This window comes from Acinetobacter sp. AOR18_HL, assembly GCF_027855145.1.
Lineage (GTDB): Bacteria > Pseudomonadota > Gammaproteobacteria > Pseudomonadales > Moraxellaceae > Acinetobacter > Acinetobacter pittii.
Genome location: NZ_JAKTIG010000065.1, coordinates 57,672 through 115,342 on the forward strand (window position 1 = coordinate 57,672; position 57,671 = coordinate 115,342).

53 protein-coding genes (2 of these 53 cut by a window edge) are annotated in these 57,671 nt (G+C 39.1%); 29 read left to right on the forward strand and 24 right to left on the reverse strand.

The genetic code is table 11. From position 1 onward, the window contains the following. From MKL51_RS16830 to MKL51_RS16870, 9 genes are all read right to left on the reverse strand, one after another. Positions 1 to 106 carry the 5' portion of a response regulator gene (locus MKL51_RS16830; RefSeq protein ID WP_017480855.1) on the reverse strand. The gene continues 611 nt to the left of window position 1, outside the view, so only the first 106 of its 717 coding nucleotides appear in the window; the start codon lies at positions 104 to 106; its stop codon lies beyond the left edge, outside the window. Positions 107 to 117: 11 nt separating this feature from the next. Next, on the reverse strand, positions 118 to 2,772 hold the full coding sequence (locus MKL51_RS16835; protein WP_032005435.1) for a sensor histidine kinase: 2,655 nt from the start codon (positions 2,770 to 2,772) through the stop codon (positions 118 to 120). 38 nt (positions 2,773 to 2,810) lie between these two features. Continuing rightward, positions 2,811 to 3,416 (reverse strand): potassium-transporting ATPase subunit KdpC, encoded by a 606-nt coding sequence (gene kdpC, locus MKL51_RS16840; protein WP_032005433.1) that lies wholly within the window; start codon positions 3,414 to 3,416, stop codon positions 2,811 to 2,813. Positions 3,417 to 3,429: 13 nt separating this feature from the next. Then, positions 3,430 to 5,469, reverse strand: a complete 2,040-nt coding sequence (gene kdpB / locus MKL51_RS16845; RefSeq protein ID WP_080973588.1) for a potassium-transporting ATPase subunit KdpB — start codon at positions 5,467 to 5,469, stop codon at positions 3,430 to 3,432. 8 nt (positions 5,470 to 5,477) lie between these two features. After that, on the reverse strand, positions 5,478 to 7,187 hold the full coding sequence (kdpA, locus tag MKL51_RS16850) for a potassium-transporting ATPase subunit KdpA (protein ID WP_032005429.1): 1,710 nt from the start codon (positions 7,185 to 7,187) through the stop codon (positions 5,478 to 5,480). Positions 7,188 to 7,445: 258 nt separating this feature from the next. Continuing rightward, complete coding sequence (locus MKL51_RS16855) at positions 7,446 to 7,883, reverse strand: 2-amino-4-hydroxy-6-hydroxymethyldihydropteridine diphosphokinase (protein WP_032005427.1); 438 nt, start codon at positions 7,881 to 7,883, stop codon at positions 7,446 to 7,448. Further along, entirely contained in the window at positions 7,840 to 8,220 is a 381-nt protein-coding gene (folB, locus tag MKL51_RS16860) for a dihydroneopterin aldolase (protein WP_000338783.1), read from the reverse strand. Before folB ends, MKL51_RS16855 begins: the two co-directional genes overlap by 44 nt. Before the next feature lie 15 nt (positions 8,221 to 8,235). After that, on the reverse strand, positions 8,236 to 9,534 hold the full coding sequence (locus MKL51_RS16865) for an ABC1 kinase family protein (protein ID WP_002119658.1): 1,299 nt from the start codon (positions 9,532 to 9,534) through the stop codon (positions 8,236 to 8,238). 58 nt (positions 9,535 to 9,592) lie between these two features. Next, positions 9,593 to 10,369: a HesA/MoeB/ThiF family protein gene (locus tag MKL51_RS16870; RefSeq protein WP_004791496.1), complete on the reverse strand. Its 777-nt coding sequence runs from the start codon at positions 10,367 to 10,369 to the stop codon at positions 9,593 to 9,595. A gap of 173 nt (positions 10,370 to 10,542) precedes the next feature. On the opposite strand from MKL51_RS16870, the gene MKL51_RS16875 reads away from it, so the two are divergent. Further along, positions 10,543 to 11,121 carry a flavin reductase family protein gene (locus MKL51_RS16875; RefSeq protein ID WP_017385442.1) on the forward strand — a complete coding sequence of 193 codons (579 nt, stop codon included), beginning with the start codon at positions 10,543 to 10,545 and terminating at the stop codon, positions 11,119 to 11,121. Positions 11,122 to 11,211: 90 nt separating this feature from the next. On the opposite strand, the gene MKL51_RS16880 is transcribed toward MKL51_RS16875, so the two are convergent. Both MKL51_RS16880 and MKL51_RS16885 read right to left on the reverse strand, forming a co-directional pair. Next, positions 11,212 to 12,348: an acyl-CoA dehydrogenase family protein gene (locus tag MKL51_RS16880; RefSeq protein ID WP_025466499.1), complete on the reverse strand. Its 1,137-nt coding sequence runs from the start codon at positions 12,346 to 12,348 to the stop codon at positions 11,212 to 11,214. Positions 12,349 to 12,367: 19 nt separating this feature from the next. Continuing rightward, complete coding sequence (locus MKL51_RS16885) at positions 12,368 to 13,138, reverse strand: 3-hydroxyacyl-CoA dehydrogenase (RefSeq protein WP_017385444.1); 771 nt, start codon at positions 13,136 to 13,138, stop codon at positions 12,368 to 12,370. 169 nt (positions 13,139 to 13,307) lie between these two features. Between MKL51_RS16885 and MKL51_RS16890 the strand changes: the two genes are divergently transcribed. The 3 genes from MKL51_RS16890 (at position 13,308) to MKL51_RS16900 (ending at position 16,396) form a co-directional block, all read left to right on the forward strand. After that, positions 13,308 to 14,336, forward strand: coding sequence for an AraC family transcriptional regulator (locus MKL51_RS16890; protein WP_017385445.1), 1,029 nt, complete (start codon positions 13,308 to 13,310; stop codon positions 14,334 to 14,336). Between the two features lie 242 nt (positions 14,337 to 14,578). Continuing rightward, positions 14,579 to 15,553 carry an aliphatic sulfonate ABC transporter substrate-binding protein gene (locus tag MKL51_RS16895; protein ID WP_017480846.1) on the forward strand — a complete coding sequence of 325 codons (975 nt, stop codon included), beginning with the start codon at positions 14,579 to 14,581 and terminating at the stop codon, positions 15,551 to 15,553. Positions 15,554 to 15,556: 3 nt separating this feature from the next. After that, entirely contained in the window at positions 15,557 to 16,396 is an 840-nt protein-coding gene (locus MKL51_RS16900; RefSeq protein ID WP_017480845.1) for an ABC transporter permease, read from the forward strand. A gap of 2 nt (positions 16,397 to 16,398) precedes the next feature. Here MKL51_RS16900 and prmC read toward each other — a convergent pair whose 3' ends face one another. The 3 genes from prmC to MKL51_RS16915 all read right to left on the reverse strand — a co-directional run bounded on the left by prmC (position 16,399) and on the right by MKL51_RS16915 (position 19,432). Then, on the reverse strand, positions 16,399 to 17,214 hold the full coding sequence (prmC, locus tag MKL51_RS16905; RefSeq protein WP_032005424.1) for a peptide chain release factor N(5)-glutamine methyltransferase: 816 nt from the start codon (positions 17,212 to 17,214) through the stop codon (positions 16,399 to 16,401). Beyond that, positions 17,214 to 18,302 carry a peptide chain release factor 1 gene (prfA, locus tag MKL51_RS16910; RefSeq protein ID WP_002119588.1) on the reverse strand — a complete coding sequence of 363 codons (1,089 nt, stop codon included), beginning with the start codon at positions 18,300 to 18,302 and terminating at the stop codon, positions 17,214 to 17,216. The genes prmC and prfA overlap by 1 nt, the downstream gene beginning before the upstream one ends. A 290-nt stretch (positions 18,303 to 18,592) precedes the next feature. Then, on the reverse strand, positions 18,593 to 19,432 hold the full coding sequence (locus MKL51_RS16915) for a type 1 glutamine amidotransferase domain-containing protein (protein ID WP_032005422.1): 840 nt from the start codon (positions 19,430 to 19,432) through the stop codon (positions 18,593 to 18,595). Positions 19,433 to 19,551: 119 nt separating this feature from the next. Here MKL51_RS16915 and MKL51_RS16920 point away from each other — a divergent pair, with 119 nt between their 5' ends. From MKL51_RS16920 to MKL51_RS16940, 5 genes are all read left to right on the forward strand, one after another. Next, positions 19,552 to 20,454, forward strand: coding sequence for a LysR family transcriptional regulator (locus MKL51_RS16920; protein ID WP_025468371.1), 903 nt, complete (start codon positions 19,552 to 19,554; stop codon positions 20,452 to 20,454). 192 nt (positions 20,455 to 20,646) lie between these two features. Beyond that, positions 20,647 to 21,066, forward strand: a complete 420-nt coding sequence (locus tag MKL51_RS16925) for a glycine zipper domain-containing protein (RefSeq protein ID WP_017398518.1) — start codon at positions 20,647 to 20,649, stop codon at positions 21,064 to 21,066. Between the two features lie 238 nt (positions 21,067 to 21,304). Further along, positions 21,305 to 21,811: a hypothetical protein gene (locus MKL51_RS16930; protein WP_017480838.1), complete on the forward strand. Its 507-nt coding sequence runs from the start codon at positions 21,305 to 21,307 to the stop codon at positions 21,809 to 21,811. 133 nt (positions 21,812 to 21,944) lie between these two features. Then, the gene (locus MKL51_RS16935) at positions 21,945 to 22,949 is read left to right on the forward strand and encodes an LLM class flavin-dependent oxidoreductase (RefSeq protein WP_017480837.1); all 1,005 of its coding nucleotides are present in this window, start codon (positions 21,945 to 21,947) and stop codon (positions 22,947 to 22,949) included. A gap of 148 nt (positions 22,950 to 23,097) precedes the next feature. Beyond that, positions 23,098 to 23,661, forward strand: coding sequence for a hypothetical protein (locus tag MKL51_RS16940; protein WP_032004706.1), 564 nt, complete (start codon positions 23,098 to 23,100; stop codon positions 23,659 to 23,661). A 39-nt stretch (positions 23,662 to 23,700) separates the two neighbouring features. Here the strand turns inward: MKL51_RS16940 and pgaD are convergent, their stop codons facing one another. The 5 genes from pgaD to ppsR form a co-directional block, all read right to left on the reverse strand. After that, the gene (gene pgaD, locus MKL51_RS16945; RefSeq protein ID WP_017480835.1) at positions 23,701 to 24,159 is read right to left on the reverse strand and encodes a poly-beta-1,6-N-acetyl-D-glucosamine biosynthesis protein PgaD; all 459 of its coding nucleotides are present in this window, start codon (positions 24,157 to 24,159) and stop codon (positions 23,701 to 23,703) included. Next, the gene (pgaC, locus tag MKL51_RS16950) at positions 24,156 to 25,403 is read right to left on the reverse strand and encodes a poly-beta-1,6-N-acetyl-D-glucosamine synthase (RefSeq protein WP_032005419.1); all 1,248 of its coding nucleotides are present in this window, start codon (positions 25,401 to 25,403) and stop codon (positions 24,156 to 24,158) included. Before pgaC ends, pgaD begins: the two co-directional genes overlap by 4 nt. Then, positions 25,403 to 27,229 (reverse strand): poly-beta-1,6-N-acetyl-D-glucosamine N-deacetylase PgaB, encoded by a 1,827-nt coding sequence (gene pgaB, locus MKL51_RS16955; RefSeq protein ID WP_270904365.1) that lies wholly within the window; start codon positions 27,227 to 27,229, stop codon positions 25,403 to 25,405. The genes pgaC and pgaB overlap by 1 nt, the downstream gene beginning before the upstream one ends. Then, positions 27,229 to 29,667 carry a poly-beta-1,6 N-acetyl-D-glucosamine export porin PgaA gene (gene pgaA / locus MKL51_RS16960; protein WP_032005413.1) on the reverse strand — a complete coding sequence of 813 codons (2,439 nt, stop codon included), beginning with the start codon at positions 29,665 to 29,667 and terminating at the stop codon, positions 27,229 to 27,231. The genes pgaB and pgaA overlap by 1 nt, the downstream gene beginning before the upstream one ends. Positions 29,668 to 30,054: 387 nt before the next feature. Continuing rightward, on the reverse strand, positions 30,055 to 30,891 hold the full coding sequence (gene ppsR / locus MKL51_RS16965; protein WP_002119749.1) for a posphoenolpyruvate synthetase regulatory kinase/phosphorylase PpsR: 837 nt from the start codon (positions 30,889 to 30,891) through the stop codon (positions 30,055 to 30,057). Positions 30,892 to 31,038: 147 nt separating this feature from the next. Between ppsR and ppsA the strand changes: the two genes are divergently transcribed. From ppsA to alr, 12 genes are all read left to right on the forward strand, one after another. After that, a complete protein-coding gene (ppsA, locus tag MKL51_RS16970) occupies positions 31,039 to 33,426 on the forward strand; it encodes a phosphoenolpyruvate synthase (protein ID WP_005803576.1) in 2,388 nt (795 codons plus the stop codon). Between the two features lie 64 nt (positions 33,427 to 33,490). Further along, a complete protein-coding gene (locus tag MKL51_RS16975) occupies positions 33,491 to 34,246 on the forward strand; it encodes an RDD family protein (protein WP_002119677.1) in 756 nt (251 codons plus the stop codon). Positions 34,247 to 34,562: 316 nt separating this feature from the next. After that, on the forward strand, positions 34,563 to 35,615 hold the full coding sequence (gene cyoA, locus MKL51_RS16980) for a ubiquinol oxidase subunit II (RefSeq protein ID WP_270904366.1): 1,053 nt from the start codon (positions 34,563 to 34,565) through the stop codon (positions 35,613 to 35,615). Between the two features lie 3 nt (positions 35,616 to 35,618). Next, positions 35,619 to 37,610 (forward strand): cytochrome o ubiquinol oxidase subunit I, encoded by a 1,992-nt coding sequence (gene cyoB / locus MKL51_RS16985; protein ID WP_005068497.1) that lies wholly within the window; start codon positions 35,619 to 35,621, stop codon positions 37,608 to 37,610. Positions 37,611 to 37,614: 4 nt separating this feature from the next. Continuing rightward, on the forward strand, positions 37,615 to 38,235 hold the full coding sequence (gene cyoC, locus MKL51_RS16990; protein ID WP_002119759.1) for a cytochrome o ubiquinol oxidase subunit III: 621 nt from the start codon (positions 37,615 to 37,617) through the stop codon (positions 38,233 to 38,235). After that, the gene (locus MKL51_RS16995) at positions 38,235 to 38,564 is read left to right on the forward strand and encodes a cytochrome o ubiquinol oxidase subunit IV (protein WP_000094534.1); all 330 of its coding nucleotides are present in this window, start codon (positions 38,235 to 38,237) and stop codon (positions 38,562 to 38,564) included. The genes cyoC and MKL51_RS16995 overlap by 1 nt, the downstream gene beginning before the upstream one ends. A gap of 10 nt (positions 38,565 to 38,574) precedes the next feature. Beyond that, a complete protein-coding gene (gene cyoE / locus MKL51_RS17000) occupies positions 38,575 to 39,453 on the forward strand; it encodes a heme o synthase (protein WP_005073589.1) in 879 nt (292 codons plus the stop codon). 182 nt (positions 39,454 to 39,635) lie between these two features. Further along, on the forward strand, positions 39,636 to 40,019 hold the full coding sequence (rpsF, locus tag MKL51_RS17005; protein WP_002119610.1) for a 30S ribosomal protein S6: 384 nt from the start codon (positions 39,636 to 39,638) through the stop codon (positions 40,017 to 40,019). Positions 40,020 to 40,030: 11 nt separating this feature from the next. Beyond that, on the forward strand, positions 40,031 to 40,258 hold the full coding sequence (gene rpsR, locus MKL51_RS17010; protein ID WP_000090661.1) for a 30S ribosomal protein S18: 228 nt from the start codon (positions 40,031 to 40,033) through the stop codon (positions 40,256 to 40,258). An 8-nt stretch (positions 40,259 to 40,266) separates the two neighbouring features. Continuing rightward, complete coding sequence (gene rplI / locus MKL51_RS17015) at positions 40,267 to 40,713, forward strand: 50S ribosomal protein L9 (RefSeq protein ID WP_000382591.1); 447 nt, start codon at positions 40,267 to 40,269, stop codon at positions 40,711 to 40,713. Positions 40,714 to 40,910: 197 nt separating this feature from the next. Beyond that, positions 40,911 to 42,356 carry a replicative DNA helicase gene (gene dnaB, locus MKL51_RS17020; protein WP_002119718.1) on the forward strand — a complete coding sequence of 482 codons (1,446 nt, stop codon included), beginning with the start codon at positions 40,911 to 40,913 and terminating at the stop codon, positions 42,354 to 42,356. A 32-nt stretch (positions 42,357 to 42,388) separates the two neighbouring features. Beyond that, positions 42,389 to 43,459 carry an alanine racemase gene (gene alr / locus MKL51_RS17025; RefSeq protein ID WP_080973586.1) on the forward strand — a complete coding sequence of 357 codons (1,071 nt, stop codon included), beginning with the start codon at positions 42,389 to 42,391 and terminating at the stop codon, positions 43,457 to 43,459. A gap of 59 nt (positions 43,460 to 43,518) precedes the next feature. Here alr and MKL51_RS17030 read toward each other — a convergent pair whose 3' ends face one another. From MKL51_RS17030 to MKL51_RS17045, 4 genes are read right to left on the reverse strand one after another with little or no spacing between them, the layout of a single operon-like run. Next, positions 43,519 to 44,253, reverse strand: a complete 735-nt coding sequence (locus MKL51_RS17030) for a proteasome-type protease (protein WP_002119721.1) — start codon at positions 44,251 to 44,253, stop codon at positions 43,519 to 43,521. Between the two features lie 16 nt (positions 44,254 to 44,269). Next, positions 44,270 to 45,049, reverse strand: coding sequence for a transglutaminase family protein (locus MKL51_RS17035; RefSeq protein WP_017480828.1), 780 nt, complete (start codon positions 45,047 to 45,049; stop codon positions 44,270 to 44,272). A gap of 2 nt (positions 45,050 to 45,051) precedes the next feature. After that, positions 45,052 to 45,648, reverse strand: coding sequence for an alpha-E domain-containing protein (locus tag MKL51_RS17040; protein WP_017480827.1), 597 nt, complete (start codon positions 45,646 to 45,648; stop codon positions 45,052 to 45,054). Positions 45,649 to 45,670: 22 nt separating this feature from the next. Then, positions 45,671 to 47,221: a circularly permuted type 2 ATP-grasp protein gene (locus MKL51_RS17045; RefSeq protein ID WP_270904367.1), complete on the reverse strand. Its 1,551-nt coding sequence runs from the start codon at positions 47,219 to 47,221 to the stop codon at positions 45,671 to 45,673. A gap of 225 nt (positions 47,222 to 47,446) precedes the next feature. Between MKL51_RS17045 and MKL51_RS17050 the strand changes: the two genes are divergently transcribed. Then, a complete protein-coding gene (locus MKL51_RS17050; RefSeq protein WP_017480825.1) occupies positions 47,447 to 48,454 on the forward strand; it encodes a helix-turn-helix transcriptional regulator in 1,008 nt (335 codons plus the stop codon). Positions 48,455 to 48,831: 377 nt separating this feature from the next. Here MKL51_RS17050 and mnmG read toward each other — a convergent pair whose 3' ends face one another. Continuing rightward, positions 48,832 to 50,712 carry a tRNA uridine-5-carboxymethylaminomethyl(34) synthesis enzyme MnmG gene (mnmG, locus tag MKL51_RS17055; protein WP_017385460.1) on the reverse strand — a complete coding sequence of 627 codons (1,881 nt, stop codon included), beginning with the start codon at positions 50,710 to 50,712 and terminating at the stop codon, positions 48,832 to 48,834. A gap of 231 nt (positions 50,713 to 50,943) precedes the next feature. On the opposite strand from mnmG, the gene MKL51_RS17060 reads away from it, so the two are divergent. The 7 genes from MKL51_RS17060 to MKL51_RS17090 all read left to right on the forward strand — a co-directional run. After that, entirely contained in the window at positions 50,944 to 51,174 is a 231-nt protein-coding gene (locus tag MKL51_RS17060; protein ID WP_002119672.1) for a hypothetical protein, read from the forward strand. A gap of 154 nt (positions 51,175 to 51,328) precedes the next feature. After that, positions 51,329 to 52,234: a 50S ribosomal protein L11 methyltransferase gene (gene prmA / locus MKL51_RS17065; RefSeq protein WP_017480823.1), complete on the forward strand. Its 906-nt coding sequence runs from the start codon at positions 51,329 to 51,331 to the stop codon at positions 52,232 to 52,234. 12 nt (positions 52,235 to 52,246) lie between these two features. Then, entirely contained in the window at positions 52,247 to 53,092 is an 846-nt protein-coding gene (locus MKL51_RS17070; RefSeq protein ID WP_005073576.1) for a zinc-ribbon and DUF3426 domain-containing protein, read from the forward strand. Positions 53,093 to 53,468: 376 nt separating this feature from the next. Further along, the gene (fis, locus tag MKL51_RS17075; protein ID WP_001086304.1) at positions 53,469 to 53,738 is read left to right on the forward strand and encodes a DNA-binding transcriptional regulator Fis; all 270 of its coding nucleotides are present in this window, start codon (positions 53,469 to 53,471) and stop codon (positions 53,736 to 53,738) included. An 85-nt stretch (positions 53,739 to 53,823) separates the two neighbouring features. Beyond that, complete coding sequence (purH, locus tag MKL51_RS17080; protein ID WP_025465553.1) at positions 53,824 to 55,398, forward strand: bifunctional phosphoribosylaminoimidazolecarboxamide formyltransferase/IMP cyclohydrolase; 1,575 nt, start codon at positions 53,824 to 53,826, stop codon at positions 55,396 to 55,398. A gap of 123 nt (positions 55,399 to 55,521) precedes the next feature. Then, positions 55,522 to 56,808, forward strand: coding sequence for a phosphoribosylamine--glycine ligase (gene purD, locus MKL51_RS17085; protein WP_002119643.1), 1,287 nt, complete (start codon positions 55,522 to 55,524; stop codon positions 56,806 to 56,808). A gap of 487 nt (positions 56,809 to 57,295) precedes the next feature. After that, positions 57,296 to 57,671: the beginning of a MetQ/NlpA family ABC transporter substrate-binding protein gene (locus MKL51_RS17090; RefSeq protein WP_017480821.1), read on the forward strand. The gene runs 497 nt beyond the window's last position; 376 of the gene's 873 nt are visible here — the first part of the coding sequence; its start codon is at positions 57,296 to 57,298; the stop codon falls past the right edge of the window.

Here is a 57,671-nt window from a genome sequence, read left to right on the forward strand (position 1 = left end):
TGTATTTTTGGGTTCTTAAAGCAATGTCTAAAAATTTACGGATTTGAGGTTCATCATCAATAATCACAATACGTGTTTCTACAGGTGATGTTTCTGAACTTATCATGAATTTACAACTTATTCTTTTACTGGATGAATGGGTAATTTGATTTGAATTAAAGTACCTTTATTTTGGCGCCCTGAAAATGCTTCTATTGTACCCATATGAGCACCAATAATCGCTTTTACAATTGTTAGCCCTAAACCTGTACCGAATTTTCCACGGTCTCCACGCTCCATAGTATAAAACATATCGAAAATGCGGTGTCTTTCGTCTTCAGGGATTCCTGCACCTTTATCTTCAATTTCTATTTTTACTTCATCTTCTGACAAAAGATGAGTACGAATCATGACTGGTTCATCTGGAGGTGAAAAGTTTGCAGCATTTTCTAAAACATTAAAAATAGCTTGTTCTACCAATGCTGGGTGAACATACAAACTAATCGGTTGCTCAGGTAACTGAACGACCACTTGTGTATCTGGTTTATAACGCTTTAAACGGCGAGTTGCCGAACCAATTAATTCATCTACCCCAATCCAATCTCTTTTTAAAGTTAGACCTTCGTGGCCCAAACGGGTCATATCAAGCAAGTTTTGAATATAACGGTCTAAACGCTCACCTTCTAAATGAATTGTTTCAAGCAGATCTTGTTGGTCTTGTTCTGACATATCAGCTTTAAAATTAGCAAGCGTGTCTGCTGCGCCAATGATAGAAGCAAGTGGCGAACGTAAATCATGCGATACCGAAGATAATAAAGCAGAACGTAAGCGCTCTGTTTCACTGGTGACTTTTGCTTGTTCAAGCTCATTCACCAATTGGGTTCGAAGTACTGCCTGTGCAATGTACTCAATTACACTTTCAGTCAATTTTTTTTGCTCAAAATTTAAGGAAACCACTTCATCCTTAAAGTAAATTCCCACAACACCTAGGCTATTTTTTTGTTCTAAAAGAGGTAAAAACCACCAGTTTGACTGACTCAGAGTATCGGTAAAACGCCCACATGGCTGCTTGTGTTTCAAACACCATTCTGCGGCTACTTTTTCTTTATCATTTAGCTCAATATCAGATGAAATTACCTTATCTCGAATAGAAATCCACACTTTAGTTTGAAGTTGTGTTTCTAAAGTCATACGTCCTGTTTGCATGACTTCTTCAAGGTTGACAGCACTAGAAAGCTTACGTGCCAAGTCTTGCATTACCGTAGTGTAGGCATTGGCAGCTTTTAAAGATAAAACTTGCTGGCGTAATTGAGAGGCCAAACGCCCGGCAATTAAAGCTGCTGCAAAAAAAGCCACAACGGTGACTACCCCTTGGTGTGCTGAAATCTGAAAGGTATAACGCGGGGCAATAAAGAAAAAATTATAGGCTAAGAAACATATTAAGGCTGCCACTACGGCAGCTAACATTCGGGTCTTAGTTGCAACAATTAAAACAGAAATAATAAAAATGACAGAGAAGTCTTCAATACCAAATAGAACTTCGGCGAAGTGAGCTAGAAAAATGCTACCGCACGTCACAGCTAAAACAAAAACACTTTCTTTTAATGATAAAAATGAAGGCTTTTTGAGCTGATTAATCTTTTTAGTACCCTGTTCTGGGTGCAAAATGGTTAAAGCAATTGAGTTTTCTTGATTTAATAATTGCTGAGCTAAATTTTTCTTAAATAACTTTAACCACCACGGTGAAATACTTTTACCAATGACAAGATTGGAAATACCTCGATCAACGGCGGCATCCATTAACACTGATGCAACTCGCGGCCCATATAAAACTTCAGTTCGACCACCTAGTTGTCGAGCCAGCTCAAACGCACGGTCAATCTCGATGTATTCTTTTTTATAAGAACTCACTGAACTCTGCCCAAAGTCCAAACTTCTAGCAACATTTACTACAGTCCATGTAGCCCCATTACGTTCTGCTAAGCGGCAGCCTGCTCGCACTAAATATTCAGAAGAGCCTTGCCCATCTATCGCAATCATCAATTCATTTTGTAACGATATAGATTTCAAACCCTTTGAGGCATAACTCTCTTTTAAATCTGAATCGACATGCTCAGCAACGCATTGCATTGCCAGTTCACGTAATGCCGTTAAATTTGAAATGCTAAAAAAGCCTTGTAATGCCAGATTTGCTTGCTCTGGTACATAGACTTTTCCTTGATGGAGCCTTTCAATGAGTTCACTGACGGGTAAATCAATTAAGCGAATATCTCGAATACGGTCAAATACCCGATCTGGTACTGTTTCATTTACTCGAATGCCTGTAATTTGATAGACCACATCATTTAGGCTTTCTAAATGTTGAATATTTATAGTGGTAAATACATCAATACCAGCGTCTAGCAACTCATTAACATCTTGCCACCGTCGTTCATGACGACTATTTGGGACGTTGCGATGAGCCAATTCATCAACCAAAACGATTTGCGGATGCCTAAGTAAAATAGCATCCAAGTCCATTTCTTCTAAAATATGCCCCTGATATTGCATTTCTTTTCTAGCAATCTGAGGCAACCCTTCCAAAATTTTTAGAGTTTCGATTCTTCCATGGGTTTCAACAATACCAACAACAACATCTGTGCCCTGTTGAAATAATTCTTTGGCGCGGGCAAGCATGGCATAAGTTTTTCCTACACCAGGTGCCGCACCAAGAAAGACCGTTAGTCGACCGGCTTGATATCTGTTGACATGATTTAATAAGGCCTCAGCCTGATTTTCGCGATTGCTTTGCATTTGATATCATCCGGTAAACTAACAACTTTATTTTTAAGTTAATGTGTAGATTGTAATTGATCTAAAGCAATATTGAGCTGTAATACATTAACACGAGCTTGCCCTAGTACACCAAACTGCTTCGGTTCAATATGCTTTTGGAGTAACTCTTCCACAACCTTAGGGTCTACATGACGAGCTTGAGCCACTCGAGCAACCTGTAACTGAGCAGATTCAGGACTAATATGCGGATCAATACCACTACCAGATTTAGTCACCAAATCACTTGGTATAGGTGTATTGCCCGTGTGGTCTTGTTTTTTTACCGCAAGAATCTGAGCATCAATTTGTTGCTGTAGCTCAGGATTAGTACGCGCTAAGTTTGTACCTGCCATCGCCATCGGGTCATAAGCGACTGCTGAAGGACGTGGATGAAAATAAGCCTCTCCAACAAATGGCTGAGCAACTAATTTTGACCCTAAAACTTTATGATCTATTTCAATCAAACTACCATTTGCTTGATTGTTGAATAACACCTGTCCCGCACCTGTAGCAATTGCACTATAAGCAGCGCCACAGCCAACTAAGGTAAAAATTAATAATCCCAAAGATGCTCTTAAGGTCTGACCCAAATTTGCTTCTGAATTTTGTACATAAGTTTTCATTTCAAACTCCAGATTACAAACCAAATAATTGAACAATCACTACATCAATTGCTTTAATGGCAAGGAATGGCAGAACCACACCGCCCACACCATAAATCAACATATTTCGACGTAATAACTGAGTTGCCGTTGAAGGTTTAAATTTCACGCCTCGGAGTGCGATTGGAATTAATAGCGGGATAATAATCGCGTTAAAAATTAATGCAGATAAAATCGCGCTGTTTGGGCTTGCTAAATGCATTACATTCAATACTTGCATTTGTGGAATCGCAGCAGCGAACAATGCAGGCAAGATGGCAAAGTATTTAGAGACGTCGTTTGCTAATGAAAATGTTGTTAGAGCACCACGGGTAATCAGCTGCTGTTTCCCAATCTCGACCACAGCAAGTAGTTTGGTTGGGTCTGAGTCTAAATCGACCATATTGCCAGCTTCTTTTGCAGCTTGTGTACCTGAATTCATGGCTAAGCCAATATCGGCTTGAGCTAATGCTGGTGCATCGTTGGTTCCGTCACCGACCATTGCAACTAAACGACCTTGTTGTTGTTCGGTGCGAATACAAGCCAATTTGTCTTCTGGTTTTGCTTCGGCAATATAATCATCTACACCAGCTTCAGCAGCAATCGCGGCCGCAGTTAATGGGTTATCACCTGTGACCATGACGGTTTTGATGCCCATTTCTCTTAAACGAGCAAAACGTTCTTTAATGCCGTGTTTAATTACATCTGAGAGTTCAATTACGCCCAATACATGGTGTTGATTTGCGACAACCAATGGTGTTGCCCCTTTTTTGGCAACTTGTTCAACACGCGCTTTTAATTCCAAATCTTGAGAATAATCTTCATCTACAAACTTCAAGATTGCATCTAATGCACCTTTACGAATTTGGTCACCATTTGGTAAATTCACACCAGAAATTCGAGTCGAAGCACTAAAAGAGATAAATTCGGCCTGCTCAGGTTCTTGCAGTTTTAAGCCTTGCTCTTTTGCTAACTTAACAATCGATTTCCCTTCTGGTGTTGGGTCAGCAAGTGAACTTACCCAAGCAGCAGCTCTCAACTCAGACTCGGTTACCGAAGTTAAAGGATAAAAAGAAGTCGCTTGACGGTCACCATAAGTAATGGTTCCTGTTTTATCGAGTAAAAGCACATCAATGTCACCCGCAACTTCTACCGCTTTACCTGATTTTGCCAAAACATTGGCTTTGAGTGCACGGTTCATCCCCGCAATACCAATCGCAGGTAACAAGCCACCAATGGTTGTAGGAATCAAGCAGACCAATAACGCCACGAGCACGACTGGATCAAGTTCAATATGCAAATACTTGGCAATAAATGGCAAGCTAATCACGACAATTAAAAACGTGATTGTCATTACCATTAACAAAAAGCCAAGTGCGATCTCATTCGGAGTTTTCTGGCGATTTGAGCCTTCGACCAAAGCAATCATACGGTCTAAGAAACTTTGACCAGATTCAGCAGTCACTTGCACAACAATACGATCTGTCAGAACTTTGGTTCCGCCAATAACACCTGAACGGTCTGTTCCAGCTTCACGTAACACAGGTGCTGACTCACCTGTAACAGCCGATTCATTAATAGTGGCAAAGCCTTCTACAATCTCACCGTCAGCTGGAACAAGCTCACCTGCATGTACTTCAATAAAATCATTTAAATGAAGTTCGGTTGCTGCAACTTGAGTCGCTTGACGGTCTGTCAAAGAGTTGAGTCTTCGAGCCGTTAAATTTTCTCTTGCTGCACGTAATGAAGATGCCTGTCCACGACCTCTGGCCTCTGCAACCGCTTCAGCATAATTAGCAAATAAAATGGTAATAAACAGAATTGCTGTAACCGTGAAACCAAATAACAGCGTGGTGTAACCCAAGACTGTACTAAATGCTGTAACCACTGTTCCAAGCCATACAATTGCCATCACAGGGTTTTTAATTGCATGCTGCGGTAGCAGTTTCATAAATGCATTTTTCCAAACTTCAAAATTTGGCACTGCCATGGTTTGTTTATGGCTATTTACATGAGTTTGTGTATTCATTTTCACTCGCCTCCTTAGCCTTTAACCAACAAAAGTTGATCGGCAATAGGCCCAAGGACAAGAACTGGCATAAATTGTAATAAGGTAAGCAACACAACAATCGTAATCAGCGTTAAAGCAAAGGTTGGAGTTTCAACCTGAAGACTACCTGCTGTTTCGGGTGCTTTTCTTTTTGCTGCTAAACGTGTCGCAATCATTAATGGCAAAATTAATGTCGGGAAACGTCCTAAAAGAAGAGCAATACTACAAGTGACATTCCACCATACAGTGTTGTCTCCAAGACCTTCAAAACCTGAACCATTGTTTGCAAATGCAGAGACATATTCATAGAACACTTGGCTAATACCATGTGGTCCCGGATTACTAATTCCAGATATGCCTGGAATGCTGAGGCTTAATGCGGTAAATGCAAGAATGACTAAAGGTTGAATCAAGATAATAATCGCGAGCAACTTAATTTCTGCCGCTTCAATCTTGCGCCCAAACAATTCAGGGGTACGACCTGTCATTAAACCTGCAATAAATACTGCGAGTAACAGATAAATCATAAACTGTTGCAGACCACAGCCCACACCACCCCAAATGGCATTAATCAGCATGTTAATGAGTTCGACTAAACCGGTAAGCGGTGCAGAAGAATCATGCATCATATTGACCGAACCGTTATTCACCTGTGTAGTAAGCGCTGCCCAAACTGCTGATGCTGCTGGTCCAAATCGTTGTTCTTTACCTTCCATTACGGCAAATTGAGATGCTGTCGATGACATACTTTCAGACCAGACAGCCGCTGCACCTGAAATAATCGACATGAAAAGCATGCTACCAAAGACAAAGTAAGCAAACTTTTTACGCTGAGTAAAATGCCCGACCATAAAAATGACTGTGATTGGAATAAGTAAGATCGCAATCATTTCTAGTAAATTAGAAAATGGTGTTGGATTTTCTAAAGGCACAGAACTATTTGGACCATACCAACCGCCACCATTACTACCCAATTGCTTGATCGCTACCATTGGCGCAACTGGCCCTAAAGGAATTTTTTGGGTTTGTACTGTATTGGCTTTATCAATAAGTTGTACTTCTGGCCCACCTTGGAAAGTTGCTGGCACGCCTTGGCTGTTAAGCAACAATGACCAGACAAAACAGAGTGGAAGCAAGAATCGGACTGTAGGGCGAATTACATCTGCCCAATAGTTACCAATTAAAATTTGATCTGGCTGCTCAGCAACATCGGCCGTAATATGGCTTGGACGCTGATAAAAGAAAGCTCTTAATGTCGCAACAACCAAAGCCAGCCCCATCATTGGAGTAATGACTTGCAAACCTACAATACCTGTCATTTGCGACAAATAAGATAACTGAGCCTGACCAGAATAATGCTGTTGGTTGGTGTTTGTTAAAAATGAAATAACAGTGTGTAGCGCTAAATCCCAACTCATATTTGGTGCATGGTTCGGGTTTAATGGTAGCCATGCTTGCGTCATAAAAATAGCAAGAATAGCCACTGCAAGAAAAATACAGCTCACAACAAATGCTAGAGAATATTGTTTCCAATTCATTTGTTGTTGTGGAGATACACCTAATAAGCGGTATACAGGATTTTCAATCCAACGAAATAATCCATCACCCCACATCGGCTGATTTGCCATCACTTTGGATAGATATTTACTGAGGCACCATGCTAGAAAAATAGCAATAAATAAAACAAGTATAAGTTCTAACATGGCTATTCTCCTCTATACCCCTTGGCTTGATTTGCCAAACTGGAAATAAGGAGAGATGAGGAAATATCATTTGTTTTAAGTCCGCATAAGACAATGCCAGACTGATGCAAGATGCGCATTTGAGAATTTATAAGCATCTTTATTGTCCTGAAATAACACTAATTTAGTGAATTTCAGTATCGATAAAATGCCCGTAAATTCTCTATTGAGGAAGTCAAAGCCCGCGTAAAGTTTGCGTAAAATTTAGTTTGAAGGGTATTAAACTTTAAAATTAACGACTGGATAAATCATGCTATCAGCCTTTAAGGTTTCACAATGCCAAAGTTCATATAAAGGAATTTTTACATCGAGTGCCAAAGGTAGCTTTTTATAATTAAATTGCATATGGTCCAGATCACTTCCCCATGCAATCAAATCTACATCTAAAGAAATATGATGCGACGGACGAACACGCCCCGACTCTGACTCAAGTTTCTTTAGAAAAGATTCAATTTGGTCACACGATAAAGTGCTTTTTAATAGACATGCCGAATTCCAATAATCATCTCCAATACCATCTCGGCATGGAATTTGATAAACAGATGAAAACTGCACTTTCCCCAATGTTGCCAATTGCGTATAAGCAAAAGTAAAGTGCTGATCTGCGTCTAAATTACTCGCTAGGGCGAGCGCAAAAATTGTTTCTGGTGCGTTCAAGACGAATTCCTACAGCATTTGCTTCTGCAATGATGGCTGGCTTACGGATGGTTATGGTAATTTTTTCAATTGATGGAAAGGTTTCAAACAAACATTGTAAAACCAAATGTGCTGCATGCTCGATTAATTCAGGTTTGGCTTGTTGAATGGTTTGAGCCGATAACTCACAAATCTGCGCATAGTTGAGAGTGTCCTCAAGCTTGTCAGACTCTGCTGCTCGGCTCAAATCATTATGGATGGTTAAATCCAACATTAAAGGTTGAATGATTTGTCTTTCCCAGTTGAAACAGCCAATCACTGTCTCAACTTTCAAGCCTTCAATAATAATGGCATCCATAAATTTAAACTGACCTTAGTGCTTTAATAACGAAGCAGGTTCCATATTTTGAACCATTTTCAAACGCTGGTCTGCATAAATATCAGTATATGGTGCGAGTACGCGCATAAAACGATCGAAATAAAGCATTTGCTTAAATAATAAAGCAAAATCACGTGGGAATTTAATACCGTGGCGTTCGCCTACACCTACCATATCCATCATAATGTCATTTAAATCGGCTGGATTTGAAGACAATATCTGTTGCGGATCGGCCATTAATACGCCATTAAACAAACGCTCTAGATCTTGAGCCAACACCTGAACGTCAATTTTGTTATGGGTCATACCCATTTTCAGCATATTTTCAGCCATTGCCTGATAATCAGTTTTTTGTAAGGCATCCATAAATGCAATACATGCAGTCCAAACTTCAGGTTTTAACTGACCGACGATACCAAAATCAATAAAACCAATACGCCCATCTTCAAGCAACATTAGGTTCCCAGCATGTAAGTCGGCATGGAAACTCTTACATAGCATGAGACTACCAAACCATGTATTCATGGCAGTAATCAATACTTGCGATGGATCTTTAGCATATTGTTTTACAACACTAAAGTCTGTCAAAGACACACCGTATAAACGTTGCATAGTTAAGACACGGCGTGTAGAAAACTGATGATAAACTTTAGGCGCTGTCGCTGCTTTATTTTGTGAAATATTAAGATATTCCACAAAATCATCTAGGTTTTGTGCTTCTTCAATGAAATCGACTTCACGGACCATACGGCTTTTAATTTCATCTACAATTTCAGAAAGAGCTGCGAATTTGATCTTTGGTACAGCACGTTCGAGCAGCTTGGCAGCCCAATGTACTACACTTAAGTCTGTATATAAAATGGTTTCAACACCAGGCTTTTGTACTTTGATAACGACATCTTCACCTGTGGTCAGCTTAGCTGCATGAACCTGAGCAATTGACGCAGAAGCTAATGGCTTTTCATCGATATAGCTAAAAATCTGGCTTAAATCGCGCCCTTCAAACTCAGATGCAAGCACGCCTTGAATATAACTAAATGGCAGAGTTGGTGTCTGATCTAAACAACCTTGGAATTCTTCTACATATTCACGTGGGAAAAGCGATGGAGTACTCGCAATAAACTGACCAAGCTTAATATAAGTTGATCCAAGTGACTCAAAAGTCTCTCGCATGAGTTTGGCATTACTTGGTTTTTCAGTTGCGTATTTAATTCCAGCTTTGGCCGCAACCACTGCTGTTTCACCAATGCGGGCGACTGAACGTAGCCCATCAAACAAAATATTTTTTTTCATATTTCTTCAAAACCAAATCATTCAGGTTGAGTGTAGCAAATTTTGTTTAATTTACTGATTAGCTTGCCTGACAAAGTGGGCAATTTACATCTTTATCAAAACTAACAATACGTTGTGTCATATTTAAACCATCCCACAATAATAGTTTCTGCTTTAAAGGTGTACGATTTAAACCTAAATATAGCAAAGTGTGATGTGCTTGTAATGACGCTATCATTACAGGAGTAGTTGCAAGTACCCCTGACTCTGCACAGCGAAGGCCTTCATTACTATGTTGTTCTTTCGGGAAAAGACATTCATAGCAAGCTGAATCACCTTCAACCATAAACATTTGTGCCTGAAAACCAATTGCTGAAGCACTAATTAATGCGACCTGATGTTTCTTACAAGCTGCATTTACTAAATAGCGAGTTGTAAAATTATCACAGCCATCTAAAACCACATCTTGGTGTTCAACAAGTCTATCAATGTTATGTTCGTCTAAACGTTCGTTGTAGTATTCAACACAGATATAAGGGTTAATTTTCTGTAAACGTTTAGCCAAAATTTCTGCTTTATAACGTCCGATATCTTCATGACCAAATGCAATTTGACGCTGTAAATTACTTATCTCGATCGTATCTGCATCAATCAGTGTAATTTTCCCAACTCCTGCTCGCGCAAGTAGCTCTGCACTACTACAGCCTATTCCACCAGCACCTACAATCAGCACATTAGCAAGTTTGAGTTTTTCCTGAGCTTCAATATCCCATCCATCAAGTAAAATCTGACGGCTATAGAGATGCATTTCTTCATCACTTAACTCTACAAAATCGATATCTTGAAGCTCGGTCACACGTTAATCCTTTCACTTAGAAGCGAAATGATTTTATGATTAAGTTCGTTATTATGAAAGCTATAAAATAGAAACAACTTTTTTATTCTAATAAAGCTTATTTATCAACATTGCATCTATCAAGCTTTCTGCAACAATAGAAATATCTATTTTCTTTATTACTTAGGCTAAATATGACGCAATCATATATTGCACCTGTAGAGTTAGAAAAAGCTTATCGTTTATTAAATCATGGCCCAACTGTGCTTGTTTCTGCACAACATGGTGATGACCGCAATGTGATGGCTGCCGCTTGGGCATGTGCCTTAGAGTTCAAACCAGCTAAAGTGTCCGTAGTTCTCGACAAAAGCACTAAAACCCGACAACTCGTTGAGCAAAGTGGCTATTTCACACTACAAGTTCCCTGCTATGCACAGCTCGATCTGACTCATCAACTTGGAACCATTAGTAAGTTGGATGATCCAGAAAAACTTGAGCATTGCGGTGTTGAGCTATTCTATCAAGAAGGCCTTACCAGCCCGCTTGTATCAGGTTGCATTGCATGGCTTGTCTGTAAACTTATTCCAGAACCACATAATCAGTCAGCTCATGATTTATTTATTGGTTCTGTTGTAGGTGCATGGGCAGATAGCCGCGTTTTTAGAGATGGGCACTGGCATTTTCAAGATGCGCCAAAAGAACTTCGCAGCCTGCACTATATTGCAGGCGGAACTTTTTATTTGATTGGTGAGGAAGTCAAAGCTCAAATTTAATCCTTAAAAAGTGAGTTTCATTTAATTGCAAAAAACCGCATAACAATTGCGGTTTTTTGCAGTCAACAACATTTTTTAAAAATCTAATATTTAAACTTGAGCCACTTCACGCGCAATCACCAAACGTTGAATATCAGAAGCACCTTCATAAATCTGGCTTACACGAACATCACGATAAATTCTCTCTACAGGGAAATCACTCACATATCCATAACCACCATGAATTTGAATCGCATCCGAACACACCCGCTCAGCCATAGTAGATGCAAATAGCTTTGCCATTGAGGCTTCTTTTAAACAAGGTAGCTCCGCATCTTTTAAAGTTGCAGCATGTAAAACCAACTGATGTGCCGCTTCAATCTGGGTCGCCATATCGGCTAAACGGAAACCAACCGCCTGATGCTGAACTAATTCGACTCCAAAAGCTTTACGCTCATTTGCATATTGCACCGCTGCATCAAAAGCCGCTCTTGCCATACCTACCGATTGAGCTGCAATACCAATACGTCCAGCTGCCAAATTAGATAATGCAATTTTATAACCTTCACCCTCTTGCCCCACCAAATTTTCTAAAGGAATTCGGCAGTCCTCAAAAGTAATGGTCGCTGTATCTGAAGCATGTTGACCCATTTTGTCTTCAATACGAGTCACCAAGTAACCTTGTGTATTGGTGGGTACAAGAAAGCACGAAATACCTTTTTTACCAGCTTGTTTATCTGTGACCGCGAACACCAAAGCCACTTGGGCATTTTTACCACTGGTGATAAATTGTTTTACGCCATTAAGCACCCAATGGTCGCCATCTCGCTCGGCTTTACATAAAATCGCGCTCGCATCGGAACCGACATGTGGCTCAGTTAAACAAAAGCATCCTAGCCATTCGCCAGAGGCAAATTTTGGCAAATAGGTTTGTTTTTGCTGCTCTGAACCGTATGCCAGTGTAATACCGCAAATCAAAGAGTTTTGTACGCTTACAATTGTCGAAATAGCACCATCGCCTGCGGCAATTTCCTCAATTGCGAGTACCAAAGATACATAGTCCATTCCGGCACCGCCCCATTCATCGGGCACGGTCATCCCCATAGCGCCTAGTGCACCTAAATCTTTGAGTTCCTGAGCTGGAAATTCATGAGTTTTATCGCGATGTGCAGCAGTTGGCTTTAACTGATTTTGCGCATAGTTACGCATCATCTCCTGAACCATACTTTGTTCAGCATTTAAGATCATTTCAGCATCCTTATTTTTATTATTTTGCTGCCATACGAATTGCACCATCTAGACGGATGACTTCACCATTTAAGTAAGAGTTTTCAGCAATATGTGCCACCAAACGAGCAAACTCTTCTGGTTTTCCTAAACGAGATGGGTACGGCACCATTTGCCCCAAAGCATCTTGTACATTTTGTGGCATACCCTTAAGCATTGGGGTTTCCATAATTCCCGGTGCAATGGTCATAATACGAATAGCATGTCGCGCAAGCTCACGAGCAATCGGCAATGTCATCGCAACAATAGCGCCTTTTGATGCAGAATACGCAGCCTGACCAATTTGACCATCAAATGCGGCAACAGAAGCAGTGTTAACAATTACACCACGATCTTCTTCACCTTCTTCAACCGTGTTTTTACTCATTGCATCTGCTGCAAAACGCAGCATGTTAAATGTACCTGTAACATTAATATTTAAAGTCTTTGCAAATAATCCCAAGTCATGAACGCCCTCACGGCCAACCACTTTCGCAGAAGGGCCAATACCGGCACAGTTCACCAAACCATGCAAATGACCATGTTTTGTCAACACATCTTTAAAGAACTGTTCAGCAGCAGCTTCATCGGTCACATCAAGTTTTACAAAGTCAGCTTTTGGCCCCAACTGTTTTGCTTGTTGCTCGCCTGCTTCTGTATTCATGTCTACCAAGGTAACTGAAGCACCTTGCTGGACTAAATACTCAGCTGTTGCAGCACCTAAACCAGAGCCACCACCTGTAATTACGAAATGTTTCCCTTGAATTTTCATTGTGTAATGTCCTATAGAAATGTTCTTTAAACTTAGTAGTGAGAGTAAAAGTTGTTGTTTTCCGATACAATTTCAAAAAGCCTCAAAATGTTTGCAGCTTTTGATCAATCCAAATTTTAAATATGCAGTATTTCACTTGAAATATATGAAGAAAATATGAGTCTTTGACATGGTTGTCCAATCTTCTTTAAGTAAAGGCACAATTTCGATTGCACTAGTACATGAAGCACTGAGTGCGGCTTATGCCAAAGGCCTAAATACACAAATAATTCTAAATAAAGCAGGCATCCCCGCTGAATTACTGATGTCGCCAAAGGCACGTGTGCCTGTTACAACCTATGCCCAATTGTGGATAGAGCTTGCCAATGCCATGAACGATGAGTTTTTTGGGATGGATAGCCACCCCATGCGTCGTGGAAGCTATAAATTACTGACTAAACTCGTCAGTACGGCTGAAACTTTAGAAAAAGCACTCTACGATATTTTGAAGTTTTTTAACTTTGTTCTAGATGACATGCATGGAGAACTCATTCGAGAGCAAGACAAAGCTTATTTAGTGATTCATGATCGTGAACAGCCTAAACGCATGTTTACCTACGCAACCTTTTTAATATTAGTGCACGGACTTATGTGTTGGTTGGTAGACCAGCGAATTGGTTTAAATACTATTATGGTACGTTGTCCTAAACCTCAAGATATTCAGGACTATTTCGTTCGTTTTGGTGAAGATATTCAATTTAATGCTGAGATAAATCGAGTTGAGTTCGATGCCCACTATTTAGATATTAAAATTAAGAAAGATAAAAAAGCGCTTTATGATTTTTTAGAGCAAACTCCGCAAAATCTTTTAGTTCGCTTTAAAAATGAAAATGCCTTAAGTGTACTTATTCGTCGCCATTTATTGAAACTCCACCCTGCACAATGGCCCGAACTCAAAGATGTAGCTCAGCAACTCAATATTTCAGAAGCCACCGTTCAACGTCGACTGAAACATGAAGGTGTAAGCTATCAACAAATTAAAAATGAAATCCGCTGTGATATTGCTGTTCAACGCTTAAGCAAAACGAATGACTCAATTCAAGATATTAGTGAAGATTTAAGCTTCCATGACCCAAGTGCCTTTCACCGTGCTTTTAAAAAATGGACTGGGGTCAGCCCAGGTGCATATCGAGATAATTTAACTGGACACAAGCAATAACATATACATCGAATGAAGCTTAAGGCGTTAGAGTTTAAGCTTATGATATTTATGTATTTTAAATTCAATATTTCAGATAAATGCATTATTTAAAATTTGATAATAGTCATAAAAACAGTGATTTATAATTTTATTCAAACTTTTATCTTTCAAACTGATTTATAAATCAAAATAACTAAGTTCATAAGCCTCTAAACACGTGAAAGGATGATCTCCTATTTCATTTCGGTTTTATTTTTATCATGTCTTTAAAATCAAAATTTTCTCTACCAAAGACTTTGTTGGCATCAACATTGGGGTTTGTATTTGCTTCATCTGCTTTTGCAGCAATTCCGACTACGCTTAAACTTGATTATGCTTACTATGCACCAACCAGTTTAGTAGTTAAAGATCAAAAACTTCTCGAAAAAGCACTGCCAAATACCCAAATTAAATGGGTTTTTAGTCAAGGTAGTAACCGCTCATTAGAATATCTCAACAGTAACAGCATCGATTTTGCTTCTACCGCTGGATTAGCTGCTGTATTAAGTCGAGCGAATGGTAGTCCAATTAAAACGGTTTATGTACAAAGCCAGCCGGAATGGACCGCCCTTGTTGTCGCAAAAAATTCACCAATTAAAAGCCTAAAAGATTTAAAAGGTAAAAAAATTGCAGCCACCAAAGGAACCGATCCTTTCTTATTTACACTACAAGCACTAGATACAGTCGGTTTGAGTAAACGTGATGTACAACTGGTTCATCTACAACACCCAGACGGCAAAACTGCATTAGAGCGTGGCCAAGTAGATGCTTGGGCTGGACTTGATCCATTAATGGCTTCTGCTCAAATTCAATCGGGTGCCAAATTGCTTTATCGTAATGTTGGATTTAATAGCTATAGTGTACTGAGCGTTAAAGAAGATTTTGCAAAGCAAAGCCCTGAAACGGTAGAGGCCATTATTAAAGCCTATGAACAAGCCCGAAAATGGGCAAAAGCCAATCCAGATAAAGTGGCAGCACTTTTAGCTCAAGAATCAAAACTTCCTTTACCTGTGGCTAAACTACAACTGAGCCGAACCAACTTCGATCAAAGCATTCCATCAGCAACTCAAGCACAAGCGCTAAAACGTTCTGGGAAAATTTTGACTGAAGAAGATTTGGTTAGAAAAGGTACCAACGTCAATCAAGTGGTTGATCAGTTGCTAGACCCACGTTTTGCTCAAAAAGTCGTGAAATAGTATATGAGTGATTCACTTAACAAAGCTGAGCTAAATCACTTCTTAGCTCAGCAGGCTTCAAAATCTCAGAAAAAGCATCTAAACCACAAATTTACACGGTGGTTTAAAGCGCTACTCATTCCACTCATCTTTTTAACGGCTTGTGAGTTTTTAGTCAGAAATGGCTATATCGATGCTTATCTACTCCCTGCACCGTCTAGTTTATGGCAATCTTTTTTAGATTTAGCTCATAGCGATCTATTTGCCCATATTTATATTAGTACATGGCGTGTTCTGTTGGGCTTTATTATAGGAAGCGGTTTAGGTTTAATTTTTGCAATTTGGGTTGGATTAAGTAAAGAAGCAGAAGCATATTTAGAACCAACTTTTTCAGCAATTAAATCAATTCCAAGTCTTGCTTGGATTCCCCTGTTATTGCTTTGGTTAGGAATTGACGAAGGTTCTAAAATTACATTGATTGCAATCGGAGCATTCTTTCCAACCTATACCAATACAGTTGCAGCAATTCATAATGTAGATAAAAAGCTCATTGAAGTTGGAAAAGTTTATCGGCTTAATGCTTTTCAGCGGATTATATCTATTATTTTACCGGCAGCCTCTCCGGGCATTTTAACGGGTTTACGCAACAGCTTAAGCTTATCGTGGATGTTTATGATTGCAGCTGAACTGATTGCAGCTACTCAAGGGATTGGCTATTTACTCAGTGATGGCAGAGAAACCTCTCGCCCAGATATTGTTATCATTGCAATTATTTTATTGGCGCTATTGGGTAAAGTAACCGATACCTTAATGAAACTTATAGAAAACTGGTTGTTACGTTGGCGTAATACGCTACAAAAATAACTTTAAATCCAGCATGCCAAAGTGACTCGATCATTTTGGCCATAGTCTTGAATGGTTTTAATCTCACTAAAACCATGCTCTGTGAAAATATCTCGAACTGCTTGTCCCTGATCATAACCATGCTCTAGTGCAATCCAGCCTTGCGGTTTTAACCAGTTTTTGCCTTGAGCAATAATAATTTCAATATCAGCCAGTCCCTGATGATCTGCAACCAATGCACGGCGTGGTTCTGTAGCCAAAGCTTGCATGTGTTCATCTTCAGGGTCAATGTACGGCGGATTAGAAACAATTAAATCAAACTTTTGCGGTTCAAGTGGGTCAAACCAAGCGCCGCAGGCAAATTTCACACGTTGCAAATTATGAACTTGTGCATTTTCTTTTGCGACTTCTAAAGTAGGCGCATAAATATCAGTTGCCGTGACTTGCCAATCTGGACGTTCACCTGCTAATGCAAGCGCAATTGCACCTGTTCCCGTTCCCAAATCAACAATATTTGCAGTATTTGGCAAATTTAGATTTAAAATGGTTTCAACTAGAATTTCAGTATCCGGACGTGGCACTAAAGTATCAGACGTTACTTTTAAATCGAGTGTCCAAAATGGCTGTGAACCCGTCACATAAGCTAAAGGCTCACCATTTTGGATACGTTCTAGACCAGCCAAGTAATCTTGCTCTTGTTGGGCAGTTAACTCTTGCTCAAGTCTAAACTTTAATTCAAGCGAATTGATTTTTAGAAAATGCTCAAGTAACCAAGCATTTTCTTGCCGTTCATAACTGTCAGGCTCACCACGAATTGCAAGCGCTTGAGCAATATTCATTAGCCGCCATTTTCCTGTGCAAGCATCGCAAGCTGATCTGCCTGATATTCACGATGTAAGCTATCGAGCAATTCAGTTAAATCACCTTCCATAATCGCGTCTAACTTATATAAAGTTAGGTTAATACGATGGTCCGTCATACGCCCTTGCGGGTAGTTATACGTACGGATACGTTCCGAACGATCACCAGAACCGACCAAATCACGGCGCATTTCAGAAGTCGCGGCATCTGCTGCCGCACGTTTAGCATTTTCTAAACGCGATACTAACAATGCCATCGCTTTAGCTTTGTTTTTATGCTGTGAACGTTCTTCTTGGCACTCAACGACTGTACCAGTTGGAATGTGAGTAATACGCACGGCCGAATCGGTTTTGTTAATGTGCTGACCACCCGCACCTGAAGCACGGTAAGTATCAATACGCAAATCTGCCGGATTAATTTCAACGTTAGTATCAACGTCAATTTCAGGCAAGATCGCAACTGTACATGCTGACGTATGCACACGACCTTGTGATTCAGTGGCTGGCACACGTTGCACACGGTGAGCACCACTTTCAAACTTTAAGCGGCCGTAAACGCCATCACCATCTACACGGCAAATAACTTCTTTAAAGCCACCATGCTCGCCTTCATTTTCAGAAAGCACTTCAATACGCCAGCCTTGTGTCTCTGCATATTTACTATACATGCGGAACAAATCACCAGAGAAAATCGCGGCTTCATCACCACCTGTTCCAGCACGGATTTCTAAATAAGCCGCATTAGAATCATTCGGATCTTTTGGAATCATCAAAATGTTGAGTTGGCTTTCTAATTCTTCAAGCAATGTTTTATTGGCTTGAATTTCTTCTTCTGCCATATCTTTAAAGTCTGGGTCCGACTTCATCATTTCAGCAGTTTCAATATCTTCTTCTGCTTGACGGTATTTGCCCCAAACTTCGGTAATTTCAGATAAATCACTATGTTCACGAGACAATTTACGGAAACGTTTGTTATCGGAGATCACTTCAGCATCTGCAAGCAATGCAGTAAGTTCTTCATGTCGATCACAGAGTTGATCAAGTCGTAAACGGAGTGACGCTTTCATAAGAGGAAATATCTCAAAAGTCCAAAAAGCTTATCGAACGCTATGTAAGTATAGAAGATAAGCAAAATCGTAAAAATAGCGCATAGTTTACAGATTATGCTGCTTAAATGACATATATAATCAGCCAATTCATCAACTTTCCCAATAAGTAGAGGAGTATAAATATAATGATTTCGAATAAGATTTATTTACTTGCCTATAATTTGGCTTTTCTGTAGAAAATAATAAGTCATCTTTTTCCTCTATATGACAATAGAGGCTTTATTTAAAAACCTCTTTGCCTAGCCAACTTATTTTAATTTTTCTAATAAAGTTTTACCCACTAAAATAGCCGATGCTGGATTTTGTCCTGTAATAAGTTCACGGTCCACCACTACGTTTGGAGTCCACGCAGTGGTATTACTTTGATACTTAGCGCCAAGTGACTGTAAAGCCGTTTGTGGATAAAACTTCATTTCTCCACCTTTTAATAAAGCTTTAGCCTGCTCTTCTTCCTGATTACTAATCACCGTCATTCGATAATTTTTATAAATCCATTCACCAGTTTTTACTGGCTTGCCTTGTTCGAGTTGACCAACTACTTCCGAGGCATTAGGTAAAGTAGACATTAATGCAATAGGACCATGACAGACCAACGCAGTAGGTTTACCAGCTTTATGGAAAGCTGTAAGTACTTTTCCAAGTTGTTTATCTTTTAATAGATCTTGCATAGGTGCATGCCCATCTGGAATATAAATAGCATCAAACTGACCCACACCAATTTGTTCAATACGAGATAGGCTCACAACTGGAGAATCTTGAGCAGATGTTAATTTTAGATCATGCAATAAACCAGCATATTGCTTTAATGCTTTTTCATCTTGGTTAAAATACATCGCATTATTTGATGATTCATCTAAGGTTGGAGCTTTCCCTTTTGGTGTAGCGAAAGTTACTGTATGACCTGCATCTAAAAGCATTTTTGTAGGTTGCATCAACTCATTTAAGTAAAAGCCTGTTTTAAAAATATGACCTTTTTTTAGCTCTAAATGCGCCTCATCAGACAATACAACCAACACATGAGCAGCATTTGCACTGAATGCTGCTGAAACGGCAACTACTGCAAGCATTATTTTATTTAGAGATTTCATCATTCGACCTTCATTCCAACCATTTGCTGGATTTATATTTTGGATGGATATATTCTATTTTTGCCAATCAGGTAGATAAACAACCACCTTTACAAATCTTTTTTGCGTTTGAGGACAAAATGTCTCGTCAATTTGACCATCTTGCCGATATTGAAGTGTTTTTAATTGTGGCTGAGAAGCTTTCTATTAGTGCAGCTGCAATTTATTTAGCAACAACTCCTTCAGTCATTAGTAGAACAATTACGCGGCTAGAGAAAAAACTTGGCATTCAGTTTTTTAGAAGAACAACCCGTCATTTGAGCCTGACTGAAGCTGGTCAACTTTATTATGAAAAGATGCAACATGCATTTCAGTTAATTGACCATGCAGAGCGTACTATTCAAGGTAAGCAACTGCAAATTTCCGGCAAAATTAAATTAAGTGTACCTACCACCTATGGACACTATCGCCTTCCAGAATTACTACAAAAATTTCTTTTGCAATATCCAGATATTCAAATAGAAGTCAGTATTTCTAATCGAAACGTCGATTTAATTGCGGAAGGATTTGATTTAGCTATTCGTCAAGGTCAGATTCCTAGTAGCACTCTCGTTGCCAGACCTTTGGAGCTTGCCCCTCTTCAACTTGTTGCTTCACCCGAATATTTAAAACGTATGGGTGTTCCTCAAACCTTGGAAGACTTAAACCATCACCAATGTATTGCCTTTGAATTACCGAGCACGGGTAAGATTACTCCATGGTTTTTTAAAAATGTTGATAATGAAATTCAATGGATACCATCAAATCGGATTTTAGTAAAAGAAGATATTTTGGGAGTAGTTTCTCTTGCTGAAAGTGGATTAGGAATATGTCAGAGTTATAGCTTTATTGTTAATGAAAAGATTCGGCAAGGAAAATTGCAGCCCCTACTTGAGGTTTATGCAGGTCACACACGGCCCTTTTCTGTACTGTACGCACAACATAAACATATGTCGTCTGCGACAAGAGCTTTAATAAATTTTCTATGTCCTGATCGTGAGTAAATCCTTTAAAACTAAATAAAGCTTAATTTATCTATATGAGTATTAAATATTCTATTTTAATAGAAAACATACAAACCAGACACTAAACTGCAATAATCAAAAGATGGTTCTCCATATTTGAAAAGAAGTGTTTTGTTACATTTGCCGTAACAAAAGATATAGGGTCCTGCAACTAGGGACACGGAGTCAAAAATGAAATTAAATGCTTGGTTATGCAGCGCTGTTCTAGCAACTTCAATGGTTACTGTGGCACATGCTGACAATACGACACATGTAGCAGCCGCTTCTGCTTTAGGTAGCGTAGCAGGTACTGCAATTGGTAAAAGCATGGGCGGTACATCTGGCGCAACAATCGGTGCTGCTTTAGGTGGTGCTGGTGGTGCAGCTGTTGCAAGCGATCGTCGTAACCGTACTGAATCAGCGATTGGCGGTGCTTTAGGTGGTGGTGCTGGTTATACCGTTGGTAAAAGCATGGGCGGTACAAATGGTGGTTATGTCGGTGCTGCTTTAGGTGCTGCGGGTGGTTCTGCTTTAGGTAATAAAATTTCTAAAGACCGCTATACAACTAAATCTTCTAAACACTGGAAGAAAAAACACCGTCGTCATCACTAATCAAATTTGACAAACACATATTTAAGCACCTTCGGGTGCTTTTTTATTGTGATGAAGCTATACGCTCATATTCCGTATGCTCATGGTTTATCCACAAATTAATACAAACACTACAAACCGACACAAAACACTCGTATCTCCGTTTGGCATCTCCATAATTATCACGAAATTTTTTATTACATTTACCCCAAGATAAAGATAACTGTCCTTCCAGTAAAAAAGGACATGGAGTTCTACGATGAAAATGAATATTTGGTTGGCTAGTGCATTAATTGCAACATCTTCTATGGTAACAGTTGCACATGCGGACAATGGCACACGTGTTGCTGCAACCTCTGCTTTAGGTAGTGTAGTGGGTACTGCAATCGGTAAAAGTATTGGTGGTACCTCAGGCGCAACAATCGGTGCTGCTTTAGGTGGTGCTGGTGGCGCAGCAGCAGCAAGTGATCGTCGTAATCGTACAGAAGCTGCAATTGGTGGTGCTTTAGGTGGTGGTGCTGGTTATACAGTCGGCAAAAATATGGGCGGTACCAACGGTGGATACATCGGTGCAGCAGTAGGTGCCGCTGGTGGTTCTGCATTAGGTCGTAAAGTTGCTGAAGATCGTAACTACGATGACCGTTATGACCGCGGACGTTACGATCGTGATGACCGTAGATATTACGATGGTGACCGTCGTTATTATAAAGGCGGTAGCCGTCGCCATGACAATGGCTTACACCGTGGTTGGTACAAAAACCGCTAATTCACAGATAAATCAAAAGAGCACCTTCGGGTGCTTTTTTATTGATAGATAAAATTTAATATCGAAAAAAAACGATATACATCGCACCCTATATATCGTATTATTTCGATATACCCTTATTCGAGAATATCGCATGCGATCACTTCAAGATACCAAGTTCTCTATTTTGGAACTTGCTCCTATTCGTAATGATAAAACCATCGAATTCTCATTACGTCACGCATTAGAATTGGCACAACATGCAGAAAAACTAGGTTATGAACGTTTCTGGCTTGCTGAACATCACAACATGGATGGTATCGCAAGTTCAGCTACCGCTGTCTTACTCGGTTTTATTGCAGCACATACAGAGCATATTCGCTTAGGTTCAGGCGGAATTATGCTTCCTAACCATGCCCCTTTAGTTGTCGCAGAACAATTCGGGACGCTTGCTACTTTATATCCAAATCGTATTGAACTTGGTTTAGGCCGTGCTCCCGGTACAGATCAACTCACCATGCGAGCTTTACGCCGTGGTCATCAAGAAACAGAAGATCAGTTTCCTCGAGATGTTGTCGAAATCTTAAAATATTTCGATGTACCTCAAGCAGGACAAAAAATTATTGCAACACCAGGGCAAAGCACCCATGTTCCTGTTTGGTTACTTGGATCTAGCCTATTTAGTGCACAACTCGCGGCAAAACTTGGACTTCCCTACTCATTTGCATCACATTTTGCACCACGTATGTTAGGTCAAGCAATTCAACTCTATCGAGAGAACTTTGAACCTTCTGAGTATCTAGATAAGCCATATGTTTCAATGGGTGTACCTGTTGTTGTAGCCGATACAGATGAAGAAGCACAGTTTCTAGCAACAAGTGCCTACCAACGCGTATTAGGTTTAATCCGTGGTGAAAGCTTGAAGCTGAAACCACCAGTTGAATCAATGCAGGGATTATGGAATACAGCAGAACAACTTTCTGTCGAAAACTTCTATGCAATGGCGCAAATTGGTTCTGTAGAAACTGTTCGCTCTGGCTTACAAAAGTTATTAGCGACGTATGATGTTGATGAATTTATTTTTACATGCGATGTATACGATACAGCTAAACGTTTAGAAAGCTTTACACAACTCATGAATGTAAAAACAGAACATTAAACTCTACTTTAAGCTCCCATACTTGAATTGATTTTGAGTATGGGATGACCATCTATCTGAAAAGACTTTACCCCAACTTCCTGCTTGGTTATTTATATTAAAACGATAAAAACATCATGATTTAAAAAACCAAAAGGACTTTTGGAAAATGAGTATTAATATTAAAAATAACACTTCAAAATCAGTAATTTTTCAGAATATCTCTCAAGATTTCGAAGATTTTACTGGTCAAGTGATTTCCTCAACATCAATTAAAGAGTTTGACTTTTCACATTCATCTGTCGCGATTATTGGTACAAATCAAGATAGCGTGACTCATCTTGAAAAAATCTGCCAGCAAGCAAAATTTGTGACTGTCTTCCAAATCACCCCTCATTTTATTTTGCCCCATAGTCAGATGGGTACACATAAGTTAATTACTCACCCACTTATTATCAAAAACCGCAGGTTATTTAACAATCGTGTTAAAAGCATTCTGGCATTACGTTTTCTAGAAACCCAAGTAAACGAACCATGGCTTAAGCGTCTTTTGACTCCCAATACTGCAACCACCAAAAAAGTATTTTTTAAATCCGACAGTTATTATGCAGCACTTCAGAAACCCAACTGTAAATTGCAAACATGGCCAATTGTTAAAATTACCAATAGATCTATTCACAGCATGGATGGTATAGAACAACCCGTTGATATTATTATCAGAGCAATACCATAAAAGTAAAAAAAAGCATGGTTTTAGGCCATGCTTTTTTATTTACTCATATTTTTGCAAATTACCATGATCATCGTAGTGCAAAATGATGCGCTGTTTTTCTTGCAAATCATTTAGCATGTCGGAAGTAACTGAAAATTGGGCCGCTAATAATTCTACAGAACTATTAGGTGCCTTAGCACGTCGGTCCTCACCACTAAACCTAATCCAGTTATAACTTGCCCATAAAATTAAAATAAGCGCGCTAATTCCGATCATTAATGCTAAATGTAATAAGGTCTTAACTTCTGATAAGTGGTCTATCCAGACGTAATCATAAATTAAGTGACCTTCAAAAACCCATAAAAACAGTGAAACCAACGGGAAAAGCAACCACATTAAACAAATCCAGCCAATGGTTTGTAATGTATAGTTTGCTGTTTTATTTTTGACATATTCTGGCTGATCAATATATTCAGGGATATCTAAAGTCTCTATATCCTTATTTTCCTCAAGTTTCATGGGTTATCTCCACGGAAGCCTCGATCTGGACTTACCCAACGGGCACGTTTTTTTGTGTTAAATAAAGTTTTTGGTACCGCAACGACACTCGTGAACAAAGTCAGTAGCCAGAAAAATAACGGGTACCAAATCACCCAAAAGTAATTTCTAAAAAAACGCCCTCGGTCATAACGATGATCAATCCACAAACTCACTAAAAACTGGATCAAACATGTTCCGCCTAGTATTACACCGTACCACTGCGGCATAAGCGTTTTGATCTGCCATTGCTGAGGCAGTTCAACAAATAATCCAACAAAAAATAGCGTGAAGATCATGATCATCACATAAGACCAGATAATACTGACTAGCGCCTCAATCATGACCGGCCACATTCTTCGAACACGCAGTTTGAACATTTGTGGAATATATTCTATAAGAACCTCTACCCCACCTTGCGCCCAGCGAAGACGCTGTTTCCATAGACCTTTAAATGTCTCAGGCATATAGATGTAACAAAGCGCTTGTGGAATATACTGAATATCCCAATGGTCTAGCTGTAACTTCCATGAAATATCAATATCTTCGGTAATTTTATCGTCTGACCAAAACCCGACTCGAGCGAGTGCAGTTTTACGAAATGCTGCAATCACACCAGATACGGTAAAAATACGACCATATGTACGTTGTGCACGTTTAATCAAACCAATAATCGAAGAAAACTCACCAACTTGTAATTTTCCTAAAATACTAGATCGGTTTAAAATTCGAGGATTACCAGTTACAGCACCAATTCGCGGGAAGTTAATAAAAGGTTGCATTAACCAAAGTACCGCATGCGGATGCAACAACGCATCGCCATCAATACAAACAAGATATTCGTATTTACTAACCAGTACTCCCGATCTTAAAGCTACGGCCTTACCCTGATTTTCTGCTAAGTGTACAACCCGAAGTCGTGAATCTTGCGCTGACAATTCATCTAGAATTTCGGCGGTCCTATCACTACTTCCATCATTAACAGCAATGACTTCAAAATTCGGATATTTGGTTTGTAACGCATAACGAATTGTTTGGCGTACTTGCGCTTCTTCGTTAAAACACGGAATGATGATACTGCATCCTTCACCTGTCGGTTCAGGAAGCGCTTGTTCGCGGTATTCTCTTTTAAAGAAAAACCAAAGTCCCCCTACCATCCATGTCCAAGCCATCAGTAAGGGATATAAAAAGGCAAAAGCAAACAGAATATCGAGTAATACCCTCATTACTTTTTCCCCTCTACCAATCCAGCAAAAGGCTGATACATCACAGGGCTAGCATTCAGACTAAGCGGATTATATAAATATTGATGAACATCTTTTGATTTTTCAAAGTCATAGCCATCAATACCGAATTTCTGGATTCCTACTCGCTGAATAGAAAAGAGTCCTTGCTGAACATCTTCCCAAGCATTTTGTTGCGAATTTTCTGGTAATACTAAAGTCAGCATTATTCTTTGCTTATCATTTTGATCAAGTGTATTTAAGAGCGTTAACAACTGATTAAATTGTTTTTTCTTACCAATCACATCAAACTTCAAATTGACTAAGTCATGTTGCATTAAAAGCGTTTTGATAAGCTCAGGTAGATTTTCCACATGATCTAAATCAGGTGTAAGCAATAAACTAAACTGTGCCTGATTACTCATATTTAAATAAGGTTTGACCGCTTCTTTAGTCAGTTCACTCAGTTGTTCCAGCTGTTTTGATTGTTCAATGCAACTGCTTTCTTGCACGGTTATTTTTTGCATTGCGCAATTTAAAGATGATCCTGCATTAAGCTGAACACCACTTAAATTACTGTTAAAACGCGCAATATCTTTAGCCAAATCTATAGTTAAAAATGGTCTATCTTTTCGCGGATAAGCAGGTAATTCTAATATTACAGATTGACCTGCGCGAGTTTGAGCCTGCCATAAACTACGGTTTAAAATATTTTGTTGAACAGACATTTTATCTGTAGGGAAATAGGCAACATCATATTGCCCATCTCCATCTTTGTCTTCTAAAGGCTTTAAGATTAAAGCATTGTTTTTTAAGCTATACAGTTTTGATAACAACTGCCCTAATTTTTCATCAGTCTGAGAGTTTTGTTGCGCTGCTAAGTGCTTTAAATCCATACTCACAAAATGACGCGATTGCTTAAATAAATCTGACTCTTCGAAATTCAGAATATTTAACATGCCTTCTGTCAGTTGTTCGGCTGTAGGGTTATCAATGACTAAGCTACGCTTAAAAGTTGAGTCACTCACGCGATTCATACCATCACGTCCCAAACTGAATGAAAACTGGAAACCCGCCTGTTGTGCTAGCTTTTCTAACTGTTCATTCACGGCACCATAAGGCCAAATAATTGCTTTAGGATTAACCCCTACTTCTTTTTTTAAAACTGCATAAGATTTTTTTAAATCCTGCAAAATGCGCTGTTGATATTCCGCATCGGTTTCATAACGTGATTGCGATTTTAAATATGCATAAGAAGTCGCAGCCGGTTGCTCATTGCCTTGAGGATTGGCTAGTACCCCATGATGTAAATCATCGCTATGGCTTGCAAACTCGGCTAACCCAGATGCTTGCATTTCACGAACTTGAGCCCAGTTCACTAAGTTACCTTGGCCATAGGCTTCATAACCCGCTTTTGTATTACCATTTAACCAACTTGTTGGAAGAGCAAAAACTGCTGGAATCTGATATTGCTTCAGCAAAGGAAATACTCGGCTATAACTACTTAAAGCACCATCATCAAAGGTCAGTAAAATAGAGTTATGAGGTAATTCTTTACCTTGCTTACGCGCCTCTTCAATGTCTTTTAGACGAATCGGTTTCCAGTCCGACTGGCTAAGCCAATCGAGAAACTGTGCCAGATTATTGGTCTGAATCGCATAAACATCATGGTCCCCTTCCTTAAGCACGTCATCTCGCACATCATGAAAAGTTAACGAAACCGTATGATTTTTTGGTAGTTCAGTCTCAATGCGGGCATAGGCAAATTGTACGGGTAATAATGTTGAGGCAAACACACAGCTCAACATTTTTGACATCATATTATTCATTAAAAACGCCCTTCAAATCCGAAAATACCGTAGGTATGTTGTTCATCATGACCATCATATGGATGGTATTGCCAACCAATTCCATAATTAAGTTGCCAAGTCCGCGAGAGCTGCCATTGATGTTGATATTGCAAAGAATATGTTGGTCGAGCGGAGTAATCTGCTTGTTTATATAGCCCTACTCCAGCTTCAAAATGTTGTTTAAATGAGCGTTCGTACTCTCGCCAAGTGACCCAGTCATGGCTTAAATTCAACTCGGCACTGTAATGATTGCTTGGGCTAAAGTAAGCAGTCTGATCTTGGCTATTGCTGCCATAAAATCCACGAACGGTTCCGTAAGTAATATGGTGAGGCGCATCAAATAATCGCTCACGCCAAAAAGTAGAAAATTCTTGTTGTTTATTACCGTCACTTATATCGGTTAAGCCATAGCTCGCTCCAATTTGGCGTGACTCATCTTTTTGCCATGTCAAAGCAGCACGGTAAGCTTGTCCATCCTCACCAGCATCAATTGCTTGTAATGGAATATTAGCCTGACTGTCATATTGCAATTGATATTGCCAGTGGTCGTTTAACCATTGCGACCAATCAAGACGAACACCTGCTTGGCCACCATCTGTACTTTGCGACAAAATTGCCGACAATGCCTTACGGTTTGCTTGCCACTCAGCACCAACACCGTAACGTTGGTCATGCACATCACCAAAACGGTATTCACCGTAACGATCTTGATGCCAAGCAAATAGACGATAATTATCTTTAATCCAAGGGCTATTAACACGAGTTTCCATTTCTCGATCTTTTAAGCCATTTTGCCCACTCACAGAATCGCTATTTTCTGCTTTACTATGGCCCCAAGTTGTAGAGTGCGAGATGGTTGCTCTATCACGATCATCCAACTCTTTTCGACTTTTAATTACACCACTATCTTCAGGATAATATTGCAAAAGATTTTCTGTACTTTTGCGCCACTCAGGAATATCTCCTAAAGCCTGAGCATTTTGCATTTGGTTAATACGCGTATCTTTAGCAACGGGTGTTAAACCATTTAAACGAGCAATTGTTTGCTTTGCCTGTAACGGTTTATCTCTCCAGCGCTCAACACGAGCAAGGTTGTTAATTAAACCTTCATTAGCAGGTGCAAGATCTACTTGTTTTTGAAAATGCTTTTCTGATTTATCCAAATGATTTGCATAAGCTAAATGCATGCCTTGTAAAGCAATATAATCATCACGATCAGGATGGCTTGATTTATCTACTCCCTTGGCTTGGCTATATTTATACGTAGGGATTAAACGATCAACCTCACTTAAAAGTTGTTCAGCTTGCTTATATTTTTCTTGTTCAATATAAGAATAATAAAGCCCCGTATATACCGTCATATCTGAGTAGTTTTTTTCGGTAAGTAAGGTTTTAAACGCGAGTTCAGCCTGCTTAGGTTGTCTTTCAGCTAAATAACTATCAGCAATCGCATGACGAACATAAGCCGGTAACTTTTCTAACGGTACATTTAATTTAGTAAATTCATCTAATACCGTACGGCTGCGCCCACGAAAGTCCAAAGCATACAAATAGTCATAATGAAATCTTAAATAATTAGGGTCTGACGGTTGAATCAAAGGCTGTATTTGCTCACCTTGTTTCAACACAGCATCAAGCTCAGCAAAGCCTTCACTATCCGACATGCCTTCCCGATTCAAATATTTATAGCGAGTAATTGCGTTATTTACACGTTGAGAAAACTCGCTGACTTTTAACCAGTGTTGTAACGATTCTGTTTGCACATTTTTATCGCTGGCAAGCAGCAACTGCTGAGCTTTTTTATAAGCGCCTACAGCCGCCAAGTCGTAAATATATTCTTGCAAAACCGTAAAAGATTTTGGTTGTTGTTGATAAGCTTGCTCGATTGCAGATAAAGCATCTACAGGGGAATTAATAAGTCGATATGCATAAGCAATTTGAACAAATTGATCAGCTGTAAGATTTTTACTCTTAATACCTGATAAATGCACCTTAGCATTTACAGGGTCTTTAGCCTCAGCATATAGAACCGCTAATAAAATCTGCCCATCAGATGTCTTTTGAATATTAAATTTATTCGACCACTCAATTGCATCTTTAAAGTGTTTAAAATCACGAAAATTACGTATTAATGGTAGTTGCCCATATTCTGGAAAATTCACATAATTAACATTTGTTAAATGCTGAGAGAAGGTTAATAAATCTCTTTTTTCACTTGACATGACAACTAAATAATCAGCTAATAATTTTTGGTCATGCGGGTACTTATTTAGCAATTGTTCTAATTGCAATATTGCTTGTTGAGTTTGCCCAGTTTTGTAAGTGTGAATAGCTTGCTCTCGCAATTCATCTACTTGAGCAGCATATAAATTAAGAGGCAAGATATATACCAATGAAAAAACACATTTTTTTAGCATTTTGATAATCGGATAGTCCCATATCGAGGTGGGAAATTATAATTAAAATCAAAAACCAATCACACAACATTAAAAAAGTGTGATCTATTTAACATTTTATAAATTATGGATTTTTCATGAATGATTTTCTAAAATATTTATAAAAAATAAAGAATTACTATTTTTATGTGCAATAAAAAACATACACTTCTTTTCAATAGTGTTATTTAAATTTACAAACGAGTTTCAAAATAACTACGGGCTTATAACCAATAAGAACTATTTAATAATATTTAGTTTTATATATAAAACTTTAATTTTTCTCTGTGATATATATAAAAAAACCATTCAACTTATCTATAAATTAATATACAAAAATTGAATGGTTAAAATAAACAATTGATTAAATTAACCAATACGACGTTTTAATCCTGTCATTTGTAAAATACGAGTTGAAATCTCTTCAATCGACATTTCGGTCACGTTTAAATATTTAATGCCTTCTGAAATATAAATCCCTTCAATTGCTCTTAGCTCCATTTGGCATTGGCTAAAACTTGCATAACGGCTATTCGCTTTACGTTCACTACGAATTGCGACCAAACGCTCAGCATCAATCATCAAACCAAATAACTTGCTACGATGAGCTCTTAATACTGCTGGTAAACGGTTATCATCTAAATCTTCTTCAGTTAATGGATAGTTTGCAACGCGAATACCGAATTGAAGAGATAAGTAAATAGAAGTCGGTGTTTTACCCGAACGGGAAACTCCAATTAAGATTAAATCCGCTTTATCGTAATGACGAGTACGTGCCCCATCATCATTATCAAGCGCAAAATGAACAGCATCGATACGGGCTTTATAATATTCAGAATCGGTTACCGCATGAGTCTGCCCAACCAATGTTGTTGGTGGTGTTCCAAGCTCTTGTTCAAGTTTACTAATTAAACCTTCAAACACATCCAGATTAACCGCTTTAGCCGTATTAATAATCTCTCGCACATGCGGATCGACTAAAGTATCGAATACTAAAGGTAGGCAACCATCTTTGGTTTGGCATCGATTAATCTCAACCACCACATCCATTGCCGCCTCTTCAGTTGTAATATACGGCATGATGTGAATATCAAAATCTACATTGGGAAATTGTGCTAATAACGAATGTCCAAGAGTCTCGGCAGTAATTGCAGTTCCATCAGAAATAAAAAAAACACTCCGCTTAAATTGTTTACTTTCTGACATTAAAATTCTCCTTAAACATTTGTCTTAGTGCTATATAATCTTTATAGTAAACTGATCTTACATGACTGTCGCTTAGTATAATTCTCAACTAAGCACTTTATTTTTATAATTTCATGCCAAGATAGACATTAATACTGCAAAAGTGGAGTGAAAACTTTGGAAGCGCGCGTAATCGGTCTAGAAAAATTAGGGAAACACGATGTCGAACTCGTAGGTGGGAAAAACTCATCTTTGGGTGAAATGATCAGCCATTTATCAAATGCTGGTGTATCGGTACCTGGTGGCTTTGCAACTACTGCTGCTGCCTATCGTGAGTTCTTAGACCAAAGTGGTCTTAACGCTCGAATTCAAGCAGAACTTGCTCAACTCAACGTCGATGACGTAAATGCTCTTGCAGAAACAGGCGCTAAAATTCGTCAATGGATTGTAGAGACTCCACTCACTGCAACCTTAGAACAAGAAATTCGCGCCGCTTTTACAGCACTTTCTAACGGCAACCCTGACATCGCGGTTGCCGTTCGTTCATCTGCAACTGCTGAAGATTTACCAGATGCTTCTTTCGCGGGTCAACAAGAAACTTTCTTGAATATTCGCGGTATTGATAACGTACTTATTGCGATTAAAGAAGTATTTGCTTCTTTATATAATGACCGTGCAATTTCTTATCGTGTGCATCAAGGTTTTGATCATGACATCGTTGCACTTTCAGCGGGTGTTCAGCGTATGGTTCGTTCTGAAACTGGCGCTGCGGGTGTAATGTTTACACTTGATACAGAATCTGGTTTCCGTGATGTGGTATTTATCACTGCATCTTACGGTTTAGGTGAAATGGTTGTACAAGGTGCCGTTAACCCAGATGAGTTTTACTTATCTAAACCATTATTAAATGCAGGAAGACATTCTGTTTTACGTCGTAACCTTGGCTCTAAACACCAAAAAATGATTTATGGTGAAGAAGGTTCCGCGGGTAAATCTGTTGTTGTTGTTGATGTTGAAAAACAAGATCGCCAACAATTCGCTTTAAATGACCATGAGTTACAAGAGTTAGCTAAACAAGCGCTTATCATTGAGCAGCATTACGGTGCGCCAATGGACATCGAATGGGCAAAAGACGGTGATGACGGTCAAATTTATATTGTTCAAGCTCGCCCTGAAACTGTAAAAAGCCGCCAAAATGTAGGCACTATGGAACGCTACCTTCTCAAACAAAGAGGTACTGTTCTTTGTGAAGGTCGTTCAATTGGTCAACGTATTGGTTCTGGTAAAGTCCGTATTGTTAACTCAATTAAAGAAATGGACAAAGTTCAAGAAGGCGACGTTCTTGTATCTGATATGACCGATCCTGACTGGGAACCGGTAATGAAACGTGCTGCTGCAATTATCACTAACCGTGGTGGTCGTACATGTCACGCAGCAATTATTGCACGTGAACTTGGTGTACCAGCGATTGTAGGTTGTGGTAACGCAACAGAAGTATTAACTGACGGTCAAGAAGTAACTGTTTCTTGTGCTGAAGGTGATACAGGTTTCATTTACGAAGGTGCTTTAGATTTTGAAGTTCAACGCAACTCAATCGAATCTATGCCTAAGCTTTCGTTCAAAATTATGATGAACGTAGGTAACCCTGACCGTGCATTTGACTTTGCTCAAATTCCAAACGAAGGTATTGGCCTTGCTCGTCTTGAGTTCATCATTAACCGTATGATCGGTGTGCATCCAAAAGCCCTACTCAACATTGACAGCCTACCTCGTGAAACTCGTGCTGCGGTTTTAACTCGTACAGCGGGTTATGCTTCACCTGTAGATTTCTATGTTGAAAAATTGGTTGAAGGTATTGCAACTCTTGCTGCTGCATTTGGTGACAAGCCAGTTATCGTTCGTATGTCTGACTTCAAGTCAAACGAATACGCAAACTTAATTGGTGGTAAGTTATACGAGCCTGAAGAAGAAAACCCGATGCTGGGTTTCCGTGGTGCAAGCCGTTATGTATCTGATAACTTCCGTGATTGTTTTGAATTAGAATGCCGCGCACTTAAGAAAGTTCGTGACGAAATGGGTCTCACCAATATTCAAATCATGATTCCTTTTGTACGTACAGTATCTGAAGCGAAACGTGTTATTGAATTACTTGCACAAAATGGCTTGAAACGTGGTGAGAACGGCTTAAAAGTAATCATGATGTGTGAATTACCAACTAACGCCCTGTTGGCTGAGCAATTCTTAGAGCACTTCGATGGTTTCTCTATTGGTTCTAATGACTTAACTCAGTTAACGTTAGGCCTTGACCGTGACTCAGGTATTGTTTCACACTTATTTGATGAACGTGATGCAGCTGTTAAAGCACTTCTTTCAATGGCAATCCATGCCTGCCGTAAAGCAGGTAAATATGTAGGTATCTGTGGTCAGGGTCCTTCAGATCATCCAGATCTTGCAAAATGGTTAATGGAACAAGGTATCGAATCTGTCTCTCTTAACCCAGACTCAGTTTTAGATACATGGTTCTTCCTTGCTGAAGAAAAAATCAAGCAAATCTAATATGTTATAAAAAAAGGCCCATCCGTGGGTCTTTTTTCATCTTTAGAATAGAGAATTTTTATTTATGCAAATTTACTTGGCACGTAATAATCAACAAGCTGGGCCTTATACTTTAGAACAAGTAAATCAAATGTTGGCTAGTCAACAAATTTTGTTAACTGATTTAGCTTGGCATGAAGGCATGACAGAATGGAAAGCTTTAGGAGAATTAACCCAAGGTAAACTTGTATATCAACCTATCGGTTATTCTGTACCTACAATAAATACGAATACATCAACTAATGAAACTATTCGTCAAATTCGTGTAGAACCTAAAGTTCATGAACTTGCGTCTATTCCGGCTCGGGCTTTAGCAAAAATTATTGATTTATTGCTTTGGTTACCGATCGCTGCAATTCCTTCTTTTTTCTTTAATGAAGCTCAATATAAGCAATTATTCGAGTTACAAAAACAGATGCAATCTGCCGAAGTCGCATCGACTAAAGCTGCAGAATTGCAACAGCAACTTTTTACTTTAATTCCAATAGAAGCTTGGCATTCAATGCTTCTTTACGTCGTAATTATGCTTGCAATTCAAGCCGTTCTTTTAACAAAGTTTGGTCAGAGTATAGGTAAGAAAATCGTTGGAATTAAAATTGTAGATGCTGAGGACAATAGCAAGGTTAATTTAACTCGCATCTTCTTATTAAGAAGTATTGTTTTTATCATATTAAACTTACTCTTTATGCCGATCAGTACAATTATTGACTATGCTTTTGCATTAGGACAAAAGCGACAAGCTTTACATGACAAAATTGCAAGAACAAAAGTGATCAAATGATAGTAAATGACTCATTCATTTAATGTCTAAAAAAAGAGGAGGCACCCTGCCTCCTTTTTTCTATAGTGAGTTGATATTTAAATAAAAGCTCTATTGAAATTAGATACCCTACAAAAAAAATCGGGTTTTAAAACAATTATTTCAGCCTACTTTATGTATAGCTTAGTTTGTCGATATGAGGCATAATGCCCTACAACGTAGCGGTGTCATATAATTGAGAAGTCTAAATTTAAGGATTAGCGTTCTCAATCATGCGACACTTTAATCGCTATCCCATATTTAATTAGGGAATGGGACTCTTCACCGAGGTTGTAAAATGAGACAAACGATTTTAGCTGTATTGTCTTTATCAACGCTTGCCGCACTTTTGACTGGGTGTGGTGGTGATATGGTACTTCTAAACTCTAAAGGTCCAGTTGGTCAAGGTCAAAGTGACCTTATGATGACTGCGATCTATTTAATGTTACTTGTGGTGATTCCTTCAATCATCATGGCATTATGGTTTGGTTGGAAATATCGCGCGTCAAATAAAGATTCAGACTATAAACCTACATGGGCACACTCAACTGCAATTGAAGTTGTAGTATGGGGTATCCCTGTCATTATTATTGGTATTTTAGCTTGGTTAACTTGGTGGGGTTCCCACAAGTATGACCCATACCGTCCTTTAGAATCAGATAAAGCACCTTTAACTATTCAAGTTATTGCTGAACAGTTTAAGTGGATCTTTATTTATCCTGAACAAAACATTGCAACAGTTAACGAAGTACGTTTCCCTGAAAAAACTCCGTTAAGCTTTAAAATCACTTCTAACTTTACAATGAACTCATTCTTCATTCCGCAGTTAGGCGGCCAGATTTATGCAATGGCAGGTATGCAAACTCACCTTCATTTGTTAGCAAATGAAACTGGTGTATATCGTGGTTTCTCTTCTAACTACTCAGGTTACGGTTTCTCTCAAATGCGTTTCAAGGCGCATAGTGTTACAGAGCAACAATTCAACGAATGGGTAGCAGCGGTTAAAGCAGGTAATGGTTCAACCATTAACCCAGAAGCAGTTCAAAAAACTACGCTTGACCAAGCTGAATTGGCAACCTTACGTGATGGTAACCGTTCTAAGCATCAGATCGAGCATTTAGTAAATCGTGCTAAAGCTGCTGGTGATGAAAAAGCAGTTGCTGAAGCTGAAGCTATGAAACCGTTCCCGACTAAGCCACACCCTGTGACTTATTACTCTACTGTTGAGCCTAAATTGTTTGAAACAATTATCAACCACTATATGAGTAACTATCATGGTGTTGACCACTCTGCTGAACACGCAACAGCTGACACTCATGCTGCAGCTGAACACGCTGCTCAAGGGGAATAAGACATGGATATGATTTTTGGTAAACTGGGTTGGGACTCTATCCCGACAGAGCCAATCGTACTTGTCACCATGGTCCTTATGGCAATTGGTGCAATTGCAGTGCTTGGCGGTATCACCTATTTCAAAAAATGGGGATATTTGTGGAATGAGTGGTTTATTACGGTAGACCATAAAAAGATTGGTATCATGTATATCATCGTATCTGTTGTCATGCTTCTGCGTGGTTTCGCCGATGCGATCATGATGCGTTTACAACTTTTCCTCGCTAAAGGCGGCGGCGAAGGTTATCTACATCCTGACCACTATGACCAGATCTTCACCGCACACGGTGTAATCATGATCTTCTTCGTAGCAATGGGTCTCGTTGTAGGTATGATGAACATCTCTGTACCTTTACAGATTGGTGCTCGCGACGTTGCTTTCCCATTATTGAACTCTTTAAGCTTCTGGTTATTCGCTGGTGCTGCTGGTTTAATGATGCTTTCACTTGTATTAGGTGAATTTGCTGCGACTGGTTGGATGGCTTACCCTCCTCTATCTGGCATTCAATATTCTCCTGGTGTAGGTGTCGATTACTATATCTGGGCACTTCAGGTTTCTGGTCTAGGTACGCTTTTATCTGGTGTTAACTTCTTCGTTACCATCATCAAAATGCGTGCGCCTGGCATGAAATTAATGGACATGCCTATTTTCACATGGACTTCACTTTGTACGGCTGTATTAATCATTGCATCATTCCCTGTATTAACAGGTACTCTTGCAATGCTTACTCTTGACCGTTACTTCGGCTTCCATTTCTTCACAAATGAGCTTGGCGGTAGCCCAATGCTTTATGTGAACTTGATCTGGACATGGGGTCACCCTGAAGTATATATCTTGGTATTACCAGCATTTGGTCTATACTCAGAAATCGTTGCAACCTTCTCTCGTAAAGCGTTGTTCGGTTACAAGTCAATGGTGTATGCAACTATCGCGATTACTGTTCTTGCGTTCGTTGTATGGCTTCACCACTTCTTCACCATGGGTGCTGGTGCGAACGTTAACGCGTTCTTCGGTATCATGACCATGGTTATTGCGATTCCTACTGGTGTGAAAATCTTCTCTTGGTTATTCACTATGTATAAAGGTCGCATCACCTTTACTACTCCAATGTTATGGACGCTTGGCTTCCTTGTAACATTCGGTATCGGTGGTTTAACTGGTGTACTTATGGCTGTTCCACCTGCGGACTTCTTGGTACACAACTCATTATTCTTGATCGCTCACTTCCATAACGTAATTATTGGTGGTGTGGTGTTTGGTATGTTTGCCGGCATCATTTACTACTGGCCAAAAATGTTTGGTTGGAAGCTCAACGAAGCATGGGGTAAAGCTGCGTTCTGGTTCTGGTTCTTCGGTTTCTATTTTGCATTCATGCCACTTTATATCCTTGGTTTCATGGGTATGACTCGTCGTTTGAATACATATGACAACCCTGAATGGGATCCGTACCTTGCGATTGCATTATTTGGTGCTGTTCTTGTTGCGATTGGTATTGCATGTTTCTTAATGCAAATCATCGTTGGTTTCTTACAACGTAAAGACAACATGGACCTTACTGGCGATCCATGGGATGCTCGTACGCTTGAATGGGCGACCTCTTCCCCTGCTCCGTTCTATAACTTTGCGCATGAACCAGATGCAAGCGGTATCGACCGTTTCTGGACTGACAAAGAAAATGGTGTAGCATACGCACGTAACACTAAATATGAAGACATCCACATGCCGACTGATCGTGCTGCTGGTTTTGTCATTGCAATGTTCATTACTCTTCTTGGCTTTGCACTCATCTGGCATATTTGGTGGCTCGTTGTTGTTTCATTCGTTGCAGCTGTTGTTAGCTTGATCGTAAGCTCATTCACTAAGAATGTTGACTACTACGTTCCTGCTGCTGAAGTTGAGCGTATTGAAAACGAACGCTATGCTTTACTTGAAAAACACTTGAAGAAGGACTAAGGAAATGGCTGAAGTACTTCATCACGACAACCACGGCCATGACGGTCATCATGAACATGATGATACCGACTTAACGGTTTTTGGTTTCTGGACATACTTGATGAGTGACTTGATTCTTTTCGGATCACTCTTCATTGCGTTCGCTGTATTAAGCAGTCATGTTCCAGCAGGCACTCCAAGCGCATATGACCTATTCCATGACTCATTAGGCTTCGTGTTAACTGAAACATTTGCCTTATTGATTTCATCGGTAACCTTTGGTTTTGCTGTACTTGCATCTTATAAAAAGAATGTAAATCAAGTTATCACTTGGTTATTTATTACATTCCTTTTTGGTGCATCGTTCATTGGAATGGAAGTCTATGAATTCCATCACCTTGTACATGAAGGCCACGGTCCAACTCACAGTGCATTCTTATCATCGTTCTTTACTTTGGTTGGTACACACGGTATCCACGTAACTTCTGGTTTAGTGTGGATGCTTGTATTAATGTATCAAATTAAAACTAAAGGTTTGACTTTACCGAATACACGTCGTCTTGCTTGCTTAAGCTTGTTCTGGCACTTCCTTGACATCGTTTGGATCTGTGTATTCAGCGTCGTTTACTTACTGGGAGTTCTCTAATGAGTAGTCATGAGCATAATGCTGCTGGTGCGTCACACGGTAACTTTAAGCAATACACTGTTGGATTTATCCTTTCTGTTATCCTCACCATCATCCCTTTCGGGATGGTGATGGCGGGTGGTTTCAGTCGTGGTCTTTTAGTTACAGTGATTGCAATCACTGCGGTTGCTCAGGTTCTTGTACAACTTGTGTACTTCCTACACATGAATACATCATCTGAACAACGTTGGAATATGATTGCATTCATCTACACAATCCTATGTATCGCCGTACTTTTAATCGGTTCTGTGTGGATTATGAATTACCTTCACTACAATATGATGATCTAAACTGATTGTCATGTTGAGAAAATATCTATTCCTGACTAAACCAGGAATTCTCTTCGGTAATTTCATTACCACCTTGGGCGGCTTTTTCTTAGCCGCCCAAGGCTCTATAGACATCTTATTATTACTTCTCACCCTACTTGGAACAACTTTAGTTGTGGCTTCTGGTTGTGTGGTTAATAATGTTATAGATCAAGATATTGATACAAAGATGCAGCGCACTCAAAACCGTGCACTTGTTAAAAAAACAATCTCTCCTACTGTTGCGCTGATATATGCATTAGTGCTTGGAGTAATTGGTTTTAGCATTTTGTGGTTCGGTGTAAATGGTTATGCATTTTTGTTTGCAATGATTGGTTTTATTGTCTATGTCGGTTTTTATAGCTTGTGGACCAAACGTACTTCAATCCATCAAACCGTCATTGGTAGTATCTCCGGAGCGAGCCCTCCTGTTATTGGTTATACAGCAGTAACTCATCAATTTGATGTGGCAGCCTTGCTTTTGTTTTTAGCATACGCTTTATGGCAAATGCCTCACTCTTGGGCAATTGCAATTTATCGTTTTGATGATTACAAAAATGCGGGAATTCCAATTTTGCCTGTAGCACGTTCTATTTATCGTACGAAAATTGAATGTGTAATCTATATCCTATTATTTGCAGCTGTTTTAAATGGGTTATATTGTTTTGGCTATACCAATGTATTCTTTTTAATTACCTTTAATGCTTTGACTGCATATTGGTTATATTTATCAGTTATTGGATTTAAAGCCGTAAATGATCAATTGTGGGCTAAACGTTTTTTCCTGTACTCGGTCATATTAATTACCCTGTTAAGTTTGAGCTTTAGCTTTACCTATCAATCCCCTGCTCCAAATCTTCCTCTCTTTTAAACAAGAGAGGATTTCCTCTTTATAGTAAAGAAGTTTTACTTTTCTGATCAAAAGATTTGTTTTTAGTCGAACTTTTACCTATAATTCAGCCTTCGCAATTTTTGCGACATAACTTATTAAGTTATGACTCCTTGCTTCTAATTTTTTTTATTAGGGGCTGTTTAAACCGTAAGGAGCTGACAATGCGTCATTACGAAATCGTACTTTTGGTACACCCAGACCAAAGCGATCAAGTTGTAGGTATGGTTGAACGCTATATCTCTCAGATCAAAGAAGCTGAAGGTCAAATTCACCGTTTAGAAGATTGGGGCCGTCGTCAATTGGCTTACCCAATTAACAAAATTCACAAAGCGCACTACATTCTTATGAATGTTGAATGTGGTCAAACTACGCTTGATGAGTTAGAAGAATTATTCCGTTATAACGACGCGATCATTCGTAACCTTATCATCCGTCGTGAACACGCAATCACTGAAGAGTCATTGCTTGCTAAGAGTGCTGAAGAAAAGCGTGCGCGTAAAGCTCAACGCGAAGAAGCACAGCAAGTTGCTCAAGAAGCTGAATAAGGAGAACATCAATGGCACGTTTTTACCGTCGTCGCAAGTTCTGCCGCTTTACAGCTGAGAATGTTGCGTACATCGACTACAAAGATATCGACACTTTAAAACAGTACATCACTGAAAACGGCAAGATTGTTCCTAGCCGTATCACTGGTACTAAAGCTCGTTATCAACGTCAATTAGCACTTGCTATCAAACAAGCTCGCTATTTGTCTTTGATTCCGTACACTGACAACCATAAGTGAGGTGATCTGTGGACGTTATCTTATTACAACGCATTAAGAACCTTGGTAAATTAGGCGATAAAGTATCAGTTAAAGCTGGTTACGGCCGTAACTTCCTTATCCCTCAAGGTAAAGCAGTTGCAGCTACTGAAGCTAACACTGCTGCTTTTGAAGCTCGTCGTGCTGAACTTGAGAAGCAAGAAGCTGAAGTTTTAGCTGCTGCTCAAGCACGTGCTGAACAATTGAATGAAGTTAACATCGTTATCACTGCTAAAGCTGGTGACGAAGGTAAACTCTTCGGTTCTATCGGTACTCGTGACATCGCTGACGCATTAACGAATGCTGGTCTTACAGTTGACCGTGCAGAAGTTCGTTTACCAAATGGTGCGCTTCGTCACACTGGTGAATTCAACATCGCAATCCAATTGCACCATGATGTTGTTGCAGAAGTTCTCGTTACTATCGTATCTGAGTAATTTCTCATCAAAAAAAGAGCATGCTTTTGCATGCTCTTTTTTTATGTTTCAAATTTTAAAATAAGATATATTAATTCCTGATCAGTTCTTCAGTTTAATTGGTTTTTTAATTAGGTAGTTTATTTAATTTTGTTTTAAGATAGTTCTCGGCTTTATAGCCTCTTTGTGTACACCTTTCTTTATCATCAGGTCTAATTATGTCTCAGGCGAATGCCACTTCTTTAGCGCTTTCATCTCCAACAGAAAATAAAACGAGTGAATCAGGCCAACTTAAAGAGTTTCGCACTCCCCCACACAATTTAGCTATTGAACAGGCTGTTCTAGCTGCCCTGATGACAGTTGCCGAATCTTTCGAACAAGTTAACGATGTACTCAAAGAAAATGATTTTTACGCGACTCGCCATAAATATATTTTTCGTGCAATCGAGAAATTAGCACAAGAAAACTCACCCTATGATGCTGTCTTAGTAAGTGACTGGCTCTTAAAACAAAATTTACTTGATGCTATCGGTGGCGAAGAATATTTAATGCAGCTCATGGCTGACTCACCTTCAAGTTTCTATAACTTAGAAACTTATGCTACTAAAATTAAAGAATTTTCTACGCTTCGTAGCATGATTAAAGTTAGTACTGAAATTTTACAAAATGCTTATGACACCAAAGGCCGCGGTGTTAGTGAAATTTTAGACTTAGCTGAAACAAGTATTTTCTCATTAGCAGAACAGCACAATAACAATAAAAAAGATGCTGGTCCAAAATCTATTAGTTCTGTTACCGCAGACGTAATTAGTAAGCTTGATGAGCTTTCAAAATTAGATGGCAATATTACAGGTTTAACGACTGGCTTCTTAGAACTTGATAATAAAACATCTGGTATGCAACCTGGTGACTTAATTATTGTTGCTGCACGTCCATCGATGGGTAAAACTACTTTTGCCATGAATCTGGTTGAGAGTGTTTTGCAATATAACAAGTTACCTGCTCTGGTCTTTTCAATGGAGATGCCAGCAGACTCGATTGCGATGCGTCTTATTTCCGCAATGGGTAAAGTCCATCAAGGACATTTACGCTCTGGTAACCTCGATGCAGATGAATGGACCAAAGTGACTGGTACAATTTTGCAGCTTCAGCAAATGCATCTGTATATTGATGACTCATCTGCCCTACCTCCAACTGAACTCCGTGCCCGTGCTCGTCGTGTTGCCAAAATGCATGATGGTAAAATCGGTTGTATCATGGTCGATTACTTGCAGCTCATGAAAGTCCCAGGCATGGGTGATAACCGTGTAGGCGAGATCTCGGAAATTTCACGTAGCTTAAAAGCGTTAGCGAAAGAAATGCAATGTCCTGTTATCGCACTTTCCCAGCTTAACCGAAGTCTGGAAAACCGTCCAAATAAACGCCCTGTAATGTCCGACTTACGTGAATCTGGAGCGATCGAGCAGGATGCCGACTTAATTATGTTTATTTACCGTGATGAGGTTTATAACAAAGAGTCAAAAGAAGCCGGCACTGCAGAAATTATTATTGGTAAGCAGCGTAACGGTCCAATTGGTTCAGTTCGTCTTGCTTTTGAAGGTCAATATACTCGATTTAGTAATCTTTCTCCTGAGTATTACAGCCAATATGATGATGAAGAATAAGCTCTATCTCTAGCCCAAAGGAGTAAATGAGGGTGCGCCAAGCAACAGTTTATATTGACCGCAATGCACTTCAATATAACTTAAACCGTGTCAAACAACTCGCAACAAATTCAAAAATTGTAAGTATGGTAAAAGCCAATGCTTATGGACATGGAATCAAAGACTGTTTAGCAGCCTTAAATGCATCAGATGCCTTTGGTGTCGCCTGCCTACAAGAAGGTCTGGAAATCCGTGAACTCGGATTTCAACAACCTGTTACTTTAATTGAAGGGGTATTTTCTGAAGATGAAATGCCAATTGCGATTAAACAAAAATTTGAATGTGTCATTCACCATCCACAACAATTTGAATGGTTGATTAAACACAAACAAGCATACATCAGCCAAGGCTTAAAAGTCTGGGTGAAACTTAATAGTGGGATGAACCGGTTAGGTTTTAAAAATCCAGAAATTATTGAAGTTATTAAGACTTTAAAATCTGAAGGATTTACTTGTGTACTTGCGATGCATTTCGCAAATGCAGATGTAGACCATCCACTTAACGAGCAACAAAAACAACAATTTCTACAGGTTAAACAAGCTTGTGATCCAGTGTTAGCTTCTTGCTGTAACTCTGCTGCTATTTATAAATGGCCAGAGTTACATTTTGATTATGTTCGTCCGGGTATCATGCTTTACGGCGCCTCGCCTTTTGCAGATAAAACAGTCCATGATCTTGACTTAAAACCAGTGATGACTTTTTCAGCAGAAGTGATTGCACTCAATCATATTCAAACTAATGAACATGTCGGTTATGGATCAACTTTCTGCGCCACGCAAGCAATGGATATTGCAATTGTTTCTATAGGTTACGGTGATGGTTATCCACGAGCTTATATTAAACAAAACCATGTCGCTATCGATAAACAACTCTGTGCGGTTGTAGGGCGCGTGAGCATGGATATGATTGCAATTGACGTGACAGGCAAGCAAGTAAAATTAGGCACTCCAGTTGAACTCTGGGGTCCGCATCGCCTAGTTGATGATGTTGCGGATGCAAACGGAACGATAGGATATGAGTTACTCTGTCGATTAAGCAATCGCCCCACTCGTAAAAGCACTTAAATAATAAAATATAAAAAAATCCAAGCATGCTTGGATTTTTTTATGTAAACATTCAAAATTTATCGCCAGTAATCATCTGTAGGCTTTGGCATTTCCTGTAATCCCCGACGAAGAGTATCTGACCATTGTTTACTAATCTGTGAGAAATAAGGATCATCTTCAGTTATTCGTTTTCCCATAGGGATAACAAAGCTATCTTTAATGTATACCAATGCATCAAGTGGTAAGCCAACCGAAACATTTGAGCGCAAAGTCGAATCAAAAGAAATCAGGCTACAACGTAATGCGTCGTCTAGTGGCATTGCATAATATAAAGCTCGATCCAGAATAGGCTTTCCATATTTACTTTCACCTATTTGGAAATAAGGTGTATCTGTAGTTGCGCAAATGAAATTGCCTTGTGGATAAACATTATAAAGTTGCATGTCACCACCCTTAATCTGCCCACCCACCAAAATACTACAGGCATAATTCATTTGTTCTTGGGTGTCCGAACTAATATCCTCTAAAACAGTTTTTAAGGTTTTACCAATTAGTTCAGCCGCCTCAAACATCGTATTAACACTATATAAATTAGGCTCTTGCTGCAAAGTCAGGGCATTTTGTAAATGACCTATAACAGCTTGCGTTGTTGCTAAGTTACCTGCAGTTTGCAAGGCAATAAAACGTTCTCCGGTAACGCCGAAAGTATGCAGTTTTCGGAACACAGAAATATGGTCAACTCCTGCATTGGTTCTTGTGTCACTAATAAACACTAAACCTTGTTCCAATCTTAACGCACAACAATAGGTCATTTCATTCTCTTTACATTCAACATGCCAACACTTGAACCACAGACATCATATTCTCAACTCCACCTTGCTCTCTTATGCCACGAATAGGTGCCACATCAAGATAGTCACGTCCTACTGCAAGGTAGATATGATGTTTGGGTGTAAACAACTGATTGCTTACATCAAAACAATACCACTGATTTTCTAAAAATACCTCCGCCCAAGCGTGACTGGCAAGGTGCGGATAGTTTTGATCAAATAGATAACCAGAGACATAACGTGCAGGTAATTGTAGCGCACGACACATCGCAATTAAAATGTGAGCATGATCTTGGCATACACCTTGACCAGCATGAAATGCTTCGATCGCAGTTGTCTGAACCGAAGTACTTTCAGGCTGATAAAGTATTTTTTGCAAGATATATTCGCTTAATAACGCAATATGCTGTCGATCCCTAACCACTACAATATTTTTAGCAAAGTCCAACATTTCCGAATCACATCGAGTTGCACCTGTCATCTGCAAAAACAAATTTGTAGGTGTAGAGAGATCTACACAACCTAGTTCTACATTTCGAAGCTCAACAATTCCTTGGGCCATAAATGTAAGATGTTGATATGGATAACGCTGACTAGCCGTCATCCATACATTGTTAAATATATCTCTCTTTATTGTTTTATCACCCGGCACGCTAATTGCCCAATTCATAACATGTTGGTGAGGCGATGTTTGAGGCATCATTTTAATATACTGAATGCTATTCCGAGCAGTTTCAGTATAGCTATAATGCGTTTGATGATTAACCATCAATTTCATAATCAGCCCTCAAACATATTTTCCAACTGCTGTGTAAAAGTATAATAAGCGTCCCACGTAAGTTGCTGCTTTAGTGCTTGCCAATTTTCATTTATATTTTCCCAATTCAAATTAGCGAGCTGTTGCACCACAGTATCTAGCTCTGATATGAGAACAGATAAATCTTCACCAAAACGCAGTTCTATATCAAATTGCTCTATTTTTTGGCCTAAATACAAAAATAAACGAACATCTTCATGTTCCGCTTCTAGTATTCGTGTGCATTGTTCGACTGCTTTACTCAATGCATCAGGTTGAGCTTGAAGCGTATTAATCACATTATTTAATTCTGCATAAGCATGTGATGACAAAATACCTCTTAGTTCCTGAATATTATCTTTAGCAATAATGAGCTGGTTCAGTAATGAAAATGTTTGCTTCTTGTCTAACATATAGTGATTTAGTAATTCAGCATTTTCTATGACCAAACCAAATGCTGCTGCAAATCTTGTTGCTTTCTCATCTTCTGTAAAGGGTAAATGAGAGGCTGCAAATTTAACTCGCATCAAATATCGACCCAACCAATATATTTGATGCGCACTCGAATTGAGTAAAACCATAAAGTTCCTCTTTAACCCACAATCAGGAATGTAATGTTTCAACAACCCATGTATCTTTTATACCGCCACCTTGAGATGAATTTACGACCAAAGAGCCAGCTTGCATAGCTACGCGTGTTAAACCACCAGGTACAATCTCTGTACGATAAGGTGAGCTCAACACAAATGGACGCAAATCAATATGACGTTCCGCTACTCCGCCTGTTGTTAAAGTTGGAGCGACAGATAAAGCTAAGGTAGGTTGTGCAATATACATATGAGGCATCGCAATCAATTTTTTTCTAAAGTCATCAATTTCGCATGAGCTTGCTTTAGGTCCAATCAACATGCCATATCCGCCCGAACCTTGTGCTTCCTTAACGACTAATTGATCAAGATTAGAGAGTACATAGTCTAAGTGTTCTTCTTTACGGCACTGATAAGTGGGTACATTTTTTAGAATTGGTGTTTCATCTAAATAATATTGAATCATTTGATCTACATAAGGATAGATAGATTTATCATCAGCCACACCCGTTCCAGGTGCATTTGCAATCACGACATTTTTTTGTAAATAAGCAGACATAAGACCTGCTACGCCTAAAGCACTGTCTGGTCGAAATGCTAAAGGATCTAGAAAGTCATCATCTAAACGGCGGTAAATTACGTCTACTTTTTGACGCCCACGAATAGTTTTGACAAATACTTGATCATTTTCTACAAATAAATCCCGATTTGTAACCAATGGCACATCCATTTCACGTGCTAGAAAAGCGTGCTCATAATAAGCACTATTAAAACGCCCTGGTGTTAGCACCACAATAAAAGGTTGATCTGCAGAAGAATTTTCTTGCAATATTTCTTTTAAAAGTTTTGGATAATGCTCAATCCCCTGTAAATTATTAGCTGTACATAGCTCAGGCATTAATTTCTGGCTAATATTTCGGCTCTCAATCATATAAGACACCCCAGAAGGTGTTCTCAAATTGTCTTCTAATACAAAAAACTCCCCTTCACCATCACGGATAATATCGATCCCGCTAATTTGTGAATAAATTTTTCCTTTTAAAGAATGTTTAAGCATATGGGGTTGAAAAGCATCATTTCCCATAATTTGTTCTTCGGGAATGATTTGTTCTTTTAAAATATGTTGTCCATGATAAATATCATCTAGGAAATAATTTAATGCTTTAACACGCTGTGCACAGCCTGAGGCAATTTTTTCCCATTGTGTTTTCTCGATTACTCTTGGAATTAAATCAAAAGGAATAGTGCGCTCCGTTCCTTCTTTATCGCCATAAACATTAAAAGTAATCCCATGATAAAGAAAATGCTGTTTTGCTTGGGTATTTAACTCCTTTAACTCATCTAAAGTACGGATGCTCAACCATTGTTCAATTTTTTTAGAAGCTGCACCATTTGATGTTACATCATCAAGCATCTCATTAAAGAACTGTGATTTAAGTTGCTCAAAGAGATTAGTTTGCACAGAAATATGTTCTAAAAAAGAGGTTGGGTTAATGAGTGCTGTTGTTGTCTGCTCTTGTATAAAAAAATCATTATCTAGATGTAATTCATGCTCTTGTTCTGACATAACCACCTCGTCTTATCATTTATCTATATTTCATTTTTAAATAAGCAATTTCAGTGCCACTTATATATCTGTAATACTTGTACGGCATCATTGTTATAACTTTCTTCTAAATCTTATCATCGTTTACCCAATGGGCTATAAACTGAATCTGACAAACTTGCTAAATCTGTAAAGATTTTTTATTGTGTTGACACCAAAGCAATTGGATATAGATGTATTACGCTTATGTCTGTAATAGAAAAAGAAACTTCGAATAGTTTGTATCGCCAATGGCAGATCTTGTCTCGCCTACCGACCGGCAAATGGATCGGGACTCGAGAATTGCAAGAAATGCTTGAGCGCGAAGGTATTGATATTAGTTTAAGGACTATTCAGCGTGACTTAAATCAAATTGCTCAGCGTTTTCCGATAGAGAGCAATAAAGCCGTACCTCAGGGCTGGCGGTGGCAATCAGATGCACCTATTCAAAGCTTACCTCACATGACAAGTTCTCAAGCGGTAACTTTTATGATGGTTGAGGAGCACCTTAAGCACCTCCTTCCCCCGAGCCTGCTTGATGAGATGGGACCATGGTTCGATTTGGCCAAACGTAGCCTCTCTACACAAAATAATGTGAGACAGTGGATTAACCGTGTACGTATTGTTCCGGCAAGTCAACCTCTTATTCCACCTGTTGTCGATCGAAATGCTCAACAAGCAATTTATGAAGGCTTGCTCCAAGACAAGCAAATAGAATGTGTTTATCGGGCACGGGTCAATCAGGGTGAAGATAGAACTTATGTTTTAAATCCTTTGGCTTTGGTACAAAAAGGTGCAGTCATTTATTTAATTTGCACAAGACATGACAAAACTGAAGTGCAAACATTTGCTCTGCACCGTTTTAAATCAGCAAAAGTATTAGACAGCCGAGCACTGCATCCAGTTAATTTTGATATTGATCATTATATTGATTCAGGGGCTTTAGGCTTTAGAGTGGACTACAACCAGCCAACTGAATCAATTCAGCTCACCCTAACTATGACAGAGCAAACTGCGAAAACCTTTTATGAAAGTCAGTTAAGTAAAGACCAAACAATTACTCCGCTTGAAGAAAATATTGTAGAAGTTTCAGCAACCGTACCTTTTACATCTCAACTAGTATGGTGGCTACGTAGTTTTGGCAAGAAATTACTGCATATTGAGCCAGTTCAAGTACACAACGCTGTACGTGAAATTGAAACTGATAGTAAGTAGATATAAAAAAGAGAACCATAAGGTTCTCTTTAGATTTTGAATTATAATTTTCTTAATTTTATATTGTTCTTATTTTTTTACTGTTTTCAGATCAATGTGTTCTCCCCCCATCAAAACTGATCTGCTCTTTCTTTTGCGCTATTTTAAACATGAGCATTGGCATGCCATTTCACATCCATTGTAGCGAATTGATTTCATTGTCATGATTAAAGCCCTCTTGTTTGAACGTGAATTCAATATAACTGGCGACTTAAAATATGTGAAATAAGAAAAAAAGGAAGCGAAATCTCTTTTCTTCCTTAGGAAGTTTCCATATATTTTTTGAACAGAAAATAAAAAAGCCCAGTCTTAACTGGGCTTTTTGTACATTTAAATGATTAAGCTGTTTTCTTAATCATATTATTCTTACGAATTGTGATCATTACAAGCTGAACTGCTGCTGGTGTAACACCAGGAATACGGCTTGCTTGAGCTAAAGTTTCTGGAAGAACTGTTTTTAACTTCTGCGTGATTTCACGTGACAATCCAGACACGACATCATAGTCAAAGTCGGCAGGAATTTTAGTTTCTTCAAGACGCTTTAATTGAGCAACATCTTCATGCTGACGGTTAATGTAACCTTCATATTTCACAGCAATTTCAATTTGCTCCCCCACTTGTTCTGAAACTTCAGAACCAGTAAGTTCAGCAATTTGACCGAAGGTGATATTAGGGCGCTTGAGCAAATCAATCGCACTACATTCCTTACTCAAATCAGCACCCGTCATTTCAACGAATTTTTTACCCATAGGGTTATTTGGTGCTGCCCATAAATGTTGTAAACGAGAGGTTTCACGCTCAACCGCTTCCATTTTCTCGCAATAAGCAGCCCAACGAACATCATCAACCAAACCAAGTTCACGACCAATAGAAGTTAAGCGCTGATCCGCATTATCTTCACGCAACATCAAACGATATTCAGCACGTGAGGTAAACATACGGTACGGTTCTTTAGTACCTAACGTGATGAGGTCATCAACCAACACACCCATATAAGCTTGGTCACGTTTAGGCGTCCATTCTTCTTGCTCCCACGCACGACGCGCAGCATTTAAACCTGCAAGTAAACCTTGGGCACCAGCTTCTTCATAACCTGTTGTACCATTAATTTGACCAGCAAAGTACAAGCCATTAATCGCTTTAGTTTCAAGTGTAAATTTCAAAGCTTGCGGATTGAAATAATCATATTCAATTGCATAGCCCGGACGTAAGATATGAGCATTTTCCATACCACGAATTGAACGTACAAGCTCGAACTGAACATCAAACGGTAAAGAGGTCGAAATACCGTTTGGATAAAGCTCGTGTGTATCTAGACCTTCTGGTTCCAAGAATACTTGATGTGAGTCTTTATCAGCGAAACGGTGAATCTTATCTTCGATTGATGGACAGTAACGCGGACCTACACCTTCAATAACACCAGTGTACATTGGTGAACGGTCTAAACCACCACGAATAATATCGTGGGTTTTTTCATTCGTATGCGTGATATAACAGTTTACTTGTTCAGGGTGCATAGAAGCATCACCCATGAATGACATCACTGGAGATGGGAAATCACCCGGCTGCGGAATCATGACTGAAAAATCAACTGAACGTGCATCAATACGTGGTGGAGTACCGGTTTTTAAACGTCCCACTGGTAATTTTAATTCACGTAAACGTTGAGCAAGTGCAATAGAAGGAGGATCTCCCGCACGACCACCGCTTGATTTTTCTAAACCAACGTGGATGACACCACCCAAGAATGTACCTGTAGTCAACACAACAGTTTTAGCATCAAAGCGAATACCCATTTGGGTAACAACACCTTTAACAGTATCGCCTTCAACAATCAGGTCATCAGCTGCTTGCTGGAAAATATCAAGATTTGCTTGATTTTCCAAAGTATCACGAATGGCAGCTTTGTAACGAACACGGTCAGCTTGGGCACGTGTCGCACGCACAGCTGCACCTTTACGCGAATTTAAAATACGGAACTGAATACCACCTTTATCGGCAGCAAGAGCCATTGCACCGCCAAGTGCATCAATTTCACGGACTAGGTGAGACTTACCAATACCACCAATTGCTGGGTTACAACTCATTTGGCCCAAAGTCTCAATGTTATGGGTCAAAAGCAAAGTCTGTCGTCCCATACGCGCAGCAGCAAGGGCCGCTTCCGTACCTGCGTGACCGCCACCGATAACGATAACATCATAAACTTTAGGATAGTGCATGAGTACAAAAACACCAGAAAAAAAGACGGAACATTATAGCAAAATTATCTGCTTATTGATGTACATAATTACAAAATTGTCTTCACATAATTTACGCTATGCCACATGATTTGACATTTTGTTTCATGAATTCAATACAAAGTGAATGTTTTTAAAATTAATTCATCTTAGAATAAAAAATGTACAGCACTTCTATGACTTTAAAATTAACGCAACGAGAAGGAATACAAAATGAAAACGACCATGTTAAAAATCTTAACTGCATCTCTAATTTGTTTTTCAGGCGTAACTTTTACCCATGCTGCTGACACGAGCAAAGCTGAAATGCAAAAACAAATTCGAGTCTGTGCAAAAAAACAGCAAGGTGAATGGGTTTCATACAATCACAACGGTGTAACCTTTAACGGTACTTGCCAACCAAACGAAAATGGCAAGTTACAATTTAAGGCCCCTGCTCCTTAATCTGTTTTGACATAGGTATAGAAGAAGTCATTTATTTCCCGCTATATCTCATCAGTATTTTCAAAGACGGTCCATTAAAGATGGGCCGCTTTCTTTTTTAAAATGGTCTAGTCCGCTACAATACGCCTTTAAATAAAATTTTTAGGTCCTTTTCGTGAAGTGGTTACAAATACACATTACCGTTGATCAAGAACAAGTTGAGTTCACAGAAACACTTTTAATGTCTCTAGGTGCGGTAAGCGTAACGCTGGATGATGCTGAAGATCAGGCTTTACTTGAACCATTACCGGGTGAAACACCTTTATGGAACAAAGTTATTGTGACAGGCATCTATCAACAAGACGAACAAGACCCAATTGATGTCGACACTTTAGAAGCTTTCTTAAAAGCTCAACTTCCAGATGTTCCTATGCGTCATGAAGAACTTGAAGATCAAGTGTGGGAACGCGCATGGATGGATTACTATGAGCCAATTCAGATTGGAGAAAAGTTCTGGATCGTGCCTGAATGGCTAGAGCCACCAGAAGCAGACGCAACTAACATTAAGTTAGACCCAGGTCTTGCATTTGGTACAGGTAATCACGCAAGTACTTTCCTATGCTTACAATGGCTGGGTAAAACTGACGTTAAAGATAAAATCGTGATTGATTATGGCTGTGGTTCAGGCATTTTAGGCGTAGCAGCTTTGTTACTAGGCGCTAAAAAAGTATATGCCACAGATATTGACCCGCAAGCTGTTTTAGCAACGAAACAAAATGCAGAGCTTAATGGTGTATTAGATCGACTATATGTAGGTCTTCCTGAAGAGTTTGATCAAGAATTCAAACCTAAACAAGCCGATGTTTTAGTTGCAAACATTTTAGCAGGACCTTTAATGATGCTTGCGCCTGAATTTGCAAATTTAATCAAATCTGAGGGCGAGTTCGCACTTGCTGGTGTTATTGAAGAGCAAGTTGCTGATGTTTCACGTGTTTATTCTGATTTTTTTGATATATTAGATGTCGAAAAGCGCGAAGAAAACTGGTGTCGCATTTCAGGAAAACGTAAAACAATAAATTGAGATTTTTAACTCATGAATGAAAAACAAACCCGCTGCCCTAAGTGTTTAACAGTTTATAAAGTATCTCTTACTCAATTGACTGTTGCTCAGGGTATGGTTTGTTGCCCTAAATGTAATTCAAGCTTTAATGCCTTAACCCATCTAATCAATATTGAACAGCCAGTTATGGTCAACTCAACGACGTTAGCCAATGGTTCAATGCAGACAAGATATATGACGCATTCTCACGTACTAGATATCTTTGACCAAAAAGTAGAAAACTCTAATATTGATCTTTTAACTTATCTCAACAACTTAAATTACTTTCACAACGAACCTATTAATGCTCTACCAAACCTTAATTTAGCTGAGCAGGCATCCCCACAAGAACAAGACAATAATAAAAAGCATAGTTGGTTGTACTATACGCTCTGGAGCTCTGCCAACCTTATTTTAATTTTAGTCTTTACTTTTCAAATCCTCTGGTTTAACCCTAAGCTCATGCATGCAAGCCCAACCGTTAGCCATGCTTTTAATTACGTTTGCCAAATACTACACTGCAACAAATCAGCAGAACTTTATCAACTTATCTATATAGAAAAGTTAAAAGTCCGCAAGATCGATGCGAACCATACCCAGTTCTCAGGCATATTGCTCAACCAGAATGATAAAAGTATTGAGCTTCCTAACCTAAAGTTGATTTTTGCAACAGAGCCAGACAAAACAGAGGAAATCATATTAACTCCTCAACAATATCTAGTTGAAAACTTAAGGGGTATTCAACGTATTCCATCAAACACTCCTTTCCGATTCCAATTTGAGCTAAACAAAAGCAAAAAAAGGCTAGTAAATTATCGATTAGAAATTGTCCACCCCTAAAATGTAAAAAAAGTGAAAAAAAAATAAAAAAAAATGCAGTTAATTCGCTCACTTTTTCCTAGACAATGGTATGATACGCGCCACGAAAGCTTTGACTCATATACTCCTCGCTCTCAATCCAAAAAAAATACTGTTAAGCATGTGTGCTTTTCTACTTTAAGCGCATAGCCTAACTTTTTTTGTTTTTGAGGGGGCTGTAACAAATATTTAATTATTGTTACGCTTATTTTTTATTCAATACGAAGAAATATGGCAAGCTAATTGTTCTTATGTTTTAGAGTCACTGTTTTAGGATCTAAAACAGGACTCCGTATTTTTAGACCACATTTATATACTACTTTACCCAAGCTAGTATTTGATTTTCGGATTAACTCGCATGAATAGCAAATCTCCTATTTTTACTGCACAATCTGATGTTGCTCTTCGCATCCACGTGGATCGCGCAGTTCGCCATTATTTTGCACAATTGCAAGGTGAGCAACCATCTCAGGTATATGACATGGTGCTAGCAGAAATGGAGAAACCTCTTTTATCTGTAGTTCTTGAATATACACGTGGTAATCAAACGCGTGCTGCAGAAATTCTTGGACTCAACCGTGGCACTTTACGTAAAAAGTTAAAAGCTCACGGTTTAATGAGTGAATAAATGATAAAATGCTCACGACGTCGTGGGCATTTTTTTATGCTTATTGGTTTTAATCCGTAGACTTGAAATTGTTGAATTAAACATCATGACTATTAAACGTGCTTTGATTTCTGTATCTGATAAGACAGGAATTGTCGAATTTGCTCAAAACCTTGCAGCTCTAGGGGTAGAACTATTATCTACAGGCGGCACATATAAGTTGCTTAAAGATAATAATATCGCGGTTGTAGAAGTATCTGAACATACTGGCTTCCCTGAAATGATGGATGGTCGTGTTAAGACCTTACATCCAAAAATTCATGGCGGTATTCTTGCTCGTCGTGGTTTAGATGAAGCAGTTATGGAAGAACACAACATCGATCCGATTGATCTTGTTGTTGTAAACCTTTATCCATTTGCTGCAACTGTTGCAAAACCTGACTGTACTCTTCCTGATGCAATCGAAAATATCGACATCGGTGGTCCTACAATGGTTCGTGCAGCTGCTAAAAACCATGCTTCAGTAGGTATTGTAGTTAATGCTTCTGATTACGACACTGTAATTAATGAATTAAAAACTGCTGGTTCGCTTTCTTATGAAACGCGTTTTGATTTAGCAGTTAAAGCATTTGAACATACAGCTCAATACGACGGCATGATCGCTTCTTACTTAGGCGCTCGCGTTGGTAAGACCGAAGGTGAAGCTGACTTATTCCCTCGTACATTCAATACTCAATTGAACAAAGCACAAGATTTACGTTACGGTGAAAACCCACATCAATCGGCTGCTTTCTATGTCGAAGCTAATGCAAAAGAAGCATCAGTTTCTACTGCAAAACAGTTACAAGGCAAAGAATTGTCTTATAACAACATTGCAGATACAGATGCTGCACTTGAATGTGTTAAATCATTCGCAAAACCTGCTTGTGTCATCGTAAAACATGCTAACCCTTGTGGTGTTGCGGTTTCTTTAGACGGCATTAAAGCTGCTTATGATTTAGCTTATGCAACTGATCCAGAATCTGCTTTTGGCGGTATTATTGCATTCAACCGTGAATTAGACGTTGCAACTGCTCAAGCAATTGTAGAGCGTCAATTCGTTGAAGTTATTATTGCTCCAAGTATTGCTGATGGCGTGCTTGAAGTTACTGGCGCTAAGAAAAATGTACGTGTTTTAGTATGTGGTGAGTTACCTGCAATTGATGCACGTGCACCGCAACTTGACTATAAACGCGTAAATGGTGGCTTACTTGTTCAAGATCAAGACTTGGGCATGATCACTAAAGATGATCTTAAAGTAGTTACTAAGCGTGCGCCAACTGAGCAAGAAATTGATGATCTTATCTTTGCTTGGAAAGTTGCGAAATACGTAAAATCAAACGCAATTGTTTATGCTAAAAACCGCCAAACTATTGGTGTAGGTGCAGGTCAAATGAGTCGCGTTAACTCAGCTCGTATTGCTGCCATTAAAGCTGAACATGCTGGTTTGGTTGTTGAAGGTGCTGTAATGGCATCTGATGCATTCTTCCCGTTCCGTGACGGTATTGATAATGCTGCTAAAGCTGGCATTAAATGCATCATTCAACCAGGTGGTTCTATGCGTGATGAAGAAGTAATCGCTGCAGCAGATGAAGCTGGTATTGCAATGGTGTTCACTGGTATGCGCCATTTCCGCCACTAATTTAAATTTAGTCCTCCCTAACCCTCCTTTCATTCAGGAGGGTTTTCCACAATAATGGAGCTAAACTCCACCTTGAGGAATAGAGGGGGATGAAAAGGATTAAAGTTAAGGAACAAATTAAAAATGAATATTTTAGTTTTAGGTAGTGGTGGTCGTGAACATGCTTTGGCATGGAAAATCGCGCAAGATACCAAAGTTACTCAAGTTTTCGTTGCACCGGGAAATGCGGGAACTGCAACTGAAGACAAATGCGTTAATGTTCAGCTTGATATTTTAGACAATCCTGCAATTATCGCTTTTGCTAAAGAAAATAATGTTGAACTTATTATTGTTGGTCCAGAAGCACCTTTAGTGAATGGTGTGGTAGATGCTGCTCGCGAAGCAGGTCTAAAAATTTGGGGACCAACTCAATATGCTGCGCAGCTTGAAGGCTCAAAGGCATTTGCTAAACATTTTTTAAAGCGTCATAACATTCCAACTGCTTTTTACGAAGTATTTACGGAAGTTGATGCAGCTAAAGCTTATGTTGAAAAAAATGGTGCACCAATTGTAATTAAGGCAGACGGTCTTGCTGCTGGTAAAGGTGTAATCGTTGCAATGACCAACGAAGAAGCTTTTGCAGCAATTGATGACATGCTTGCAGGCAACAAATTCGGTGATGCTGGTTCACGTGTTGTAATTGAACAGTTCCTTGCAGGTGAAGAAGCTTCTTTCATTTGTATGATTGATGGTAAAAACATTTTACCAATGGCAACTTCACAAGATCACAAGCGTATTTTTGAAGGTGACCAAGGTCCTAATACTGGCGGTATGGGTGCTTACTCTCCTGCTCCGGTGGTAACTTCTGACATTTTCGAACGTGTTATGACTGAAATCATGCGTCCGACTGTTGAAGGTATGGCTGCTGACGGACATGTCTACACTGGTTTCTTATATGCTGGCTTAATGATTGATGAACAAGGTCAACCGCGTGTGATCGAGTTCAACTGTCGTTTCGGTGATCCTGAAACTCAGCCAATCATGATGCGCTTAAAGTCATCTCTTGTTGAATTGGTAGAAGCTGGTATTGCTGGCAATTTGCCAAAAGAAGCTGAATGGGATGAGCGTAAGTCAATCGGTATCGTACTTGCAGCCGAAGGCTATCCTGATAGCGTACGCAAAGGTGATGTAATTTCAGGTATTGGACAATCACCTGAAGATACTAAAATTTTCCACGCAGGCACTGCAACTCGTGAAGATGGTCACATCGTGACTTCTGGTGGTCGAGTTCTTTGTGTAACTGCGTTAGGCGACAGCGTGCTTGAAGCACAAATTAATGCACTTGAAGTATGCGGACAAGTTACCTTTACTGGTATGCAATATCGTAGTGACATTGGCTATCGCGCAATTGCACGAGAAAAAGCTGAGTAAAAAACTCTCAACTGATAAAAAGCCCTCTATTAAAGAGGGCTTTTTATATTTCATTCTTATTTATCAGAAAATTTTATATAAACCTCAGTTTTTATTCACTTCCAATCAATAAGATCGAAACATGTCCACTATATTGAATATGTTTTTATTGATATGATTAGATAAAGCGTTGGAACTTTCCACAAAGTTATTGTGCCTTTAAATATTGAGGCTCATCATCTAATTCTGTTAGGGATAATAGTTATTTTTAACATTGAATACTTTTAGAAATCGCTTAAAGACTGTCAACTCATGATAGAACTGTTGTGAAAATAGTTTTATTTAGTACAGATCAAAAACGGTAAAACAAGTATCTGAGGAATTAGAAAAGAGCTAAAAGCTATAACTTTTAGCATTCAAAACTTTGTGACGTGACAACAAAACTCATTTTCTTTTCTAGAGAGCCAACTAAATAGTTGATATCTCTCTTAATCAGGACTTTTTTTACATGAAAAAGCTGATCAGTCTTTTTTTAAGCGTGTCTGTGCTATTACTTGCAGCTTGCGGGAAACAACAAAGTGAACCACAAGCTGGAAAGAGTGGTGATTCATCACAACCTCAAACTGTGGTTATTGCCTCAACTGGTTCTGACGCTGATATCTGGCGTTATATTTCGACTTTACCAGAAACTAAAGCTGCTGGTGTTAAGCTTGAGGTGAAAAATTTCACTGATTATGTTGCAATGAATACAGCTGTAGCAAATAAAGAAGTTGACTTAAATGCATTCCAATCTTATGCATATTTGGTGGCTTTCAATGCATCAAATAAAGATAAAATTGCTCCAGTTGCTACAACTTATCTTGAGCCAATGGGGATCTACTCAA

What these genes read in the sequence shown, in the direction of transcription:
- ppsR (WP_002119749.1), bottom strand. Translation starts at nt 30,891, where the DNA reads ATGTCAGAAAGTAAACAATTTAAGCGGAGTGTTTTTTTTATTTCTGAT.
- purD (WP_002119643.1), top strand. Translation starts at nt 55,522, where the DNA reads ATGAATATTTTAGTTTTAGGTAGTGGTGGTCGTGAACATGCTTTGGCA.
- MKL51_RS16875 (WP_017385442.1), top strand. Translation starts at nt 10,543, where the DNA reads ATGACGCAATCATATATTGCACCTGTAGAGTTAGAAAAAGCTTATCGT.
- MKL51_RS16930 (WP_017480838.1), top strand. Translation starts at nt 21,305, where the DNA reads ATGAAAATGAATATTTGGTTGGCTAGTGCATTAATTGCAACATCTTCT.
- MKL51_RS17045 (WP_270904367.1), bottom strand. Translation starts at nt 47,221, where the DNA reads ATGTCAGAACAAGAGCATGAATTACATCTAGATAATGATTTTTTTATA.
- fis (WP_001086304.1), top strand. Translation starts at nt 53,469, where the DNA reads ATGAATAGCAAATCTCCTATTTTTACTGCACAATCTGATGTTGCTCTT.
- pgaC (WP_032005419.1), bottom strand. Translation starts at nt 25,403, where the DNA reads ATGAGGGTATTACTCGATATTCTGTTTGCTTTTGCCTTTTTATATCCC.
- MKL51_RS17070 (WP_005073576.1), top strand. Translation starts at nt 52,247, where the DNA reads ATGAATGAAAAACAAACCCGCTGCCCTAAGTGTTTAACAGTTTATAAA.
- kdpC (WP_032005433.1), bottom strand. Translation starts at nt 3,416, where the DNA reads ATGAAAACTTATGTACAAAATTCAGAAGCAAATTTGGGTCAGACCTTA.
- MKL51_RS16895 (WP_017480846.1), top strand. Translation starts at nt 14,579, where the DNA reads ATGTCTTTAAAATCAAAATTTTCTCTACCAAAGACTTTGTTGGCATCA.
- MKL51_RS16915 (WP_032005422.1), bottom strand. Translation starts at nt 19,432, where the DNA reads ATGAAATCTCTAAATAAAATAATGCTTGCAGTAGTTGCCGTTTCAGCA.
- MKL51_RS16890 (WP_017385445.1), top strand. Translation starts at nt 13,308, where the DNA reads ATGGTTGTCCAATCTTCTTTAAGTAAAGGCACAATTTCGATTGCACTA.
- pgaA (WP_032005413.1), bottom strand. Translation starts at nt 29,667, where the DNA reads ATGCTAAAAAAATGTGTTTTTTCATTGGTATATATCTTGCCTCTTAAT.
- kdpA (WP_032005429.1), bottom strand. Translation starts at nt 7,187, where the DNA reads ATGTTAGAACTTATACTTGTTTTATTTATTGCTATTTTTCTAGCATGG.
- pgaD (WP_017480835.1), bottom strand. Translation starts at nt 24,159, where the DNA reads ATGAAACTTGAGGAAAATAAGGATATAGAGACTTTAGATATCCCTGAA.
- prmC (WP_032005424.1), bottom strand. Translation starts at nt 17,214, where the DNA reads ATGAATATTGCTCAAGCGCTTGCAATTCGTGGTGAGCCTGACAGTTAT.
- MKL51_RS16925 (WP_017398518.1), top strand. Translation starts at nt 20,647, where the DNA reads ATGAAATTAAATGCTTGGTTATGCAGCGCTGTTCTAGCAACTTCAATG.
- MKL51_RS17035 (WP_017480828.1), bottom strand. Translation starts at nt 45,049, where the DNA reads ATGAAATTGATGGTTAATCATCAAACGCATTATAGCTATACTGAAACT.
- mnmG (WP_017385460.1), bottom strand. Translation starts at nt 50,712, where the DNA reads ATGCACTATCCTAAAGTTTATGATGTTATCGTTATCGGTGGCGGTCAC.
- MKL51_RS16995 (WP_000094534.1), top strand. Translation starts at nt 38,235, where the DNA reads ATGAGTAGTCATGAGCATAATGCTGCTGGTGCGTCACACGGTAACTTT.
- MKL51_RS16975 (WP_002119677.1), top strand. Translation starts at nt 33,491, where the DNA reads ATGCAAATTTACTTGGCACGTAATAATCAACAAGCTGGGCCTTATACT.
- MKL51_RS16940 (WP_032004706.1), top strand. Translation starts at nt 23,098, where the DNA reads ATGAGTATTAATATTAAAAATAACACTTCAAAATCAGTAATTTTTCAG.
- pgaB (WP_270904365.1), bottom strand. Translation starts at nt 27,229, where the DNA reads ATGAATAATATGATGTCAAAAATGTTGAGCTGTGTGTTTGCCTCAACA.
- MKL51_RS16880 (WP_025466499.1), bottom strand. Translation starts at nt 12,348, where the DNA reads ATGATCTTAAATGCTGAACAAAGTATGGTTCAGGAGATGATGCGTAAC.
- cyoE (WP_005073589.1), top strand. Translation starts at nt 38,575, where the DNA reads ATGTTGAGAAAATATCTATTCCTGACTAAACCAGGAATTCTCTTCGGT.
- MKL51_RS17060 (WP_002119672.1), top strand. Translation starts at nt 50,944, where the DNA reads ATGAAAACGACCATGTTAAAAATCTTAACTGCATCTCTAATTTGTTTT.
- MKL51_RS17030 (WP_002119721.1), bottom strand. Translation starts at nt 44,253, where the DNA reads ATGACCTATTGTTGTGCGTTAAGATTGGAACAAGGTTTAGTGTTTATT.
- cyoA (WP_270904366.1), top strand. Translation starts at nt 34,563, where the DNA reads ATGAGACAAACGATTTTAGCTGTATTGTCTTTATCAACGCTTGCCGCA.
- MKL51_RS16920 (WP_025468371.1), top strand. Translation starts at nt 19,552, where the DNA reads ATGTCTCGTCAATTTGACCATCTTGCCGATATTGAAGTGTTTTTAATT.
- MKL51_RS16835 (WP_032005435.1), bottom strand. Translation starts at nt 2,772, where the DNA reads ATGCAAAGCAATCGCGAAAATCAGGCTGAGGCCTTATTAAATCATGTC.
- MKL51_RS16865 (WP_002119658.1), bottom strand. Translation starts at nt 9,534, where the DNA reads ATGAAAAAAAATATTTTGTTTGATGGGCTACGTTCAGTCGCCCGCATT.
- MKL51_RS17040 (WP_017480827.1), bottom strand. Translation starts at nt 45,648, where the DNA reads ATGGTTTTACTCAATTCGAGTGCGCATCAAATATATTGGTTGGGTCGA.
- dnaB (WP_002119718.1), top strand. Translation starts at nt 40,911, where the DNA reads ATGTCTCAGGCGAATGCCACTTCTTTAGCGCTTTCATCTCCAACAGAA.
- MKL51_RS17050 (WP_017480825.1), top strand. Translation starts at nt 47,447, where the DNA reads ATGTCTGTAATAGAAAAAGAAACTTCGAATAGTTTGTATCGCCAATGG.
- purH (WP_025465553.1), top strand. Translation starts at nt 53,824, where the DNA reads ATGACTATTAAACGTGCTTTGATTTCTGTATCTGATAAGACAGGAATT.
- cyoB (WP_005068497.1), top strand. Translation starts at nt 35,619, where the DNA reads ATGGATATGATTTTTGGTAAACTGGGTTGGGACTCTATCCCGACAGAG.
- MKL51_RS16900 (WP_017480845.1), top strand. Translation starts at nt 15,557, where the DNA reads ATGAGTGATTCACTTAACAAAGCTGAGCTAAATCACTTCTTAGCTCAG.
- folB (WP_000338783.1), bottom strand. Translation starts at nt 8,220, where the DNA reads ATGGATGCCATTATTATTGAAGGCTTGAAAGTTGAGACAGTGATTGGC.
- MKL51_RS16935 (WP_017480837.1), top strand. Translation starts at nt 21,945, where the DNA reads ATGCGATCACTTCAAGATACCAAGTTCTCTATTTTGGAACTTGCTCCT.
- prfA (WP_002119588.1), bottom strand. Translation starts at nt 18,302, where the DNA reads ATGAAAGCGTCACTCCGTTTACGACTTGATCAACTCTGTGATCGACAT.
- rpsR (WP_000090661.1), top strand. Translation starts at nt 40,031, where the DNA reads ATGGCACGTTTTTACCGTCGTCGCAAGTTCTGCCGCTTTACAGCTGAG.
- rpsF (WP_002119610.1), top strand. Translation starts at nt 39,636, where the DNA reads ATGCGTCATTACGAAATCGTACTTTTGGTACACCCAGACCAAAGCGAT.
- cyoC (WP_002119759.1), top strand. Translation starts at nt 37,615, where the DNA reads ATGGCTGAAGTACTTCATCACGACAACCACGGCCATGACGGTCATCAT.
- MKL51_RS16885 (WP_017385444.1), bottom strand. Translation starts at nt 13,138, where the DNA reads ATGAAAATTCAAGGGAAACATTTCGTAATTACAGGTGGTGGCTCTGGT.